Genomic DNA, 57671 nt, shown 5'->3' with positions numbered 1-57671 from the left:
TTTTTAAGAATCAATAGTTTTTAAAGCTTCGTAAATTAAATTACTTTCAAAACCACGATATAAGAGATAGTCTGCTATTTTCTTTTTTCTTTTGAATTGATTGGTTTCAGTAACTGATTCGTTTTTTTTCTCTACTAATTCATATAAGGTTTTAATATATTCTTCTTCATCAATTTCTTTTAAAGCAGATTTTATATTGTAAACCGAAATATCTCTGAATTTTAATTCTCTAACAATTCGTTGTTTTCCCCATTTTTTTATTCTGAATTTTCCTCTTGCAAAACTTTTAGCAAAACGTTCTTCGTTTAAAAAGTTATGCTCTAATAAGTGAAGTAATATATGTTCACGAGCTTCAGGGATTAAACGGTATTCCTTTAATTTTTCTTCAACTTCTTTATGACATCGATCTTGATACACACAGTAATGCTCTATTTTCCTTTTTATTTCTTCAACTGTAAATACCTGCTTATTCATAAAGCAAAAATACAATGCTACTTCCAGTTATTTAAAAAAGAAACTACCTTTTCTTTATAACTAGCTCCAATTGGTATTTCTATAGAATTTACTTCTATATCGTTAACCGTAAACGCAGAAATTTTATCTATATTAATGATATATGAACGGTGTACTCTTAAAAAGTTTTTATCTCTTAACTCTTCCTCTATTTCACTTATACGATATTTTGAAACAATTCTTTTATCATTGACAGTGTGGATTTTTACATAGTCTTTCAAACTTTCGATGAATAGGATATCCTCGACAATTACCTTATGAAACTTGTTTCCTGATTTTATTAGCATAAATTCATCTGAAGACCCTTGTCTTGATTTATTCTCTACTGGTTTAGCATTATCTTTTAAAAAACGATCTACTGCTTTAAAAAAGCGTTCGAAGGTTATAGGCTTAAGTAAGTAATCAATCACACCTAAATCGTAACTTTCAATAGCATAATCTCTATAAGCAGTTGTAAAAATTGTCTTAGGCGGACTTTTTAGTGTCTTTAAAAAATCAATTCCAGTTAAATTAGGCATTTTAATATCTAAAAATAGTAAATCCACTTCTTGAGTATTTAATATTTCAAATGCTTTTATAGCATTATTACAAGTAGCGACAACCTCTAAATTATCTATTTTGGCAATGTGCTTTTCTAATAATTTTATTGCTAAAGGCTCATCATCTACCAATAAACATTTTACTTTTCTACTCATTTTATTGATTTACCCTTAAAGTTACTTCAAATTTATTTTCTGATTCTAAAATATCTAACACATAAGCGTCTTTGTAGATTAAATCTAACTGTTTTCGAACGTTTGGTAATCCTAAATTTCTTTTATTATTTGGTTGATAATCTTTAGACACCGTATTTGAAATCTTAAAAATAAAATCTGAACCTTTATTAGAAACATAAATATCTATTATAGGAGAACCACTATCCTCTCCTGCTCCATGTTTAAAAGCATTTTCTACTAATGATAATAAAATTAACGGAGGAACTTCAGTATCGTTTTCTACTTCTTCATTAAAAGTAACCTGTAAGCGTTCGTCGTAACGCAATTTTTCTAACTCAATAAAGTTTTTAAGTAACTCTATTTCGTTAGACAATAAAACAAACTTTCCATTGCATCTATATAAAACGTGGTCTAAAATATCAGATAATTTACTTATTGATGTAGATGTTTTTGGTGAATTGATTACAGAAAGTGAATAGATATTATTCAAGGTGTTGAATAAAAAGTGAGGATTTAACTGCCCTTTCAGTGTCTTTAATTCTATTTCTGATTTTTCTTTAGCTAATATTAACTTTTTCGACTTTTCTCTTTCATCTTCAAAGTAATATTTTACAGCAACAAAAACCAACGTATTCAATAAAATATTGGGTATATACTTAGCCAATAACCACCTATAATCAGCAAAAATTTCTTGTATAGATTCTTGTTCAAAAGGAGGTGTTCTAATAAAAGGTTCGGCAACATGCACTACCAGAACTCTACTTAGTACACCGAATAAATAAAAAGCTAGCACAAAAACTATAATAGCTAAAACATATCTCTTTACTTTTATGAATTTCGGAATCCACAAATAAGCTATGAAGTAAGAAGCTATTATTTCAGGAATAAAGCATATAGATATAAATATCAATGCTTTAGCGAGCATAAACTTTTGATTTTCACTATTTACAATAATATCCCTAAAAACATCTAAACTAAAAAGAACAAGCCAAAATAGTATATGACGAAAAAGTCTATTATTTCTAATATATTCTGAAATTTTATCAAGTATATTCATCAATACAAAAATAAAAGCAATTCCTTCACTTTTATAATAAATAGACGAAACTTAATTTTTCACCCCCAAACGTAACCTTTTTACTCCCTAAACTGTCTAGCCTCTACAAATTATTGTAATCGTCGATTTTACACCTCTGTTTATCTATTAACAAAACTCTGAAACCAACTTTGTTTCACATTTGCAGTATAATTAAAAATGAAAAAAATGAAAAAAGTATTTTTTATGCTCATTCTATTAAGTATAACTAAGCTAACAGCTCAAATAACCATTACAGGAAAAGTACTCGAACAAAACTCTAAACTACCTTTAGAGTTTGCTACAGTTATTTTAACTAACCCAGAAACTAATCAAATTATAGCTGGTGAATCGACTAACGAAAACGGACAATATATTATAAAAACAAAAAAAGGAACGTATAATATTAAAGTTGAGTTCATTGGTTTTAAAACCAAAACCATCAACAATTTTACAATAAACAACAGTCAAACAATTCCTACTTTTTCTTTGGAAGAAGATGCTGAAAAACTAGAAGAAATAGAAATTACTGCCGAGAAATCTACCACAGAATACAAACTTGATAAACGTGTATTTAATGTTGGAAAGGATTTGATTTCTAAAGGTGGCTCTGTAACTGATGTATTAAACAATGTTCCTTCTGTAAATGTAGATATTGAAGGAGGGATAAGTTTAAGAGGAAATCCTAACGTTCGTATTTTAATTAATGGAAGACCTTCTGTTTTAACAGCAAATAACGGATTAGAATCTATTCCTTCAGAAACTATAGAAAAAGTAGAAGTAATTACCAATCCGTCTGCTAAATATGATGCTGAAGGTACTGCGGGAATTATCAACATTATATTAAAAAGAAACAAAAAAGGAAGCTTTGGAAGTTCATTACAATTAACCACAGGAATACCAGATAATCACAGAATTAATTATAACGTCAATTATAAGAAAGAAAAATTCAATTTATTTTCTAACATCGGGTATAGATACATGAAATTTGATGGTAGTGGTTATTTAAATAGAGTAAACTTCGACGCGACTAATAATCCAATCTCTTTTTCTAATAGAACAACAGAAAGTACAAGAAGCAGAAGTACTTTTAATATTTATTTTGGAAGTGATTATTACATCAACGATAAAAACACCATTACTTTAAGCTACTACCACAGAAACAACTTAAGTAAAAACACCGTAGATTATAATTTTGATTTTTTAAACAGTTCTCATCAAACAGACAATAAAATTGTAACACAAGAATTTTATAGAGAACCTCAAAAAGCAAATCAAATTGAATTTAACTATGTAAAAACCTTTGACAAAAAAGGGCAAAAATTCACGTTAAATCTACAATACGACTTTTGGAACGATGATGAAAATGAATTAGTAAACGAACAACAACTAATACCAGTAACCAATATTATAAACACCTTAAAAAGTAGAGATATAGAAAGTAGTAAAGACTTTTTATTTCAGTCTGATTTCAAATTACCTATTACTAAGGAGTCTCATATAGAAATGGGAATAAAAGGAGAAATCAGGAATATTGATAGTGATTATAAAGTTTGGGACAATACAGTTTTAATAGATAGTTTAGATAACTTATTAAAATATAATGAACGTATCTACGGAGCCTATATTCAATATGGAAATCGAAAGAGCAAACTGCAGTATTTGTTAGGTTTACGTGCTGAACATGCAAACACAGGAAGTACTGATAGAAAGAATCAATTTAGAACAGATAAGAGTTATACCGATTTATTCCCTACTGCTCATTTAACCTATAATTTTAATCAAGCAACCAATTTACAATTAAGCTATAGTAGAAGAATTCGTCGTCCTAGTTTCTGGCACTTAAATCCGTTTGGTGGTATTTCAGATAGAAGAAATATTCGTATTGGTAATCCTGATTTAAATCCAATGTACACTAACTCTTACGAAGTAGGTTTTTTAAAGCGTTGGAAAAAGTTTACTTTAAACCCTTCCATATACCATCAAAGAACTACCAATGTTTTTGAAACTTTAGTTACAGCAAATTCTTTTGGAGCATTGGTTTCTAAACCAATTAACTCAGGAACTGAAAAAAGGTTTGGAGCTGAATTAGCTTTAAGCTACTCTCCTTATAAATGGTGGAGATTATCTAGTGAGTTTAACTATTTCTCTTTTACACAACGTGGAGTTTATATGGTAGACGATAACAACTGGTCTACTCGAGTAAACTCTCGAATGAAGTTTTCTAAATTAACTATTCAAGCAAGTTTTAATTACCAAGGTGAACGAGAAAGCGGACAAATATTTACAGATGCTCAGTATAGGTCAGACATAGGAATCAGTAAAGATTTTTGGAACGACAAAGCAACCTTAACTTTAAATATGAATAATATTTTTGATTCTCGAGAACGTAAACAACTAATTACAGGAGAAGATTATACAGCATATCGTTATGAAAGACCAATAGGTCGTTTTTCTTCACTAACTTTCATTTATAGATTTAATAGAAGTAAAAAAGACAGGGATCGCTTACCAGATTAAAACTCATTTACTCAATTAAACTAATATAAAAAAGGGTTGAAACTAATAAGCTTCAACCCTTTTTACAGTTAACAAAAAATCAATTATAAAACGCTACGCAACCACATTTTAAACTTTGTGATTAAGTAGAATAATATCGGTACAACTATTAGAGTTAAGAAGGTAGCTATGAATAATCCGTAAATAACTGTCCATGCTAACGGACCCCAGAAAATAACATTATCTCCTCCTACATAAATATGCGGATTTAACTCACTTGCTAACGTAAAGAAGTTAATATTTAACCCTGTTGCTAACGGAATTAAGCCTAAAATTGTAGTGATAGCGGTTAATAATACTGGACGCAGACGTGCTTTACCTCCTCTAATAATAGCTTCTCCCAACGTATTCACATCAACAAACTCATCTTCTTCTAAACCTTGCTCTACTTTTTTACGATCAATTAATAATTGGGTATAATCTAAGAGAACAACACCATTATTAACCACAATACCTGCTAGTGAGATAATTCCCATCATCGTCATCATAATTACGAATGGTTTTCCTGTAATGATTAAGCCTCCAAAAACACCTATCAAACTTAAAAAGATGGCTAACATGATGATTCCTGGTTTAGAAACTGAGTTGAATTGGAAAATTAAAATCAAGAAAATCAATCCTAAACCTCCAAAAAACGCTTTCATTAAGAATGCCATTTGCTTGTTTTGTTCTTCAATTTGACCTGTATAATCAATCTTTACAGTATTTGGTTTTTCTGTAAAGGCTGCCATTTCATTTTGAATTTTAGATACAATAGCAGCAGCATCAGTATATCCTGGAGCCAAAGCTGAATATACAGTTACTACTCTTTTTACATCCTTGTGCTTAATCGCACTAAATCCAGATGTATTAGTTTGTTCTGCAACTGCCGACACTGGAATTTCTTTAATTGTTCCTGTAGCCATGTCTCTAAACGTAATTTTTTGGTTGAAAATAGCACTTTTATTGTACCTGTTTTCTTCGTTGAAACGAACATAGATATCAAAATCGTCGCCATCTTCTTTATAAATACCTGCTTTTGAACCAAAAATAGCGTTACGTAATTGACCTCCAACTTGCGAAGTACTAATACCTAATTCTCCTGCTTTTTTACGATCAACATTTACTTGCATTGATGGTTTAGATTTGTTTACATCAATCTTTAATTCATCAATACCTGCAATACTTTTCGAATTGATAAAATCACGCATTTTTTCAGCAGTATTAATCAATTCAGCATAATCGTTACCTTCTAATTCGATATTAATAGGATATCCTGCAGGTGGCCCCACTGCTTCTTTTTCAACAGAAATTGCCAACCCAGGATAAACTCCTTTCAATGCTTCAGTTACTTTTTTCTGTAACTCTTTACTATCTGCTCCTCTACGGAACTTATACTCACGCATTGAAGCTGTAATTTTACCTTTATGAGGCATTTCAGCAGCTGAACCGCCATCTGTTTGTGGATTTCCTGAACCAGCTCCTACTTGCGAAACCGTACTCTCTACCAAGAAATTATATCCATTATCTACATATTCAGGGGCATTTAACACTTTATACACACGCTCTTCTAAATCTTTCATAATCAGATTTGTTTTTTCAATATCGGTTCCTTGTGGATACTCGATATACACAATAATCTGATTTGGTGTATTATCTGGGAAAAATTCTACTTTAGTACGTTGACTACCAATTGAAGCTCCAAATCCTCCAAAAGCAATAAACAACAATACTAAGGTTCCTAACGAAATAACATAAGGTCTCCATCCTTTTAATGCTGCTCGTAATGTTTTTTCATAAAATTGCTCCCAACGCGGTAATACTTTATTTTGAAATGCATTTGCCCAAGGTCTAAGAAACAAACGATACATCCACAACATAATAGCTGTAAAAATCATTACTGTACCTAAAGCTCTATATGCTCCGCCAAAAATCACGATTAACAACCCTATAACAGCAATTACTGACGACATTATTATGATTCTCTTTAAGGGCATGTTTTTATCTTCAACACTCATAAACTGAGATACCATTACTGAATTGAAGAAAATTGCTACGAATAAAGAGGATCCTAATACTACAGAAAGTGTTACCGGGAAATAAATCATGAATTGTCCCATAGTCCCAGGCCACATTCCTAACGGAACAAATGCTGCAACAGTTGTTAATGTTGAAATGATAATTGGAAAAGCAATTTCACCAATTCCCTTTTTAGCAGCTTCAATACGAGGCATACCTTCATCCATTAAACGGTATACGTTTTCAACAACTACAATACCGTTATCTACCAGCATCCCCAATCCCATAATTAATCCGAAAAGAATCATGGTATTCATGGTATATCCCAACCAACTCAAGATCATTAGTGACATAAACATTGACATCGGAATTGCAAATCCTACGAACAATGCATTTTTAAATCCGAGGAAAAACATTAGTACTAATACCACTAAGATTACCCCGAAAATAATATTGTTTACTAAATCATCTACCTGACCAATGGTTTTTGAAGATTGATCGTTTGCTACAGTAACTTTTAAATTACTTGGAAAAACGTTTGCTTTGGTATCTCCAACAATTTTTTGAATTTTCTCTGCAGCCTCTACCATGTTTTTACCTGAACGCTTTTTAACATCCAACATTACCACAGCTTCACCAAACTCACGTGCATAAGTTGTTTTGTCTTTGTCTTTAAACGAAACTTTAGCGATATCTTTTAAGTAGATTGAATTTCCTTTTTCAGATTTTACCACAAAGTCTTGTAGGTCTTGAGGATTTTCAATCTCTCCTAAAATTCTGATAGTTCTTCGTTGACCACTAGCAACTAAATTACCTGCTGACATGGTTAAGTTTCCTCCATTTATCGAGTTGATAACATCCTGAAAACTAACCTTAGCCGCCATCATTTTGTAAATATCAACCGCTACCTCAACTTCTTTTTCTTCTGCTCCACGGATATCTACTTTTTTAATTTCTGGTAAATCTTCAATTTCATCCTCTAAATATTCACCAAACTCTTTTAACTTATCTACCGGATAATCTCCAGAAATATTAATGTTTAGAATTGGCATTTCTTCTGAAATACTTAATTCAAAAACATTTGGTTCTACTTTCGCCCCGTTAAACGTTGGCCAATCCTCACTCGAGGTTTCTTGATCTATCTCGTCTTTTACCTTTTGTTTAGCTTGATCTACCGAAATATTTTCATCAAATTCTACAACTACCATCGAGTAATCTTCTTGCGATGTAGATGTAATTTCTACCACATTGCTTACCGTTTTTAATCTATCTTCTAACGGATCGGTAATTAATTTCTCAATATCTTCAGCAGTATTCCCAGGATATAGAGAGCTGATGTAAATTTTAGTTTCTCTAATTTCTGGGAAGTTCTCTCTAGGCATGCTTAAAAAAGCAGAAACTCCAGAAATAAAAATCATCACCATCATTACATAGATGGTTGTTTTGTTATTTATCGCCCAAGAGGATAAACCAAACTCTTTATCTACTTGTTTTTTTTGTTTTTCAGTCATTGGTTATACCTTTTATGGGTTATTTAGCGTCTTGTGAAACAGTTAAAATTTTAACCTCTTGACCATTTTTAACACTACGTGCTCCTTCATCAATAATTTTTGCTCCGTTTTCTACTCCATCAATAACCTCAATAACATCTCCTTGAGTTTTTCCAGTAGCTATTACTACTTGCTTTGCAACACCTACTGCATCCTTTAAATTTTCAACAACATAAATATATTGCTCTCCGTTTGCATTTTCTGAAATGATGCTTTGCGGAATTAAAATTGCTTTTTCGTTTGAGTAATCGTTGATTTTTAACTTTGCAGTTAAGTTTGGTTTAATTTTACCTTCTTTATTTGGCACTCCAACTTCAACTTTAAAAGTTCTGTTTGCTGGATTGATAAAATTACCTGCTTGACGAATTTCAGAAGTTAACTTTTCACCTAAAACAGGAAACTCTACTTCTACATTTTTTCCTTTTTTTACTGAAGTGATATAACTTTCTGGCACATCTGTTTCAATATACATATCTTTTAAGTTAACAATTCTAAAAACTTCAGATCCCATACCTGGTGCAACCACTGTACCTTGCTCTTTAATAACATCATCAATAACCCCAGAAAATGGTGCAGTGATTACAGATTTTGCTAATTGTCTTTTTAATTGGTTAACCGCACTTGTTTGTGCTTCGTAATTTGTTTTTGCTTGTAAAAACTGAATTTCTGATCCAATTTTTTGCTCCCATAAACGCTTTTGACGATTAAAAGTAGTTTCTGCCAAAGCTGCTTGTGTTTCTATCTGTGCTAATTGATTTGCCAAACCTCCATCATCAATTTTAGCTAATGCTTGTCCTTTATTTACGAACTGACCTTCTTTAACATAAATTTTAACCAATTGCCCTGGCATTTCAGGATAGATTAAAACGTTTTGTTTTGTTTGTACATTTCCTTGTAACTCTAAAAAGTGATTAAACTCTTGCTCTTTAGCAGTAAGCACCGTAATTAACGGAACTTTTTTGTTTATATCTAACTTAGATATTTCATCGTTTAAAAGTTTAATATCTGCTGTTAACGTTTGTAATTCTGTATCTAAAGCAGCTTTTTTCTCACGTAGTTTAGCTAAATCGTTTGATGCTAATACATCTTGTACAGATTGTTCTTTTTTACCTCCGCAAGAAGCTAAAAGTAAGGTAACAATGAAAAGTGAATATATTTTTCTCATTATAGTTGATTTTATTTTAGTGGTATGTTTAATGCGTTTTCTAACTGAGCTTTTTTAGCAATTACATTCAACATAGATTGTACGTAATTGTTTTGCTGTGTGTATAATTGGTTTTGTGCTTGTAGTAAATCGAAACTTGAAGAAATTCCTTCAAAAAACTTAATTTGTTGTTTTTTCTCTATTCTTTCGGCTAATGCTAAATTTTGTTTAGCTGTTTCGTAGTTTTCAATTCCTAATTGATATTCGCTTTTTGCAGCAGCAACTTGTAAGTTTAATTTTTGCTCTGCTTCTTTTAATCGGATGTCAGCATTTTCTAATTCAATTTTTGCTTGATTAGTTCTTGATTTTCTTCCAAAAGAACTGAATATTGGAACATTTAAGCTTACTCCTAAAACAGATGTATTTACCCATTTTTGAGAAGTTTCAAAAAAGGAGAAAGAGTTTGAGTTTGCTACAGCATTATAATTAACAAATGCAGATAAACTAGGCAGTGCTTTGCTTTGCTCTAACCTCATTAACAAACGTTTACTTTCTCTATCATTTTGAGCAATTCTAAAATCAATATGATTATCTAAATCGAACTGAGAAGACAACAAGCTTAAATCGGTATTATCAACTACTAAACTATCTAGATTTGACGTTAAGGTAAGTTCGGTATCGATAGAATTCCCTAAGGAAACATTTAGCATTTGGTAAGCGATTTCTTTTAACCTTGCTGAATTTCTTAAATTATTTTCAACATTACCTAATGTGATTTGAAGTTGCTCAACATTTTCCAACTCCGTTAATCCGTTTTCGTATGTCTTTTGAACTTCATTTAAGTTCTTTTCTAACACAGCTTTGTTTCTCTCTAAAATCTCAATTGATTTTTCAGCAACCAAGACATTTCCATAAGCATTTACAATAGCTTCTCTTGTAGCTAATTCAGTTTTTTCTTTAGCTTGTTCAGAAATTTTTAAATAGGTTTTTGCCGATTGCAATCCTACTAAATAAGAACCATCGAAAAGTAATTGTGATAAGGTTACCCCAGCATTTACAGAGTGTTTTGCTCCAAAGTCAGGAAATCCATCATTATTAAAATCTACTGCATCAAATAATTGTTTTAAGTTATTTTGATAATCTACCTTTCCGTTAATTTGTGGCAATCCAATAGTGGTAGTTTCCCATTTTTTCTTTTTTGCTGCTTCAATATTATTTAATGAAACTTTATTTTCATAACTATTTTTAACAGCATAATTTATAGCCTCTTGCAAGGACAAACTCATTTGTTTTTCTTGTGACATTCCTTTAATCACCAAGAAAAACAGACAAAATAATAATAGTGGTTTTTTCATCAATTAGTTTATATAGTGTTATTTTTTCAGTTCTTTTTCTAATACTCCTACTCCTTTTTCTGTACAAATTCCACGCAAGTGATATTCTAAATAAAAATCCATCAGCTCATTCATTGAAAACTTTTGAAGCGGAAACAAACTCGGATCTTTAATAGCTATCATTCCGTTAAAATAAATTCGTGATATAAAACCAACATCAATAGTTTTTCTAAATAATCCGCTCTCTAACCCTCTATGTAAATTTTCTTGAATAGATTTTTGCATATACTCAAACTGCTGCGCTTTTAAATCGGCATAAATTTTAGGGTAATACTTTTGTAACTGATATTGAGGTGAAGATTTTTCATCTTTTAAGTGCAACATCACAAACTTTTTAATTTCAAAAAGTTCTAAAATTGGATTTTTTTGCTGCTCATGAATTAAATCTATTCCGTCACAAATCATACAAAAAAGAGAAGAAGTAACTTCTTGCACTAACTCTGTCTTATTCTTAAAGTGTGTGTAAATCGTTTTTTTTGAAGCACCAATTTCTTTAGCAATATCATCCATTGTTACGCTTTTAAATCCTAGATTTAAAAACATTTCTCCTGCTGTATATAAAATTTTATCTCTCATAAAACTCCGGCAAAAATACAACAGGAAACTTTAGAAACAAAAAAAGTTTCCTAAGTTTTAATGTTTTTTTAACATTCACTATCAATTAAAATTTTGGTTTCCCTTATTTTTACAAAAAATTTCAGATTTGGACTTATTATCATATCAATCAGATTTTATCTCATATTTAGAGTCTCAAAAATTCACTAGAGAACCTAAAAACCTTTATGAACCAATCGGTTATATTCTTCAATTAGGAGGCAAAAGAATTCGCCCAATACTTACACTTATTGCTGCCGATATTTTTTCTGGAGATTATAAAGAAGCATTACCTGCAGCACTAGCTGTTGAAGTTTTCCACAACTTCACTCTTGTGCATGATGATATTATGGACGATGCTCCTTTACGAAGAGGTAACAAAACGGTTCATGAAAAATGGAATATCAATACTGGGATTCTTTCTGGTGATGCAATGTTGATTCTAGCTTATCAGTATTTTGAAAATTACGAACCAATTGTTTTTCAAAAATTAGCACAGTTATTTAGCAAAACTGCCTTAGAAGTTTGCGATGGACAACAATTAGATGTTGATTTTGAAACTAGAAACGATGTAACAATCGATGAGTATATTAAAATGATTACCTTAAAAACATCTGTTTTGGTTGCTGCCGCTTTAAAAATGGGAGCTATTGTTGCAAAAGCAAATGAAGAACAAGCACAACACCTATATAATTACGGATTGAATTTAGGAATTGCTTTTCAACTACAAGATGATTATTTAGATACTTTTGGAGATCCTGAATCTTTCGGAAAACAAGTCGGGGGAGACATTATTGAAAATAAGAAAACCTTTTTGTACTTAAAGGCTTTGGAAGTATCTAATACGACCGATAAAGAAAGTTTACAAGCTTTATACAACGGAAAACAAAAAAATAATTCTGATAAAGTAGCTACAGTTTCAAGGATTTTTAAAAGCAACAACATACCTCAAGAAACTTTTAAACTTATTGAGTACTATACAAATAAGTCTTTTGAAAGCTTAAATCACCTACAAATAAGTAAGCAACAGAAAGAAGGTTTACGTGCTTTTGGTGAAAATTTAATGAGTAGAAAAGTGTAAAAAAATAGCTGATTATTTAAAAAAGTTTTTATTTTTGCAATCCAAATTTAACAGGTCCTATAGCTCAGCTGGTTAGAGCACCTGACTCATAATCAGGGGGTCCATGGTTCGAGCCCATGTGGGACCACTTTTAAAGCATCAACATTTAGTTGATGCTTTTTTTTACTTTAAACACTCATAATCAAAACATCATAACTTTTATCTCACCAACACAATTAACGGTTTTTATTAAAAAAAAAAAAATGATTCTACCTAAGGGATTTTTTCATCTAATTTCACGAATTATTTACATAATAAAATAAGCTCTTTTTGAAAAGCTCTTTTTAATCAGTATCTTTCAGTATCTTTGCTATCATATGATAAAAAAACTTAAAGACAAAAAGAACAAAAGAGTTTTTAGCTTTAACTTTTTGATTTTCAGAAATCAATCAGATAAATTCATTCCTCCTTCAAAATAAATCTCCTTTTTTTTTATCAAGCTAAAAAAGAGTTTTCCTTAGCTCTTAAACCGAAAATGTACTTTTACTAGTACACTTTCTTCACATTTATTATTACAACAATGAATTTCTCAAAAAAAAGCCTAGTCTTAGTTGCTTTTTCTTTTGTTACAGTTATGTTTTCACAAGAAAAACCTGAGGTTAAAATTGGCGGAGCACTTCGATTTAACTACAACCTATCTTCTTGGAAAGACGGTCAAAAAAAACGTGGAGGCGATTTCGGTTTCGACGTCTTTAGAATTAATGCTAAAGCAAAATATAAAGGAATAAAGCTTAATGCTGAATATCGATTTTACTCGCAAAGTTTTGGAGGTGGTATGCTTAAACAAGGCTGGTTAGGTTATGACTTTAACGAAAAAGACAATATTCAATTAGGGTTAACCCAAGTACCTTTCGGAAATACTCAATACAATTCTCATAGTTGGTTTTTTGGCATCAACTACTACTTAGGACTAGAAGACGATCATGATATGGGGGTAAAGTTTACCCATAAAGGAAAAAAATGGGAATACGCCTTGGCTTTTTTTAAAAATGCTGAAGAACTTACTTTTGGAAGTAATTCTGATGTTTCTGATAGCCGATACTCTTATGATGTTGCATCAATAGATATTGATGGAGATGGAATCCTGGATTTAAGACACAAAGAAACAAACCAATTAAATGGTAAAGTAAATTACCTCTTCGAGAATAAAAACACACAACACCAAATAGGGTTTTCTGCACAATATGGAGGCCTCTATAATTTAGATACTGAAGATACATCTAGCCATCATTCTTTTGCCTTACACTATCAACTAAACGCAAAAAACTTTGATGCTAAAGCACAAGTATCTACCTACAAATACAACACAAAGAATACTACTTATAACAATCTTATTGCCTTAACTGCTTATGGAGCTCCTTACCTTACAACGACAGAAGCAACTACATATACTTTAGGCGCTGCTTATACCTTCCCTGTAAAATGGAAACCTATTTCTAGTATACAAGTTTATAACGACTTTGGTTACATGGATAAAGCAGCTGTAGATTTTGAAGACAGTTTAATGAATGTTTTTGGATTCTTGGTAACAGCAGGTAATGTTTATACTTATATAGATTTTGCGGCAGGAAAAGATCATCCCTGGTTAGGTCCTGTATGGACAAATTCTTTAGCAAACGGAACACCTAATGCTAATTGGGAAATGAGATTTAACATAAACATCGGATATTATTTTTAACAAAATGAATGAGACAAATCATCAACAAATGAAGAAAGCAAAAAAAATAATTAGAAGTGACGAGCGGAAATCAATCTTTGGACTAGAAGTTAACGGACCTGTATTCTTCACTTCTTCAATAGTAATAATACTTAGTGTAACTTTAACTTTACTTTTTAAAGAAAGAGCACAATCCTATTTTGACGCAGCTCAAAATTTTATTGCAAACAAAACTGGCTGGCTATTCATCTTAGCCGTTAACATTTTTGTTGCCTTTATGCTTTATTTAGCATTTAGTAAATATGGAACCTTGCGTATTGGAGGAGCAAAAGCAAAACCAGAGTTTTCAACTACTTCTTGGTTTTCAATGCTTTTTAGTGCTGGTATGGGTATCGGACTGCTCTTTTGGAGTATTGCTGAGCCTGTTTACCATTTATCTTCACCTCCTCTAGCTGATCCAAATACCGCAGCCGCAGCCAAAGAAGCCATGAATGTTACTTTTTTACACTGGGGGTTACATGCTTGGGGGATTTATGCTTTGGTCGGTTTATCGTTAGCTTATTTCACCTATTCTAGAGGACTTCCTTTGACTATACGTTCTGTTTTTTACCCTTTCTTAGGAGATAGAATTCATGGTAGAATTGGTGATATTATTGATATTTTTGCTGTTTTAGCTACCGTTTTTGGATTAGCTACTTCACTAGGTCTTGGAGTTAAACAAGTAGCCGCTGGTTTAGAACATGTTTTTGGCTTAGATTCAGGTATTTCCTTACAAATATGGTTAATTGTAGGAATTACGTTAATCGCCACCATTTCTGTAGTTTCAGGAGTTGACAAAGGAGTAAAATTCCTTAGTGAAATGAACATGCGTATTGCCGTACTGTTATTGCTTGCAGTGGTAATTTTAGGGCCTACTATTTTTATCTTAAAATCATTTGTACAAAACACAGGTAGCTATGTTAACGATTTAATTAATCTTTCTACTTGGGCTGAAGCTTACACAGGAACAGAATGGCAAAATTCATGGACTATCTTTTATTGGGGATGGTGGATTGCTTGGTCTCCTTTTGTTGGAATGTTCATCGCACGTGTTTCAAAAGGAAGAACTATTAGAGAATTTATTTTAGGAGTATTAATTGTTCCTACATTAATTACACTGTTTTGGATTACCGCTTTTGGAGCAACCTCGTTACACGAAATTTTAGGTGGAGATACTACAATTGCAGAGGGTGTAAATGACAATGTTGCCACCGCTCTTTTTGTGTTTTTAGAAGACTTCCCATTTTCAATGGCTTTAAATATTGTTGCTATTATACTTATCGCTAGTTTCTTTGTTACCTCATCTGACTCTGGATCTTTAGTGGTTGATAGTTTAACTTCTGGTGGAAAAATTGAAGCCCCTGTAGGGCAAAGAATATTTTGGGCTCTTGCAGAAGGAGCTGTGGCAGCAGTATTACTATTAGGTGGTGGTTTAAAAGCTTTACAAACAGCTTCTATTGCAACCGGACTTCCTTTTACCTTACTTTTGCTGTTAATGTGTTATTCTCTTTTTAAAGGATTAAAAGAAGACTACAAAGAACATTTAAAACGTTTAAATCAAAAGGAAAAAGAAGAATATCAAGAGACTGTAAAAAGACTTATAGACTCTAAAAAACAAAAAGCTTAAATTATGAAGATAAAAAACATACTTGTAGCCTTAGATTTATCTGAATTAGACATCACGCTAATTAAATATTGCAGCATGTTGGCTAAAAATTACGGAACAGAAAACGTATATTTTATTCATAATGTAAAAAAATATGAAATAAGCAACTTGTTTTCTGAACAGCTTGAAAACATTAACATTGAAGAAATTATAGAAGAAGAGCTTGAAAACAGCATAAGTAAACATTTTAATGCTGATTGCAACTATGAGCTATTAGTTTCAGACGATGCTTATACTGAAAGTTTAATTAGCTACGTTGCTAATAAATACCATACTAATTTAATTATTGTAGGTAATAAAAACACTTATAAAGGATCTGGTTCGGTTTCTGGTAAGTTATTACGTATGGCAAAATGTAATGTACTTTTAATTCCTAAAGAAACGAACTTAAACCCTAAAAACTTTATGGTAGCTACTGATTTTTCATCTGCCTCATTAAAAGCATTTCATACCGCTTCAGACATGAGCTCAAAACAAAAATCTACATTAAAAGCACTTAATGTTTTTAAAATACCTCAGTTATTTTTCCCTTACATAAAAATTGATAAAGCTCGAGAAAAAGTAGAAAAACACGTTGATCAACAATTTGAAAAATTACTTCAAAAAACAAAAAATCAACAAATTGAAACTCTTAAAGCGTCTGCTGGTGAAGATAGTATTCCTGAAAAAATTAGAGCTATTGCCCAAAAAGACAAAACAGACATCTTATTTGTTGCAGATAAAGGGCACAATAACTTCACTTCTCTTTTAGTAGGAAGTGTTACTGAAGAGTTATTCACCCAAGATTTACACGTGCCTTTATGGGTAGTTAAACGTTATATCGCCTCATAAAATAAAAATCGGAGCTAATAATTAGCTCCGATCTTTATTACTCGATTCTTTTTTCTCTTTTCATATTTTTACTATAAAAGCATCTAAAACAGTTTGTTCTAAAATTTAGGTTTAAATAAATTTAATTTTGTCTATGTTGAAGAACAAAACTAGGATTACTTTGTGCTCTTGCTTTTTAGGATTGACTTAACCGGAACAAGCTCTCTTAATAAAATTGCCAAACTTATAATCACGTATAAAAAATTAGTTTAAAAAAACACTTAAAAGAATTTTGTTTTAAGATTATTAAACGTAATTATAAAAATCAACACGATTTTGAATTCATTTAGGCTCTTTAAGACCACATTTAAACACAAAAACACTTACATATTATTTGTAGGTGTTTTTTTATTTCAACTGCGTCAATCTTGCCACATATTTACCTATAACATCAAATTCTAAATTTACTTTACTGCCAATAACAAAATTTTTAAATGTAGTATGCTCAAATGTATAAGGTATAATTGCTACACTAAATTCATCTTTTTTAGAATTCACCACAGTTAAACTCACCCCATTAATTGTAATTGAACCTTTTTCAATAGTAACATTAGTCCCATCAAAATCATATGAAAATGTAAAAACGGCACTTCCTTCTGCATCTTCTATATTCTTACAGATTCCTGTTCTATCTACGTGCCCTTGCACGATATGACCATCTAATCTAGCACCTAATTTCATTGCTCTTTCAAGATTTACTTCATCATCAACTTGTAAATTACCAATATTGGTTTTATCTAAAGTTTCTTTAATAGCCGTTACCGTATATTCATCATTATCAATCGCAACCACAGTTAAACATACTCCGTTATGCGCCACACTTTGATCTATCTTTAACTCATTGGTAATATCACTTTGAATCGTTAGGTGTAAATTCTCTTTTTCACGTTCAATACCTTTTACAATTCCAAGAGTTTCTATTATTCCGGTAAACATTCTATAAAAATTTAGTTACTTTTGTTAGCATCAAAAATACAACTTTACCTACGAAAATAAACTATGGATAAAGCAAACAAAATTATTGTTGGAATTTCAGTTGGAGATATTAACGGAATCGGGATTGAAGTTATTTTAAAAACTTTTGAAGACAAACGAATGCTAGAGTTCTGCACTCCAGTTCTTTTCGCTTCAAACAAATTAATCTCCTATCATAAAAAAGCGTTAAATCTCAACAACAACATCCATGGAATTACATCTATAAATAAACTTGTTTATGGTAAAATTAATTTATTAAATGCTTGGAAGGAAGAAGCTAAGATTGATTTAGGGAAAACTACTGAAGATGGAGGTAAGTTCGCCTTTAAATCGTTAGAAGCAGCAGTATTTGCACTAAAAAATAATTCAATCGATACGCTACTTACCGCACCAATCAATAAAGAAAATATTCAATCGGAAGATTTTAAATTCCCAGGACACACCGAATATCTTGAAGAGAATTTAGACGGAAAGAGTTTGATGATTTTAATGACCGATGAATTACGTATAGGTTTAATAACGGGACACATCCCTGTTTCGAAAGTTGCTGAAACTATCACTCCAGATCTTATAAAGTCTAAAGTTGAAATCATGTACAATTCATTGGTACAAGACTTTAATATTAACAAACCAAAAATTGCTGTTTTAGGCTTGAACCCTCATTGTGGAGACAACGGAATTATTGGCACAGAAGATGACGAAATCATCCGCCCAACAATTGCAGAAATAAAAGAATCAGGTAAGTTAGTTTTTGGTCCTTATGCAGCTGATGGTTTTTTCGGCTCAAAAACTTACAAACAATTTGATGGAGTTTTAGCTATGTATCACGATCAAGGTTTGGCGCCATTCAAAGCTTTATCATTTGGAAATGGAGTAAATTTTACTGCAGGATTAAACAAAGTAAGAACCTCTCCAGATCATGGAACTGGATTTGATATTGCAGGCAAAAATAAAGCAAATGCAACTTCATTTACCGAAGCTTTATTTACCTCATTACAAATATTTAAGAACCGAAAAGAGCACCAAAAACTCACTAAAAATGCGTTAAAAGTTAAATAGTGTATTTTTTTCACTCAAAATATAAAAATAAAAACATTTTTTATATCTTTGCACGCTCAAATTGATAGTTGTAGATGAAAGACTTAAAAGAATTCAACATACCTTTTGTAGGTTTAAAAGAAGGAAGTCATTTATTTGAATATCAAATTGACAAAAAGTTCTTTGAAGCATTTCAGTTTGATGAATTTGACAACGCTCAGGTAAAAACAACTGTTGCATTTGTAAAAAAGAGTACATTATTCGAACTTAGTTTTACAATAAACGGAACCGTTACTGTTCCTTGCGACGTTACAAATGAGTTGTTTGATTTGCCTATTACAGGTGATTTAAACTTAGTTGTTAAATTTGGACCTGAATTTAATGATGAGCATGATGAAATTTTAATACTTCCTCATGAAGCTTATCAAATAAATGTTGCACAATATATATATGAATTAATTGTGCTATCTGTACCAACCAAAAGAATACACCCAAGTGTAACCGACGGTTCAATGCAGTCAGAAACTTTAAAGAAATTAGAAGAGTTAAGAATAAACAAAGAAAAAACTGTTGAAGAAGAATCAGCAGACCCTAGATGGGATAAATTAAAGGATTTACTAACAGATAAATAAGACATAAAATGGCACATCCAAAGAGAAAAATATCTAAAACTAGAAGAGACAAAAGAAGAACTCACTATAAAGCTTCTGTTCCTCAAATAGCTGTTGATCCTACAACTGGAGAAGCTCATTTATACCACAGAGCTCACTGGCATGAAGGAAAACTTTATTACAGAGGTCAAGTAGTATTAGAAAGCGCTGCTGCTGAGGCTTAAAAACTAGTTTAAAAACATAAAAAACCCTCATTTCTGAGGGTTTTTTTGTGTTTTTTTGTCAAAAATTACTCTTTTTGCTGTTTTTTTCTATAAAAAAGTGAAATAATTTTCATTACTTTGAAAACTCGTTTTACTACAAAACAAACAACTATGACTAAAATAACTGCAGCAATAACAGCAGTAGGAAAATATATTCCAGAATACGCTCTAACCAATAAAGAGCTAGAAAAAATGGTAGATACCAATGATGAGTGGATTACTACCAGAACAGGAATTAAAGAACGAAGAATTTTAAAAGAAGAAGGCGCAGGAACTTCTTTTATGGCTATAAAAGCAGCTGAAGATTTATTAAAAAAATCAAACACCAACCCTGAAGATATTGAAATGGTAATTGTAGCAACTGCTACTCCTGATTTACCTGTAGCATCAACCGCTGCCTATACAGCGTCAAAAATTGGAGCTGTAAACGCCTTTTCTTACGACTTACAAGCAGCTTGTTCAAGTTTTTTATATGGTATGTCTACCGCTGCTAGATATATAGAAAGTGGTCGCTACAAAAAAGTATTGTTAATTGGAGCAGATAAAATGTCTTCAATTATCGACTATACTGATAGAGCTACTTGTATCATTTTTGGTGATGGTGCTGGTGCTGTATTATTTGAACCTAATACCGACGGTTTAGGTTTACAAGACGAATATTTAAGAAGCGACGGTATTGGTCGAGAATTCTTAAAAATTGAAGCTGGTGGATCAATTTTACCTCCATCAGAAGAAACGGTTAAGAACAAACAACACTTTGTTCATCAAGAAGGAAAGACCGTATTTAAATTTGCCGTATCAAATATGGCAGATGTTTCTGAAAAAATGTTAACCAGAAACAACTTAACAAAAGAAGACATTCAGTGGTTAGTACCACATCAAGCTAATAAAAGAATCATCGAAGCTACAGCTAATAGAGTTGGCTTAGAAGATGACAAAGTAATGATGAATATTCACAAGTACGGAAATACCACTTCTGCTACTTTACCATTATTACTTGCCGACTATGAAAAAGAGTTAAAACAAGGAGATAATTTAATTTTTGCTGCATTTGGTGGTGGATTCACATGGGGATCTATTTACTTAAAATGGGCATATAACTCATAACTAAACAACTAAAATTTAGGAAAATGGACATTAAAGAAATTCAAAGTCTTATAAAATTTGTCGCAAGATCAGGTGCAAGTGAAGTAAAGTTAGAAATGGAAGATATAAAAATCACCATTAAAACTGGAAGCGAATCTCCTGAAACTACTATTATTCAGGCAGCTGCTCCTATGGCTCAAGCTCCACAAATGGTTGCTCCTGCCCCAGTTGCACAACCAGCAGCAGCTGCTGCAGCTACTCCTGCTGAAACAGAAGACGATTCTAAATACGTTACTGTAAAATCACCAATCATCGGTACTTTTTATCGTAAGCCTTCACCAGACAAACCAATGTTTGTTGAAGTTGGTAGTACTATTAATGCTGGTGATACGGTTTGTATTATTGAAGCAATGAAGTTATTTAACGAAATCGAGTCTGAAGTATCAGGTAAAATCGTAAAAGTATTAGTTGACGATATGTCTCCAGTAGAATTCGATCAACCATTATTCTTAGTAGACCCATCATAACATTTAGTTTAGAAAGTTTAAAAGTTTGGAAACTTAATAACATATGTCGTTAAGTTTATCAACCACAAAACGTATAAACTCATAAACTCATAAATTATGTTTAAAAAGATATTAATTGCCAATAGAGGCGAAATCGCACTACGTGTAATTAGAACCTGTAAAGAGATGGGTATTAAAACAGTAGCTGTTTATTCAAAAGCAGATGCTGAAAGTTTACACGTAAGATTTGCTGATGAAGCGGTTTGTATTGGACCAGCACCAAGTAGCGAATCTTATTTAAAAATGGATCGTATCATTGCTGCTGCTGAAATTACAAATGCAGATGGTATTCACCCAGGATACGGTTTCTTAGCTGAAAATGCTAAGTTTTCAAAATTATGTGAAGAGCACGATATTAAATTTATCGGAGCTTCTCCTGAAATGATTGACCGTATGGGAGATAAAGCAAACGCTAAAGCTACCATGAAAGCTGCTGGTGTACCTTGTGTACCTGGTAGTGATGGTGTAATCACCACTTTTGAAGAGTGTGAAAAAATCGCTGTAGAAACAGGATACCCAGTAATGTTAAAAGCTTCTGCCGGAGGTGGAGGAAAAGGAATGCGTGCTGTTTGGAAAGCTGAAGATTTAAAAGACGCTTGGGATTCTGCAAGACAAGAATCAAAAGCTGCTTTTGGTAACGACGATATGTATATGGAGAAGTTAATTGAAGAACCTCGCCATATCGAAATTCAAGTAGTAGGTGATTCTTACGGTAAAGCATGTCATTTATCAGAAAGAGATTGCTCGGTACAACGTCGTCACCAAAAATTAACGGAAGAAACTCCTTCTCCTTTCATGACGGAAGAATTACGTGATGCTATGGGAGCTGCTGCTGTTAAAGCTGCAGAATACATTAAGTATGAAGGTGCAGGAACAGTTGAATTCTTGGTTGATAAACACCGTAACTTCTACTTTATGGAGATGAATACTCGTATTCAAGTAGAGCATCCTATTACTGAAGAAGTTGTAGACTACGATTTAATTCGTGAACAAATTTTAGTTGCAGCTGGTGTGCCAATTTCTGGTAAAAACTACAAACCACAATTACACTCTATTGAATGTAGAATTAACGCAGAAGACCCTTTTAACGGCTTTAGACCTGCTCCAGGAAAAATCACTTCATATCATGCTCCAGGTGGTCATGGTGTTCGTATCGATACTCACGTTTATGCTGGGTATATGATTCCACCAAACTACGATTCTATGATTTCTAAGTTAATTGTTACTGCTCAAACTCGTGAGGAGGCAATTAACAAAATGAAACGTGCTTTAGATGAGTATGTAATTGAAGGTGTAAAAACTACAATTCCTTTCCACAGACAATTAATGGATCATCCAGATTATGTAGCTGGTAATTATACTACCAAGTTCATGGAAGATTTTGAAATGGAAAAATAATCATAATAAAAAAGCCTAATGTTAAACATTAGGCTTTTTTATTTCGAATAAGTAAACGATTTACTTTTCAAAACTTGATTGTTCTGGTAATATACTTTCAAAAGCATCGTGTATCTCTTGCATTACCTTCTCATAGTTTCTAATATGAACATTATCGTTTAAACAAACAAGTGAATACGATTGTTCTCTAAGCGCTTTAATTGCTTTTTTAGACTTTATAACTAATGAAAACATTTTTGTGTCTTGGTAGGTGTTATACGGTATAAAGTTAGACTTGCATATCTGCCAAGTTTTAAATAACTCTGGCGTATAATCATTATCACTTCGGAATCTGTGCTTAGACATTTCTGTTAGTTCTTCTCCGCAATGTTCCCAAACATCTTCAAAAGTAGATTTTAAATATGGTTGAGCATTATGAGGTGTTCTAAGAGTGATAAACTTATTATAATATTTTAATAATTTCGTTATTCTAGCTCTTGAACCATATGATGGATGATACCATTTATCGTGATCTCTTTTTAGAACTTCTTTTTTATCAAAATGTTTATTAATCAATCGAATATTATTTTTCAACATTTTTTCAAACTGAGAAATACCTGTATTCGTTCTAAACGTTGCTATATCCTTTGGCAAACCATTTTCAAAAAAACGCGTTTCTGGAACGTCATTTATAATAAAAAAGTCATCATTAAAATACACAAACTGTTCTGATAAACCAGGTATTTTGTGCATATATATTTCAATTAAATTTGAATTAAACACAGGTAAAAACTCTTTCGGAATATAATCTGAGTGACTTACTAAATTGATTTTTGGATGATTTTCATCTAACCATTCTGGTTTTTGACCACTAGTTACAAAGTGTATTTTTCTAACCCAAGGAGCAAATTTTTCGATTCCTCTAAACCAATATCTTAAAAACCCATGGTCTCTAAAACGTGCTTCAGATTTTTCATTTACAGAATTATCAATCTTGTCTGAATATTTCGAAAACTCTTTAATCCATTTAGGGTCATCCATATCTACCCATGTAACCACAAAATCTATTCCCATTGCTCTTATATCAAAAATTAATGAATCTATATAAAGTTCAAAAATAACTCTTTTTCTACTATTAATTCTGCTATTTCTTTTATAATGGCCACCTTACCCTAGTAAATTACTATGGTAGTAAAAATTTACCGTATATTTGCCCTCTTAAAGAACCCTTGAATACAACAGCAATTATCAAAAAGAGGTGCTGCTATTCCATACAAAATAAATTATTGTGGATTTTATATTACAACCTTGGCCTTGGTACGTGTCGGGGCCACTTATAGCTTTAGTCTTGTTTCTATTTTTTTACTTCGGAAAAAATTTTGGAGTATCTACAAACTTAGAAACTCTTTGTACTATTGCTGGTGCAGGAAAACTGTCAGATTATTTTAAAACCGACTGGAAAGAACGTGATTGGGCTATTTTTTTATTAGCTGGTTTAATGATTGGTGGATATATAGCTGTGAACTATTTATCTCTTTCTACAGAAATTGACCTAAACCAAACCACTATTTCTAAACTAGCCGATTTAGGTTTTGCTGACGCAGGAAAAACCTATTTACCTAATGAAATTTATAGTTTAGAAAACATGCTTACTCTAAAAGGTTTTGTTATTTTATTAGTAGCAGGAATTCTTATTGGTTTTGGTACTCGTTATGCCGATGGCTGTACTTCTGGTCATGCTATTACTGGTTTAAGCAGTTTTCAACTTCCTTCTTTACTAGCTGTAATTGGTTTTTTTATTGGTGGATTGATAATGGTTTGGATTTTATTCCCTTTAATTTTTGGTTAGTATGAAGAATGTAAAATTTTTAATTATAGGTATTGTTTTCGGGATTATTTTATCAAAATCTGAAGCTGTTTCTTGGTATCGTATTTATGAAATGTTTAAGTTTCAATCATTTCATATGTACGGAATTATAGGGTCTGCCGTAGCTATTTCAGTAATTTTTATGTATTTCTTTAAAACAGGAAAAATTAAAGATTATTTAGGAAACCAAATCAACATAAAAGAAAAGAAAAAAGGATTTACTCGAACTTTAGCTGGCGGTACTCTTTTTGGACTAGGTTGGGCTTTAGCTGGTGCATGTCCTGCCCCTATTTTTGTTTTAATAGGACAAGGGTTTCTACCTATGCTAATTGTTCTTTTTGGAGCTTTATTAGGTTCTCTTATTTATGGGGTATTGAGCAAAAAGCTACCTAACTAATCTAATAAAATTGGTTCTAACAAATTTGAATTCGTATTGTCTACTACTTTCCAATTGTAGATTTTAGAAAGCTGATAAATTTTAGACAATTCTTCAAATAAGCGGTTTTTAGCTTCATTTTGCAGCTGAGAAACTGTAATTGTTGACTTTATTTTTTCAATCGCTTTTTTATTGAGTTTGTTCAATTCTTCTTTTGAAAAAGTGTTGAACTGACTTTGCTGTAAATCGAAATATTTAATATCTGGGGAAATAACTAGCTCTTCTTCTGGAATTTTATTAATGATAATCTGTTTACCAATACTATCAACCTGAATTTCTAATTTTGATAAATCGTAGCCAACCTCAACCTTCGCATTTACCGATAACATCGCTTTTTTTTCAAAAGAAAGATATCCGTAAAAATATTTTCTGGCATCAGAAAAACTATACATTTCAGAGAAATTCCCTTCTGAAACAACTAGTTTACTCAAATTTTTAATTCCGTTTAAAACAACTTGAATTTCTTCTTGCTCATATTTTTCTTCTTGCTCTTCGTACCATAATTTGGCAATTAAAAATCCGAGTAAAAATATTGCAGCACATTTTAGTAAGCGCATAGTTTTCTTTTTCTATAAATATAAAAAAAGTATATGAAAGTGTTTTAAGAAACTTGTTTTGCCTCTTTTTCTTCTTTTGGAAATGCTTGTTTGTTAAAGATAAACAATAAAGCTACACCAATGGTTATCCAAGAATCAGCACCGTTAAAAATAGCGTTAAAAAAAGTAAAACTTTCACCTTCGTAAATTGGAAAATATAACATATCTACCACTTTACCGTAGAATAATTCTCCGTAAGGATTATCAGAAAAAAGCGTTGCAACATTATGATACGATGTATCGAAAATTACACCGTAAAAAACAGAATCGATAATATTACCTACAGCCCCCGCTAAGATTAAAGAAATAGCAACTACAACTGCGGTATGAGCTTGTCTTTTTACCGTTTGCCACAACCAGTATACAATACCTGATACCGCAACAACTCTAAACAATGTTAAAAACAACTTTCCTGCTTTACCACCGAATTCAAAACCCCAAGCCATTCCGTTATTTTCGGTAAAATGGATTTTAAACCAATCTGCAAAAACAACTACTTCTTCACCTAATTGAAAATGGGTTTTTACATATATTTTACTTATTTGATCAATTAAAATTGCCAATATTACGGTAAGTATTGCGATGTGTTTTTTAGACATTTTTTTAATTTAATGGAAACAAAAATAAGAAAACTATTTTTATGAATTTTATATTCGTAATAAACAAAAAAAGACCAATTCTTATCAAATGGAATTGGTCTTTTAATTTATAAAAAAACGGTTTATCCTTTTAACCAAGCATTTCTTAATTCATTTTGTTGCTCAGTTGCACTTGCACTTTTCTTTAAGCTTTTCCCGCTAGTATACGATTGAGTTAATGTAGTTTTAATTACAACTTCTTCTCCGTTTCTATCCAACTTTACCTCAACTTCTTTTCCTGGTTGCCACATAAACATTTGGGTAAACACTTGATTTGCGTTTTCCATAGTTAACACAACACCATCAACCTCTTTAATTGCATCATTTGGTTGCGCTCCATTTTCAGCCCAAAAACTATTGTTTTTGACTGCATCTGTAAATCGGATAGTTTTTGACTCTTTATCTCCTTTTACAATAATTGACCCATTATTTTGAATATAATTTGTTTTAACTTTTGATTCTTCTAAAGCTAATCCTGCTTTTGCAAAAAACTTGTTATAATCAATCGGAGTACCTCCTACTACGTGTGTATTTAAAAACTCTCCAACTGATGGATAGGTCATTGCTGTAATTTCTTCAATTAACTTATCATCTTCAAATGGTTTGTTTTTCCCGTATTTTAACGATAATTCTTTCATTAAAGACAGCACCCCTCTGTTTCCGTTACTTTCTTCACGCATTAAAATATCGATACACATTCCTATTAAAGCTCCCTTTTGGTATACGTTATAGTATTGTGATGCATACGGTTCATCTAAAACATTTTCACTCATTTCAGTAAAACTCATAGAATCATTCATTCCTGAAGCAGTTTTGATTTTACCCATCACTTTTTGATAAAATTCATCTTCTGAAACTAACCCTTGATTTACTTGGAATAACGTAGCAAAATACTCGGTAATTCCTTCGTACATCCATAAGTGTTTAGAAAAAGTTGGTTGGTTGTAATCAAAATAATGTACGTCTTCTGAATGTACGCTTAGCGGAGTTACAATGTGGAAAAACTCATGCGAAACTACATCAATCATACTTTTAGCTAAAGCTTGATCTGGCATTGCTTCTGGTAACACTACTACCGTAGATGTATGATGCTCTAAAGCTCCGAATCCTTTAGGTGCTTTTTCTGTACCGTCAGATAAGTATAAATAAATATCGTAACGAGCTGTGCTATTTACACTTCCTAAATATGCTTTTTGAGCTTGCATCATTTTTTCCATTACTGCTTTAATTTTTTCTGCAGAATGTTTTTTATTAGGAGAATATACACTTAATACAATTTTAATATCACCTACTTGAAACTCTTCAACATCTAACTCACCATAAAACATTGGGTTATCAGTAATATCAAAATAACGAGGCGCGAAATAACTTGAAGTTAATACTGAACCGTCATCGTTTGTTTTTGTTCCTACAACTTGTAACGCTGAAGTTCTTTTGAAATTTGCAGGCGAAACAACATCTAACTTATATTGGCTGTTTTTTAAAGAATCGAAATATCCAATAAATCCGTGAAGATTTAACACATAGTTTGTCGACTCAATGTTTGTTCCTGCTGGTGAAAACGGAGTATCTCCTCCAATTCCTCCTGAAACCTCGACATCAAAAGTATCATTAACTAAATACGTTACTTTGTCTAATTTTTTAGCATTGCTAATCTCCCAAGTGTTTGTATCAACTTTGTTTACTGTAAGTTCGTTTCCTTCATAATCGAAAGCTTTGAAAGCATCTACATATTTTCCAAAATCACTTACCGAATATGTACCTTGTACTACTCTTGGTAGCCTGTAGGTAACTTTTTCAACAGTAAATCTTCCCGGATTTATAGTTACTGGTACTTTATCATCAGTAACTTGGGTTAAATCGACAGTAGATACAATAGGGTTTTGACTCGCTAAGTCATTTACAGTTGCTTTTTTTGTTGAATTACAACTAGCTAATAATAATACAGCTGCAGCTGTGGTTAGTATACTTTTATTCATTTTAAACGTTTATATATTCCACAAATTAGACAAATTCAACTCTAATCTGTTACCAATTCATTTCATAAAATTTTGTTAACTTCTATAATTAGTCTGTTACAACAGTAATATTAGCATGTATAGAACTTACTGTTAGTTTTTTTGAAGTATTGGAAGCTGATTTAACAAAAGGAGATTTTTTATTTTTTTCATTAATAACAATTCTACCCTTTTTTGTAGTTAGATTCAATTCTGAATTTAAAGCTCTTGCGTATACATTCCCCAGAAAAAGATGAGCTATTGTTGTGTTTTTTATTGTATTTAATTGAATGTTTCCTTTTTCTATATAAACGCTTAAATTCCCGTCATAACTTTTAGAAGTTACTCCAATAGTTTTTCCATAAACAACTACTTTTTTGTACTTAGGAATTTTTATTAACACTCTTGCTCTTTCTAACCTTTTTGTTATGTATTTTCTAAAAACTTCTTCTTTAAAAAGATTAAAATTAAGCTCAAAAGTTAGTTTTAAAACTCCATCTTCTTCAGTAAATAAAATATTATGTGCGTATGGATTTTCATCAAAAAGAGTCACTTCTAAATTGTTTCCTTCTGAATTTTCAATAATAATATCATCCAACCCATAGGTTATAATCTCTAATTCATCAGCTTTCATCGTTCTTTGTTGAACTATTTTTTCTTGACAAAAAAGAAATTGACTATTAATTAAAAGGAATATGAATACAAAATTTTTCATACAAAAAAAGCCTCATAAAGAGGCTTTATCAAATTTTATTTATAGTTTACTGCATGCGTTTAGCTTCGATACTTAACGTAGCATGAGGTACTAATTTTAAACGTTCTTTCTGAATTAACTTACCTGTAACTCTACAAATACCATACGTTTTGTTTTCAATACGAATCAACGCATTTTTTAAGTCACGTATAAACTTTTCTTGACGAATAGCCAACTGCATGTTTGCTTCTTTAGCCATGGTATCTGACCCTTCTTCAAACGACTTAAACTGAGGAGAAGTATCGTCTGTACCATTATCAGAACCATTTTTATACGATGCTTGTAATAGTTTTAAATCTTCTTCAGCTTTTTCAATCTTCTTTATGATAATTCCTTTGAATTCTTGTAAGTCACTGTCTGAATATCTTATTTTTACATCTTCCATAATGCTATATTTTTTCAATTAACATTCTACTTTTAATGGCATCAAACTCAATTTCTGTACCATTTTTTAAATCATCAACAAAAACTAGCTCATTTGTTAATGTTTCTGCTTTTATGTAGTTTTCATTTGCCAATACCGATTCTTTTAAATCGTCAGCTTGCAAAATGGTTAATTTAATTTTATCGGTTACTTCTAAACCAGTGTCTTTTCGTGCGTTTTGAATTCTATTTACCAACTCTCTTGCCACACCTTCTTTACGTAAATCATCGTTTATTGTAACATCTAAAGCTACAGTTAACCCCTCTGCATTTGCTACTAACCACCCCTCGATATCTTTTGATGAAATCTCTACATCTGCGGTTTCTAAAGTAATCATTTTACTATTAATTTCCACAGAAATTTCTCCTTCTTTTTCAATTTTAAAAATATCTTCTTGAGAGAAATTTTGTATTTGACTAGCAATCAGCTTCATATCTTTTCCAAATTTAGGACCTAAAGCTTTAAAATTTGGTTTAATTTGTTTTACTAAAATTCCTGAAGCATCGTCTAAAAGCTCAATTTCCTTTACGTTTACTTCTGATTTTATTAAATCTGCAACCGCTAAAATCTCTTCTTTTTGCGTTGCATCTAACACAGGAATCATGATTTTTTGTAACGGTTGACGTACTTTGATTTTCTCCTTAGCTCTTAAAGACAACACTAACGATGAAATAGTTTGTGCATTTTCCATCTTACGCTCTAACGACTTATCAACTAAATCAGCGTTATATTTAGGAAACTCAGCAATGTGTACACTTTCATAACTTTCTACTCCTGTTGCTTTTGTTAAATCTTTATACAAGCGATCCATAAAAAACGGAGCTACAGGAGAACCTAATTTAGCAACCGTTAACATACAAGTGTATAATGTTTGATATGCTGATATTTTATCTTGTGCGTACTCGCCTTTCCAGAAACGTCTTCTACACAAACGTACATACCAGTTACTTAAATGATCTTGAACAAAATCTGAAATGGCTCTAGTTGCTTTGGTTGGTTCATAATCTGCATAAAATTTATCAACCTTATCTACCAATGTATTTAATTCAGATAAAATCCAACGATCAATTTCTGGTCGCTCATTAATCGCTATTTCTGCTTCGCTATATGTGAAGTTATCAATATTTGCATATAAAGAGAAGAATGAATAGGTATTGTATAAAGTTCCGAAGAATTTACGCTTTACCTCTTCTATTCCTGCAATATCAAATTTTAAGTTATCCCATGGGTTTGCGTTGGAAATCATGTACCAACGAGTAGCATCTGGACCAAATTCCGCCAAAGTTGTAAACGGATCTACCGCATTTCCTAAACGTTTCGACATTTTTTGTCCGTTTTTGTCTAACACCAATCCGTTAGACACCACGTTTTTATAAGCTACAGAATCGAACACCATTGTTCCGATGGCGTGTAAAGTATAGAACCATCCACGAGTTTGATCTACTCCTTCTGCAATGAAGTTCGCTGGGTAACTTTCTTTAGCATCAATTAATTCTTTATTTTCAAAAGGATAATGCCATTGTGCATACGGCATAGAACCAGAATCGAACCAAACATCAATTAAATCGCTTTCGCGCTTCATAGGTTTTCCTGATGCAGAAACTAAGACAATTTTATCAACTACATTTTTGTGTAAATCAATTTTATCATAATTCTCTTCTGACATGTTTCCTACTTCAAAATCAGCAAAAATATCTTCAGACATTACGCCAGCTTCAACAGCTTTTATCATTTCTGATTTCAATTCTTCTACAGAACCGATACAAATTTGCTCTGTACCGTCTTCAGTACGCCAAATTGGTAATGGAATCCCCCAGAAACGAGAACGAGATAAGTTCCAATCATTGGCATTTTTTAACCAATTACCAAAACGTCCTTCTCCTGTTGATTTTGGTTTCCAGTTAATCGTTTCGTTTAAATCGAACATTTTATCTTTAACGTCGGTTACTTTGATAAACCAAGAATCTAATGGGTAGTATAAAATTGGTTTATCGGTACGCCAACAGTTAGGATAACTGTGCACATATTTTTCAACCTTAAAGGCTTTATTTTCTTCTTTTAATTGAATCGCTAGCTCTACATCTACCGATTTTTCTGGAGTCTCACCATCTGTATAGTATTCATTCTTTACATATTTACCTGCATATTCTCCCATTTCTGGACGGAATCTACCTTGTAAGTCTACTAACGGAACTGGATTCTCATTTTCATCTAACACCAACATTGGCGGCACTTCTGGAGTTGCTTGTTTTGCAACTAACGCATCATCGGCTCCAAAGGTAGGTGCTGTGTGTACGATACCTGTACCGTCTTCAGTTGTAACGAAATCTCCTGAAATTACTCTAAAAGCATTTTCTGGGTTTTGATATGGTAAAGCAAATGGTAATAATTGTTCGTATTTAATACCTACTAAGTCTTTCCCTATAAATTCTTTTACAATTGCGTATGGAATTTGCTTATCTCCTTCAGCATAGTTTTCTAATTCCACTACATCTTCTACTTGAGCAAATTTCTTCCCTGCAAATTGTTTTGATACTAAGTTTTTAGCCAACACCACTTGAATTGGTTCAAATGTATACTGGTTGAATGTTTTTACCAACACATACTCAATCTTTGGACCAACAGTTAATGCTGTATTTGAAGGAAGTGTCCAAGGAGTCGTTGTCCACGCTAAAAAGTGTACATCACCCTCTACTTGTAAAAACTCTGGTAAGGTTTCTTTGATGGCTTTAAACTGAGCGACTACTGTAGTATCGGTAACATCTTGATAGGTTCCTGGTTGGTTTAACTCGTGCGAACTTAATCCTGTTCCTGCTTTTGGTGAATACGGTTGAATGGTATACCCTTTATACAACAGATCTTTATCATAGATTTGTTTCAATAGCCACCAAACCGATTCCATATATTTTGGTTTATAGGTAATATACGGATCTTCCATATCTACCCAATATCCCATTTTTTGAGTTAGGTCGTTCCAAATATCAGTATAGCGCATTACAGCTCTTTTACACGCTTCGTTGTATTCTTCAACTGTAATTTTAGTTCCGATATCTTCTTTGGTGATTCCTAATTCTTTCTCAACCCCTAATTCAACCGGTAACCCATGTGTATCCCAACCCGCTTTACGTTTAACTTGGTATCCTTTTTGAGTTTTATAACGACAAAAAATATCTTTAATGGCACGTGCCATTACGTGGTGAATTCCTGGTAAACCGTTTGCCGAAGGTGGCCCTTCAAAAAACACAAATGGTTCGTTTCCTTCACGTGTAGTAATACTTTTTTCAAAGATGTTGTTTTCTTCCCAATAGTTTAAAATTTCTTCAGCTACTTTTGGCAAATCCAATCCTTTGTATTCAGTAAACTTTTTACTCATTTTGTCGGTATATTAATTGAATGTGCGAAATTACGTATTTTCTTGTAAAATTTCTCCTTTAAAAACATGTTTAAAACTCCTTCAAAAAACCTTATCATGTTTATTTTTTAACAGTTGTGTTTAAATTTTCACATTTTTTTAAGTCTTTTTTTGCTATCAAAGATTGTTTATTCCGATTTTATTAGGCATTTTTGAGTACAAATAATTCAAACAAAATCACAATGAAAAAAAAGTTTAACGGATTTTTAGCGCTTTTCATGGCGTTAATTGTGCAAATAACATTTGCACAAGAAAAAACTGTTTCAGGAACCGTTTCTGATTCTAACGGACCTTTACCAGGTGTAAATGTCATAATTAAAAATACATCTAGCGGTGTACAAACTGACTTTGACGGGAAATATTCATTAAAAGCCAATAGTGGTGATATACTTGTATTCAGTTTTGTTGGTATGAAAACTATTGAGAAAACGATTAACTCTTCAAACACTATTGATGTTTTAATGTCTGAAGACGAAAACCTACTTCAAGAAGTTGTGGTTACTGCTGTAGGTATTAAGCGTAAACCAGATGAAATAACAACTGCAAATCAAGTTGTGAAAGCTGACGAATTAAACCAAGCTGCCAACCCAGATGCTGTTCAAGCGCTAGCAGGTAAAGTTTCTGGTTTACAGATTAACACAACTTCTGCTGGATTAACTCCGAACACTCAAATTACATTAAGAGGTACTAGATCTATTTCTGGTAATAATTCTGCTTTAATAGTTATTGACAATATTGTTTCTACTGCTGAAGTACTTTCTAGTTTAGACCCAAACACCATTGAATCTATGAATGTGATAAAAGGTGCAAATGGAGCAGCTCTTTATGGTGAATTAGGTGCAGCAGGTGTAATTATTGTTACTACTAAAAAAGGAGCAAAAGATGCTAATAAATTTACTTTTAATATAAAATCTTCCTTAACAGTTGAAGAAATTGCTTTTTTACCTGAAACACAAAATATTTTTGGTCAAGGTTGGGGTGGTAATATTGAAACTGTAGACCAAGGTTCATGGGGAGCTCCATATAACGGTGCTTTAATTTCTGTTGGTACTCCTGACGCTAATGGTAATTTTAGATATTTCAAGTACAGTCATATTAAAGATAATATTTTGCCTTTTTTTAACACAGGAGTTAACCTTCAAAATTCAATTTCTATAGCTAAAGGGAATAATGAAAAAGGTTATTTTAACTTTGGATACTTACGTCAAGATTTAAGTGGTGTTATCCCTAGTAGTGAACTTCAAAAAAACAACTTCTCATTAACATTAGGAAAACAATTCGGTAAATTTGGAGCACAAGCTATTTTTAGGTATACTGATCAAAGTACTGATGATGTTAACAATAGAGATGTAGATAACAGAAGAGAAGATAACACTTATCCAGGAACAAGTATGTACCAAAGATTATCTAACACTCCTGGTAATGTACCTGTAGAAGCTTTTAATAGTGGCGACAACAATGATCACTGGACTATATATGAAGACAGCCCTTATTGGACATTAAAAAATAACAGAAGATTAGGTGAACGTAAAATAATTGATGTTTCAGGACAATTAACCTACGAGTTTAATGAAAATATTGATGCTGTTTTAAGAGGGTCGTATAGAAAAACAACAAATGATTTTCAATTTAGAAGAAATAGTTTTGAAGATTCATTTGTATATGTTGGAACAAATAGATCTATCCGTTCTTTTTATTTAGAAGACAATAATGAAGAAACATATATATATGCTGATTTATTAGTAAACTTTGACTATAAACTAACTGAAGATTTAACTTTTAAATCTAACGTTGGTATAAATACAACAGATAGAGAAATCACTCGAACTTTAAAAGGTGGTGCAGACTTAAATACACCTGGTTTATTTAGTTTAGATAATGTTACGAGTCCAGAAGATATTCCTTTAATAGAACCTTTGACACCAAGAACAGTTTCTGCATTTGGTCAAGTTGATTTAGGGTATAAAGATTATTTATTTTTAAATCTTACTGGTAGATATGATGGTAGTTCAGTGTTACCTGAGCAAAACAGATATTTCTTCTATCCTTCTGCTGGTGTCGCTTTTATCCCTACTAAAGCTTTCCCTGAAATTAAAAACAAGTTTCTACATAAAGCAAAAATATCTACAAGCTTTGTAAAAACAGGTAATGCTACTGGTATTAGATCAAAAGAGGTTTCTGAAATAGCAAATATAGATGTTACTTATCCAAACACAGGTTTAGTAGCTTTGATTGCAGAATCAGAAAGTGTTGATCAAAATTTAAAACCAGAATTTATTACCTCATATGAAGCGAACGTAAATTTAGAATTTTTAAACTATAATGGTCCAAGGCTTACTTTAGATGCTTCTCAAACTTGGGGTACCAATACAGATCAAATACTAAATAGATCTGCTTCTTTTTCTTCAGGATTAGGTAACGCTCTTGTTAATTTAGGAGAAACAAAAACTACTTCTTTAGAAGTAGATTTAGGTTTCACACCAATTAAAACAGAAGATTTTGAATTAAGTGGTAGAGTTGGTTATAGCACTTTCAAAACTACTGTTGAAGAAACTGGTGCATCTAAAAGAATTGAGGTTGCTAACTTTGGTACAGTTGGTGCTTATGCTATTGAAGGACAAGAATTCCCTACATTACTAGGTACTTCATATCAAAGAGATGATCAAGGTAGAGTTGTTGTAGATGCAAATGGTACTCCTTTAATTGACTCAGAGTTAAAAGTTTTAGGTAAAACCACACCAGACTACATTTTAAACTTTGGTTTAAATTTGAAATATAAAGGAATTAACCTTGCTGCAGTTGCAGATTACAGGACAGGACATGTATTCTACTCTGGAATTAGAAACGACCTAACAGGACAAGGTAGAACTTTTGAAACAACCTATAATGGCAGACAACCTTTTATCTTCCCTAATTCAACTGTAGAAGGAACAGGAGTTAACAATGAAACTGTATTTACAGCTGGTGGAGGAAATCTACAACCTTTAGGTGAAGCTTACGGTTACTATACGGGTAATTATGTTGACGTTGATGAAAATTTCATAACTGATGCAACAGCATTTAAAATTAGAGAGGTATCTTTAAGTTATGATTTTCCAACTAGGTTTTTAGACCAACTTAAGTTGAGTAGATTGAATATTGGACTGAGTGGACGAAACTTATGGACTAGCTTAAAAGGGAACAATCGAGGTTATAACGACCCTGAATTTGCTGGAAGGTTTGGTATAGCCAGCTATGGTATTACCCCTCCTACTAGATTTTATTCTCTTTCAGTTAATGTAGCATTTTAAAAATGAAAAAAAATGAAAAAAATATTTAAAATAACTTCAATATTTTTAATCTTCACAGCCTTTATTTCTTGTGATGATTATTTAGATGTGAATGACAACATAGTCGCTCAAAACTTATCTGATACAGATCCAAACGAATTAATTGTTGGTGCGCAAACATTATCTGCAGAAACATACACTAATCGATTAAATAGAATTGGAAACTGGATGGGTGTTTCTTGGTCTGGTAACTACTTAGCTTTTAACGATGCTTATGGTGAAGAAAGCAGGTATCAATTATCTTCAACATTTTACAATGATGTTTGGGACGACATGAATAGGTATATTTCAAATTTTGTTATTATTGAAAATCATCAAGATGATAAAAATTGGGATGATCAAAAAGCTGCTGCAAAAATTTTAAAAGCTTTTTACTTTCAATATATAGTAGACTTATATGGAGATGTTCCTTATTCTGAAGCTTTTGAAAGGACTAAAAACTTAACTCCAGTCTATGATGACGCTCAAGATATATATGTAAGCTTAATCGATAATATTGATGAAGCTATTGCTTTAATTAACAAAAGTGAAGCATCAGAATCTTTTGGAGCTGCTGATATTACCTTTGGTGGAGATATGGCAAGATGGGAAGCTTTCGCGAACACTATTAAATTACGCTTATTAGTACGTTTAATTTTAAAAGCAGAAACAGATGCTACCTTAGCTACTTATGTAAATAGTAAGTTCTCAGAATTAAACGGTGTTCAATTTCTTACTCAAGATGTAACAATCAATCCTGGTTACTCAGATCAAGATGATAGACAAAATCCATTTTGGGAGACATATGGATTTGACCCTGTAGGAAACCCTGAAACAATGGGTAGAATGACTGGTCCTTCTGACTTCGCATTTAACTTATTAGACAACTCTAACGACCCAAGATTAAATAGATTATGGAAGCCTAATGCCGCTAATGGAAATGTTTTTGCAGGAACCCAACAAGGTGGTGGTGGTAATGCAGCTTCTATAGGAGATGGTATTTTAAAAGGTGCAGACGCTAACTTGCCAATTATGTTAGCTGCTGAAAGTTATTTCTTACAAGCAGAAGCAGTAGAAAGAGGATATTTATCTGGAAATGCTAAAGCATTATTTGACCAAGGTATTACAAGTTCTTTTAATTCATTAGGAGCTTCTGGAGCTAGCACTTACATTACTGCTACAGATTCTGATGGATCTCTTGGTTTTAACGGAGGAAACTCTTTAGAAGCAATAATAACTCAAAAATGGATTGCACTTACTAGTGTTTCTGGGGCTGAATTATGGATAGAATATAACCGCACTGGCTTCCCTAGTAATTTACCTTTACCTAACGGTTCTACTGATCCAAATATTCCAGTAAGATTATTATATCCTGCTTCAGAATATTCTGGTAACGCAGCAAATGTTACTGTACAAAGTAGAAGCGACGCTTTTACTTCAAAGATATTTTGGGACGTAAATTAATTCTAAAAAACACAAATCATGAAAAAAATATTAAATATTAAAACACTATTACTGAGTTTATGTACTCTGGTAATAATATCTTGTGAACAGGATGAAGTTGTTTTCGATACTGAAATAGGAAATTTCACAAATGCTAAAGCTGCTCAAAATGCAATTACAGTAAGCGAAGGGAACCAAGCAGAGTTCATTGTAGTTCAGGAAGATTTAGTTCAAGGAAAAATAGATGAATGGGAAGGTATATATGTTTATGATGAACCTATCTCAGGTCAAATTGGACTTCGTGTTGTAGGTGGTACTGCTACCGAAGGTACAGATTATACTTTCAACAATTACAACTGGGGCACTGGGGATGGAAATTATTATTTCATGACTATTCAAGATTTTAGTCCTTTTTTATTCCAAGAAGGATATATTTATACTTATGATGCGTCAACTAGTTTACAAAACACAATTACTGACTTCTTAACGATAATCGATGATGGAGTTACTGAAGGCGAAGAAACAATTGAAATTCAATTATTCCCAGTAGCTTTAGGATATATTAATATTAATGAAACTATTACTATTACTATTACCGATTAATTATTAAAAATCATATTCAATAAAAAAACCGAAGCAAATGCTTCGGTTTTTTTATTGAATATTTTTTAATCTACTTTTTAACTATATAAAAATACGAACGTCTATTTTTTTGATGTTCTTCTCTTGAACATTTAGACTCATTCTCATCATCACAATTGTTTAATAATTGCTCTTCTCCGTATCCTATAGCGCTTTCAATTCTTTCTGATTTTATCCCCCTAGAAACGATATAATCTCTTGTTGCTTCGGCTCTTTTTTCTGACAACATTTTATTGTATTCATTAGGTCCACGGCTATCGGTATGTGATTCTATTTTAATAATCATTTCAGGATGATTATTCATTACAGAAACAATATTTTCTAACTCATATTCGGCATCTCTTCTTATATCGTACTGATCAAAATCAAAGTAAATAGGATTAATTACAATTTGGTCTTCAACTATTAATGACTTTAAAGACACGTTTGAAGTAATTGATTGTTTATTCAAATCTAACGTTTGAAGCTCTTGCTTTCCATCTTTATAATCTTGTTTTTCTGCAATTACAACAAAATTTTGCTCACAATCAACCTCAATAAACGTATAAGCTCCGTTTTTACCAGTTACTTTTTCTGAAACTACTTTTCCTTCGGCATTAATCAATTTTACTGTAGCTCCTTCTATTGGCTCATTGTTATCTTCGTCTGATACAATTCCTGTAACATCTTCTTTACATTTATATAAAACAAAACTATAAATATCATCATCTCCTTTACCTTCTTTTCTATTTGAAGAGAAAAATCCGTTATTCTTTTCTGCGTCAATCACAAATGCAAAATCGTCATATGGACCATTGATTGGCACTCCTAAATTATTAGGGTTTGAATAAACTCCTGCTTCATTTTTTGATTCAAAAACATCTAAAGCTCCTAAACCTAAATGACCATCTGATGCAAAATACAACGTGTTATCTTTAGCGATAAAAGGAAACATTTCTCTTCCTTCTGTATTTATTTTTGCTCCCAAATTTTCTGGAGTTCCAAATTTATTATCATCTAAAATTGCTACTTTATAAATATCTGTCGATCCAAAGCCATTAGGCATATCAGAAATAAAATACAATGTTTTCTCATCTGGACTTAAAGCAGGATGCCCCACCGAATAATCATCATTATTAAACGGAAGTTCAGTTATATTCGCCCAATTTCCATTGATATTTTCTGCTCTATAAATTTTTAAATTCGCAATTTTATTTGTCCCTCCTTTTAGTTTACCTTCATCTAAATTAGTTCTAGTAAAATACATTGTTTTACCATCAGAAGTAATAATAGCACTTGACTCATGATAACCAGAACTTACCGATTGAATTCTTTCGTCATCATTTACATCTACTATTTGATTTTCTTCATCAATTTGTTCAGTTGCTTTGTAAATATTTAAATGAGGTTGGTTATTCCATTTGTATAGTTTATCGCTGGTTTCTACCGGTTTTGTAGACGCGAAATAAAGTTTATCTTGATAAATAAAACCGCCAAAATCTGAATATTTAGTATTGATTGATACGTTTTTGATGTTTACAAAAACCTTCTTTTTATTACTTGTATAATCGCTAAAATAATCTTCGTTTTCTTTTAAAGCAGAACCTCTACTGTCTGTTTTATTTTTCTCGTTAAACTTTAAAAGCCATTTGTTTGATTCTTCAACCTTTTCGTTACTTTTTAATGCTTGTGCATATCTAAAAAAATATTCTGAAGAAGCTGAATTCTCATACTTATCCATTAAAGTTTTATACCATTTTTCTGCTTTTATAAACTCAGAATTGAAGTAATATGAATCTCCTAACCTACTCACGATTTCGTAAGAATCATCTCCTTTTTCATATATTTTCTCGTATAATTCGGCAGATTTTTTATACGCGAAGTCTTCAAAATACTTATCTGCTGTATATTTTCGTTGTCCAAAACAAATTGTACTTAAAAAAAATAGAACGATAGTTATTCTTGTCCCCATATTTTAATTGATTCCCTTAATAATTACTAAAGATACTTTTTTTTAGTTTATTTCAAAAACTAGCTTAAACCTCTCTCCTTTTTAATTTGTTCGTAAGCTGCTTGAATTTTTTGAAACTTTTCATTCGCGCCTTTTTTATGTTCTTCTCCTAAATTTTGCAATTTATCTGGGTGGTATTTTTTTGCCATTTTTCGGTAAGCTTTCTTTACCTCATCATCACTTGCTTGCTTTGTAATTTCTAACATTTTATAAGCGCTATCTGATTCGTTATAAAACATCGCTTTTATAGACACATAGTCGTATTCATTGATATACAAATAACTTGCTATTTTTCTAATTTCTTGTTCTTCAGAACCTGTTACTTGACCATCTGCTTGAGCTATTCCAAATAAAAAATGTAGTAACTGTAATCGAGTAGAATGCGACATGTGCTGACGAATTTGCAAACATACCTGACGCGTTGAAATTTGCTTTTTGATAATTCCGTTAAACAGCTTAAATGCATGATTAGCTCGTTCTTTACCATACATTTTCACAAAATACATACGAACATAATCCAACTCTCTTCTATCAATTCTACCATCAGCTTTTATAACTACCGACGCTAATATTAGTAAGCTGATTTCAAAATCACCTGAAGTTGCTCTTCCTCTTGTGCCTTGACGTTGCCTTTGTTGATATTCTTGTTGTTCTTGTGTAAAATCCTCTACCGAAACTCCATCAATAAAACTACCAACAACAAACCCTATAATTCCACCAATAGGTCCTCCTAAAGTAAAACCAGCTCCTGCACCGAGCCATTTTGCAAATTTTCCCATTCTTAATTTTTAGAAAGCACAAAGATAAAACTTTAGCTTTCTTTAACCATGACTATTTTTGGTTGACACTTGCCATGAAAAGCAGTATCTTTGCATCAAAATTTAATTCAAAAATATGTATCCAGAAGAATTAGTAAAACCAATGCGTGACCAATTAATTAATGCTGGTTTTGAAGCTTTATATACTGCTGAAGATGTTGATAGTGCTTTAGCAAAAGAAGGAACAACTTTAGTAATGGTAAATTCAGTTTGTGGGTGTGCTGCAGGTACTGCAAGACCAGGAGCTATCGCTTCTTTAGGAGCAGATAAAACTCCTACACATTTAACTACTGTTTTTGCAGGAGTAGAAAAAGAATCTACAGCGAAGGCAAGAGAATATATGATTCCTTTTCCTCCATCATCACCTGCAATTGCTTTATTTAAAGATGGTAATTTAGTACACATGTTAGAACGTCATCATATTGAAGGTCGTTCTGCTGAGGCTATCGCACAAAATTTAGCAGCTGCTTACGACGAGTTTTGTTAATCTTTTTTTAGAAACAAGACTTTTAGATAAACGAACAAAGACAAAAAAATCCAGCAAATTGCTGGATTTTTACTTTTCTAAATAACTTTACGCTATACTTTCTTAATTACATTGGTAACAATTCCCCAAATGATAAAATTATTTTCTTCAGTAATTTTTATGATTGGATAATCTGGATTTTCAGGTTTTAACCAAACCTCACCTCCTTCTACTCGTAAACGCTTTACAGTAAACTCTCCATCTAAAAAACAAACCGCAATTTTGTTATTGGTTGGCGGAATACTTCTATCAATCACCAATAAATCATTATCTTCTAAACCCGCACCAATCATCGATTGCCCACTTACGCGTGCAAAAAAAGTAGCTTCTTTGTTTCTAATTAATTCTTCATCTAACGAAATACGTGTTTCTCTAAAATCATCTGCAGGAGAAGGAAATCCAGCAGAAATACCAATATCCATAAAAATAGCTCCTTCACTTTCACTCAGCTCTTTTGGCAAGAAAAAAGTCAATGCTTCTGATGTATTCATAATCACTTTACTTTGATAATATCGTTAATATTCGTCGTGTACTTAGGTGACAATCGTTCTTGACGCATCTTCCAAGTACGTTGCAAATCTTGATTGGCTAATTTAATCTTATCTGCTTTATATGTTCGATTAATTTTATCAATCGCACTCATTAAAGAAACATGTTTCGGGTTTTCACCCACAAACATATCTAACTGATAATTGTCTGAAGGCACTAATCCTGTTACAATTACACCAGCTCTTTTATAGTGTATTCCTTCTTTAAAAATAGTAGTTACTGCTTGCACAGCACTTTTACAAATAGTTAATGTTGAATTTGTTGGATACGGAAACACTACCGTTTTACTCGCTCGATGTTGTTCTTTGTCTTTCTTATGATAATCGCTTCGTAAGATTACAATTACCATATGACAACTCGAATTTTGCTTGCGTAATTTTTCTGCACAACTCGCTGCAAACGTAGAAATTCTTTCTTTAATATTGTCTAAATCTGAAAATGTATATTCAAAACTTCGGGTCGTTGCAATTGCCTTTTTAGTTGTGGGTTCGTCTAGTAGTATTTTAGATTCTCCTTCTAAATCTTTTTTCAACTTCCAACCAGTTATCGATAAGTTTTTCAATACCCAATCGTCATCTAGCTGCGTAAAATCGTATGCTTTCGTACATCCTTTCGCTTTTAATCGTTTTTGAATTCCTCTTCCTATTCCCCAAACATCTTCTATCGGAATCCATTTTAATGCTTTGATTCTTTTTTCTTCGGAATCGATTACATATACTCCTCCTGTTTCTTTTAAAAACTTTCGTGCAATTTTATTGGCTACTTTACTCAAGGCTTTCGTTGGAGCTATACCAACGCAGGTAGGAATACCTGTCCATTGTAAAATTGTACTTCTAATTTTTGTTCCATAGGAATCAAAATCACAATTATCAAAACCTTTAAATTGCAAAAAAGCTTCATCGATAGAATATATTTCAACATCAGGAGAAAATTGTTCTAAAATTTTCATTACTCGAGCACTCATATCTCCATACAATGGATAATTTGATGATAGCACCGAGATATTATTGTTTTTACAAAATTGATCCCATTTAAAAATAGGCGCCCCAAAAGGTAGTTCTAACGCTTTTGCTTCATCGCTCATTGAAATAACACACCCATCGTTGTTACTTAAAATAGCCACGGGTTTCCCTTGCAAATTCGGATTAAAAACCCGTTCGCAAGAGGTATAAAAGTTATTACAATCTACCAACGCATACATAGTTGTAAAGGTACAGAATCTTCTGTTTTTACTCCTCTACAAATTCTAAAATATCCGCTGGTTGACAATCTAATGCTTTACAAATAGCTTCTAATGTTGAGAAACGAATTGCTTTGGCTTTTCCTGATTTTAAGATTGATAAATTTGCAGTAGTGATTCCCACAATTTCTGCTAACTCTTTACTCTTCATTTTTCGTTTAGCAAGCATTACATCTAAGTTTACAATGATTGCCATAATTATATTGTTAAGTCGTTTTCAGATTGAATCTCTATTCCTTTTTTTACTATTTGAGAAAAAATTAAAATAACTCCCGCCAAAAAGATAAAATCACTCGAAAATAAATCCATTGAAAAATTATACCTTCTTCCAATAAACCTAACATGAGCGTTGTGTATTATCGCCACCCCCCATAAATAAAGTATAGCATAGCTAATTTTTTTCATCAAAAAATACACATTGCTATTAAATGGTTTTTTTAAATTCAAACTTGCCAACAATTTAGTTACTAAAAAAGCTATATAAGCTTCAATTAAAAACAAACCTACTTTATACATAGTTATAAATGTGTATTGTATAAAATCAAAATTTCTATACTCAAATAAGTTTAACCCTCCAAAAAGATTTTTAGCTGCCTCTGGATTTTTAATACTCACTAAATAAGACACTAATATAGAGCCTGATTTAATTAATAATCCTACAAAAACTATCCAAGCAATAATATGCATTCCTTTTAATATTTTTTCTGATTTCATTTTCTGTTTTTTATATTGTTAAATCATTTTCCTCTTGTAAAACATTACCTTTTACTACTAAAAAAGATATAAACTGTACAAATAAAGCAACCACAAATATTGGCAGCACTTTACTTATTGAGGCTCCTATTGTATATCCAAATATATATCCAATACTGAAAGCTGGATTTGAATTTGCATTTATACCTGAATTACTCCCATCAATTGCCAAACCTAAAATTATCGTAATACACAAAATTATACTTCCATAAATAACCAATCCTCTTCCAACTTTTCGTAAACGTTGACTATTCTCTTGAGTAAAAACACTATTTTTTGAAAACTTAAATATTACCTTTCTAAACTCTAGAATTAGATATATAAAATAAAGTACCAATGCTAAAGCAATAAAATTTAAAAGATGATAATACTCATCATGAAAACTCTCTGGAATTTCGAGCTTAAACACTTTTATTCTACTTCCTCCATAAACAATGTGATGTATCACTTTATACAATTTTTCAAAAAAATTTATACTTGCACTTAACAGTAGTAACGTGCAAAATATTTTTAAAATACTTAATGTTGTTTTCATTCTCAATTTTATTATTTAATGACGAAGCAAATATAATAAAATTATTGAAAAACAATAATTTTTTATTTTTTAATGATAAATAAAGTTTCCTTACATTTGTTTTATGAGTAAGAAATTAAAAATAGACGGAATTGATAAAATTATTATCAAACGGTTAGTTGAAGACGCGCGAACTCCAATATTAAGTATTGCTCGTGAAGTAGGAATATCAGGAGCGGCAATACACCAACGCTTACGTAAATTAGATGAGTCTGATTTAATAGAAGGCTACAAAATGGTTTTAAACCCGAAAGCATTAGGTTATACAACAACCGCTTTTGTTGGGGTTTTCTTAGATTCTGCTAGTTTATACTCTTCAGCAATTAAACGTTTAAAAGATATTCCTGAAGTTGTAGAAAGCCATTATACTACCGGTAACTACGCTATCTTCATTAAAATTTTATGTAAAAACAACGAAGATTTAATGCATCTGTTAAACAAAGATATTCAAACTATAAAAGGGGTTTCAAGAACCGAAACTTTTATATCTTTAGACCAACAAATAGACCGACAAATAAAAATTTAAACCCCGAATGAACGATTTTATCTTCTACTTTAAAATGGGCTTATTTCATGTACTTGACCTTAAAGCCTACGACCATATTTTATTCTTAATCGTGTTAGCTGTAGTATATCAATTTAAGCAGTGGACAAAAGTATTATGGCTAATCACATTATTTACCATAGGACATTCAATAACACTAGCACTTTCGGCTTATGGAATTTTAAATGTACGAGCAGATTTAATTGAATTTTTAATTCCGTTAACCATTTTTATTACAGGAGTAATGAATGTGTTAACCGCTAAGAAAGCATCAGTAGGTAAAGAAAATCAAAACTTATTTTTTGCCTTGTTCTTCGGATTAATTCACGGATTAGGTTTTTCTAACTACTTTAAAATGATGATTGGCAAAACTTCTGACAAATTCTTTCCTTTAGTAGAGTTTGCATTAGGAGTAGAAGTAGCGCAAATCATTATTGTTTTAGGAATTTTATTAATTGGAGCTTTGGTACAATCTATTTTTACTGTAAATCGTCGCGATTGGATTTTAATTACTTCATCTATCGTAATCGGTTTTGCTTTACAAATGATGTTCGATCGTGTTTTTTGGTAAAAAATTAACGTCTATCTAATTCAAATCTAGTTACCTTAGCTCATCTAAGAAAAATCACACCAATTATTTTGAGTAAAAAACAATTAAAATACGATGTTGCCTATTTAAAAATGGCAAACGAATGGGCACAACTTTCACACTGTATTCGTAAAAAAGTGGGCGCTTTAATTGTTAAAGACAGAATGATTATTTCTGACGGTTATAATGGTACTCCTTCTGGTTTCGAGAATTATTGCGAAGACGAAGAAGGCTATACCAAATGGTATGTTTTGCACGCCGAAGCCAATGCTATTTTAAAAGTAGCGGCATCAACACAATCGTGCAAAGGCGCCACTTTATACATCACCTTATCACCTTGCCAACAGTGTAGCAAATTAATACACCAAGCTGGTATAAAACGTGTTGTATATGCAAATGCATATAAAGACCGATCTGGGTTAGATTTCTTAGAAAAAGCAGGTGTTGAATTGACGTATTTACCAAATGAACAAGAATAATTTACCAATATATTTCTCTATCGCAGTAGTTTTCGGTATTCTTATCGGAACTTTTTTTAGCGGTGGAAATACAAGTAACCTTATCAGTAAAAGCACTTCTAGCGAACGTAAAATAAAACGTTTGATCGATTATATTGAAAGTGATTATGTTGATGACGTTAATACCGATGATTTATTAGACGGTGCTATTGCCGAAATGCTAGGTAAGCTTGATCCGCACTCGGTATATATTCCAAAAGAAAATTTACAACTCGTAACCGAAAACATGCAAGGAAACTTCGTAGGAATCGGAGTTCAGTTTCGTATGATTGGTGATACTATTACCGTAATAGAACCTATTAAAGGAGGACCAAGTATTGAAGCTGGAATTAAAGCTGGAGATAGAATTTTACTTGCCGACAAAGATACCTTGTTTGGAAAACGCTTACAAACAGCACAAATAATGAAAGCCTTAAAAGGAAAACCAGATACTAAGGTTGATTTACAGATTTACAGAAAAACAAACGACAGTATTTTCGATATCACCATAAATCGAGGAAAAGTAAACATTAAAAGTGTTGATGTTGCTTACATGCTAAACGACAGTATTGGTTACATAAAACTCGATCGTTTTGCACGTAACACTTATATTGAATTTAAAGCTTCTTTAGATAAACTTTTAACCAAAGGAATGACTGATTTAGTATTAGATCTTCGTGGAAATGGTGGTGGTTTTATTGATATTGCTAATGATATTGTTGATGAATTTTTAGAAGATGATAAACTCATCGTTTTCACCAAAAATAACAAAGGCGATGTTATAGAATCTTTCGCAACTGAAAAAGGCGATTTTGAGCACGGTGGATTGTATGTATTGATTGATGAAAACTCTGCATCAGCATCTGAAATTGTTGCAGGAGCTTTACAAGACAACGATAAAGGAATTATTATTGGGCGTCGTTCTTTTGGTAAAGGATTGGTACAACAAGAAATGGATTTAGGTGATGGTTCTGCAGTGAGATTAACCACAGCTCGTTATTACACCCCAACAGGTCGCTCTATTCAAAAACCATATAAAGACGAAACTTCATCAGAAGAATACGATCATGATTTTAATATTCGTTTAGAAAACGGAGAACTATTTAGTAAAGACAGTATTAAAACCATAGACAGTTTAAAGTTTACAACACCTAAAGGAAAAATAGTGTACGGTGGTGGCGGAATTATTCCTGATTATTTTGTTGCTGTAGACACCACAGCGTACATTCCAACAATTTTCTTCCGTCCGTTAAACGATTTTGCTTTTTCTTATGTTGATAACAATCGAAAAAAACTATCAAAAATAACAGTAGAAGATTTCATCAAAAACTTCGACAAAGATCATAGTGTTTCTGATAAATTTTTAAGAAAAATGAGAGACTACAGGGTTTCTGAAAGAACAAAAAACCAACTTAGGAACAACTTAAAAATTCTTATTGCACGTGAATTATTTAATGATGAAGGCTTGTATAAAGTAGATCATCAAGATGATAAAATGCTTCAAAAAGTATTTGAGTTAGAAGCTAACTAAACTTACTCAACTAAAAAACCACTTAATACATCTGCTATTTTTCTGTTATCAGAAAGTTGCGGGATTTTATTTTGACCACCAAATTTACCAATTGATTTCATATACTCATGGAAACCACCTTTTTTAACTTTTCTAATAATAAGCGGACGTAAAACTTTACCTGCAATCAAATCAAAATAATACACATTTTGCTCTTGCATAGAAGCATCAATTTTTGACGCTAATTCTTCTAAGTTGTCAGGCTCATTTTCAAACTCAATAAACCATTCGTGATACGGTAATCCGCTTTTTGGATTTACTTGAGGAGCTACGGTAAATTCACTAATATTAACATCAGTTCCTTTAATTGCATCATTAAGTGCCTTTTCTACTTCTTTCCCAATTACATGTTCTCCAAAAGCTGAAATAAAATGTTTGATACGACCTGTAACTTTTATTCTGTAGGGTTTTAACGAAGTAAACTCAATTGTATCTCCAATATTATATCCCCACAAACCTGCAGAAGTATTTAAAATAATCACATAATTAACCCCTAATTGAACATCTTTAAGTGAGATTCTTGTAGGGTTTTCGTCGAAGAACTCATTAGCAGGAATAAATTCATAGAATATCCCTGAATTAAGCTGCAACAACATTCCTTTTTCGGTTTGAGAATCTTGATATGCGATAAATCCTTCGGATGCTGGATACAACTCTACATAATCTATCTTCTTACCTATTAAGGCTTCAAATTTATTTTTATAAGGTTCAAAATTTACACCACCATAAACGAAAAAATTGAAGTTTGGAAAAATCTCAGAAACTGTCTTTCCTGTTTTTTCAATCAGTTTTTCAAAGTACATCTGCACCCACGACGGAATTCCGCTGATAACCGTCATATTTTCTGGCAACGTTTCTTCAACAACTTTATCAACTTTTGTATCCCAATCTTCAATACAATTGGTCTCCCAACTCGGTAAACGATTTTTTAATAAATAATTCGGAACATAGTGCGCTGCAATTCCACTTAAACGTCCTAGTTTCACTCCGTTTTTATCTTCTAGCACCGGACTCCCTTGTAAAAAAATCATTTTCCCATTAACGAAACTAGCATCGCCTGTTTCAGCAATATAAAATAACAAAGCGTTACGTGCTGCTGAAATATGTGTAGGCATCGACTCTTTACTAATCGGAATATATTTTGCACCAGATGTGGTTCCTGAAGTTTTAGCAAAATACAACGGTTTTCCTTTCCATAGTACATTTTCTTCACCAGCAACAACTCTATCTACATACGAACGCAATCCTTCATAATCATTAACAGGAACTCGTTTTTTAAAGTCTTCATAATTATTGATAGAAATAAAATCATGATCCTTCCCAAATGCAGTTTTACATCCTTCAGTTACTAAATATTGAAATACTTTTTCTTGGGTTTTATGCGGATTATTTGCCCATTTATATACTTGCTTTCGTATTATTTTGGCAAAAGGAATTGCTATTACTGATTTTATACTCATTTACTGAAAATCTATATAATTTATTGGGTTTACGGGAAATCCGTCGTTCCATAATTCAAAATGTAGATGTGGACCCGTTGTTAATTCACCTGTAGAACCTACACTTGCTATTGCTTCACCCGATTTTACTACATCTCCTTGCTGTTTTAACAAGGTTCCGTTATGCTTGTACACAGAAATAAATTCGTTAGCATGTTGAATTGTTAACACATAACCAGTCTCTGCAGTCCATTCAGCTAAAATAACAGTTCCGTCAGCTACTGATTTTACTGGTGTTCCTGTTTGTGCTACAATATCAATAGCGTAATGCTTTTCATTTACATCAAAAGATTGCGAAATGTTTCCTGTTAAGGGAGAGAAGAAAACAATTTTTGCCTTACTATTTCCTCCTTGATATAAAGGAAAAAGGTTTTTATTTTCAATTTTTTCTCTAAACAAAGAATCTTCTTTCGTTGCTAACAACTTATTTTCATCAACAGTAATTGTTTGTATTTCACTGGTGATTGAATCTATTTTTTCTGGCTCAATCTCACCTGTTAACACTGGCTTTAAAGCTCTAGTGTAACTTTCTATTATCGCTAATCTATTTTTTAAAGAATCAGCTTCATAAGTTAATTTTGTCGCTTTCTTTTTTAATGCGGTTGAAGAATACCCTGGAATATATTCGCGTATTCCTGTAAATGCAATCAGTAAAGTTGTTAATACAATAAGTAGTACTGAAAAAATCCCTCCAAAAACAAACACATTTAATCGTGATAATTTTAAAGAAAAACGTTCTTGAAATGTGTCTTCATTTAAAATTACCAACCTGTATTTATCGGTAAGTTTTTGTTTTATTTTTCGTTGTTTTTTCGTCTTTGCCACTTTAGTATACTAGTTTGGTCTTCAAATATACAACGAAAAAGTGGCGAATCTATTTTTTATAAAAATTCATCTCATCAATGTATTTCCATACTTGATAAGACAGTAGTGGCTTGCAGTTTTTTTCTTCTTTAATTGCCTTTCGTATCATGGTAGATGAAATTTCTACAATTGGCGCGTTAACTCTATGTATTTTCTCATGATTATCAAACTGAGTTTCAATAATTCCTTCTGAAATTCTCGGATATACATATATGTTATAATCATCTAAAATAGCTTCGTAATTTTTCCATTTATGAAAACTTTTTAGATTGTCTTCCCCCATAATAATGCTAAAATTATAATCGGGATGTTTCTCAGAAATATGAGCTAAGGTATTTACTGTGTAGTTAGGTTGCGGAAGTTTAAACTCTATATCAGAAGGTTGAATTTTATCGTATTCTTTGGTTGCTAAATACACCATTTCTAACCTGTGATGATTGTCTAACAACGAGCTTTTCTTTTTAAATGGATTATGAGGCGTAACCACCATCCAGATTTCATCTAAATCTGAATTTTCAACCATGTGGTTCGCAATAATTAAATGCCCAATATGAATTGGGTTAAAAGTTCCGAAATACAATCCTATGTTTTTCATAACCTCAATGACTTTCTTACTCTTCTCCTGAATCCTACTTTTATAATCCTAAAAAACTATCAACTAAATCTTCTGCTTCTTGTAAAGCTACAGGTAAATCGTAGTTTTTTATAATCTTATCAAACTGTGGTGCAGTTGCCAACTCTACCGAAGCTTTTGCTATACGCATATTGATTTTATCTTCACTTTCGGTACTTCTTTTCTTTAAACGAATTTTAAGCTCGTCAACACTAGGTGGTTTAACAAAAACTGCCAAAGTTTCTTCTGGAAACTTCTTTTTTATACGCAACCCCCCAACAACATCAATATCAAAAATTACATGTTTTTTTTGAGCCCAGATACGTTCAACTTCGGTTTTTAATGTTCCGTAGAAATTATCACGATATACTTCTTCCCACTCTAAAAACTCATCGTTTTTAATCTTTTGTTTAAATTCTTTTGCAGAAATAAAATAGTAATCTTTTCCATCAACTTCTTCACCTCTTGGAGCTCTAGAAGTTGCTGAAATAGAAAACTCTAAATTAAAACGTTCTTGTGCCAATAAATGACGAACAATGGTTGTTTTTCCTGAACCTGATGGAGCTGAAAACACAAATAATTTCCCTTTAAATTCTTCTGTCATTTTTATAAAACGTTTAAAATTTGTTCTTTTATTTTTTCTAACTCATCCTTCATTTGAATAACTAATTTTTGCATCGGTGCAAAATTAGCCTTAGAACCTGTGGTGTTGATTTCTCTACCAATTTCTTGAACGATGAAACCTAATTTTTTTCCGTTAGAATCTTCAGTTGCTAACTGTTCTAAGAAATACTCTAAATGATTCGCTAAACGAACTTTTTCTTCGTTGATATCTAACTTTTCTAAGTAGTAAATTAATTCTTGCTCAAAACGATTTTCATCTACCTCAACTTTTAAATCGTCTAACGCTTTTTGCAAACGCTCTTTTACGTTTTCGATTCGTTCACCATCTAACTCTTTTACATTTTCTAACGCTTCTTTGATATTAAAAATTCTCGTTTTAAAATCTTCTTCTAACGATTTTGCTTCATCAATTCTATATTGAATGATTTCTTTTAGAGCTTCATCAATATGAGCATCAATTTGCTTCCATTCTTCATCATCTAATTCTTCTCGCTCTGTTTTTAACGCATCAGGCATTCTAACTGCCATCTTCATCAATTCTACATCATCAGAAGAACCTACTTGAGTTACATTTCTTAACTGTTGCATGTACTCACGAACCACACCAGTATTAACCGTAGTTGAAGTTTCATCTGCAGTCATTTCTACATAAATAGAAAAATCTACCTTACCTCGCACTAAACTACTCGCTAGTTTTTTACGAACATCCAATTCCTTTTCTCTGTAATAAGAAGGAATTCGTGTGTTTAAATCTAAATTTTTACTGTTTAACGATTTAACTTCTATCGTAACTTTTTTAGAAGGCAGATGTAGTACAGATTTACCGTACCCCGTCATAGATTGTATCATAACTTCGGTTTAATAATCGGCAAAGATACGGTTATTTATTGGGAGTTTCGGCAGGACGTTTGGTTACTAAAAACACTCCAAGAAATATGAGTAATGCAGCTCCAATTTTTACGATATCTAAATGATCGCTCCCAACAATTAACGCATAAATAGCTGCCACCACTGGTTGAAGATATATAAAAACACTTACTGTGGTTGGTTTTAATCTTGATAATGCAAATAGGTTGAATAAATAAGTAACACAGGTGCTAAACAACACTACAAATCCTGCTTTTAAGTATATTGACGTTGGCATTACACCCCATTGAACTTCTAAAAACTCAGAAATACCAAAAGGAAACACCAATAAAAACCCAAAGAAATACAACCATTTTACAAAAACAATTGGATTGTATTTTTCAATTAGTTTTTTAACAATAACTAAATACATTGCATACGACGCAGCGTTTACAAACACTAAGAAATTCCCTAGCATCATATTACTTGCATTCCCTTGTAACGAATTTCCGTAGGCTATTAAAATTATTGCGCCTACTAAACCAACTACAACTCCTATTATCTTTCTTGAAATTAGTTTTTCTTTGAGAAGAATACTTGCAAAAATCAATACCAAAATAGGGGTTGTTACCATCATAACCGAACCACTAATAGGTGTTGTATAACTCAATCCTTTAAAAAAAGTAAGCATGTTAAGCGCTATCCCGAAAAAAGATGCTAATGCTATTTTTTTATAATCTGACTTTTCTATAGATGGTGCTTTTACAAACAACCCTAACAGCCAAAAAACCGAAGCGGCTCCACCTACTCGAAGTAATATGAATCCGAAAGGCTGAATATGTTCTTCCATCACTTCTTTAGCAACGGTAAAAGTTATTCCGTAAATAAGTGTTGCGATAGATGTAGCCGTAAGTGCTAATGCTCTTTGATTCATTTTTAACGAGTATAAAAAACAAGTGCAAAGATGAGATAAATTTCTTGTTTTCTATTACTTTTTTAACCCATATACCTGTATTAATATCATGGTTAAACAACAAAAAAGCACTGCAAATGCAGTGCTTTTTCCTTTGGTTGATTAACTTTTGATTAGTCCACTAAAGGTGGTATTCTTAATACTTGTCCAGGATAAATTTTATCTGGGTGTGTTAACATTGGCTTGTTCGCTTCGAAAATTACTGGATACTTCATTGCATCTCCATAAAATTCTTTTGCAATTTTACTTAATGAATCTCCACTAACTACTGTGTGGAATTGAGCCATTGCAGCTTCTTCGATTACCTCAACTTCAGCAACTGTCATATTATCTTCTACAGATGCAATACCATCGGTATTTCCTACTACTAAAACTACTTTTTCTTTTGTTGCTAAATCTGCAGCTTCACCAGTAACTGTAGCTTTATCATCATCTACACTAATAGCTAAGTTTTCTACAGAAAGCTCTAATGTATTTACAGCGTTTACTAATTTTGCAGCTTTTTCAGCAGCTTCTTCTTCAGTTGTTTTTCCGATACCGAAAACTTTTGCTCCGGCATTTTTAATAAATGAAAAAATCCCCATTCTTTTTTGATTTTTTGTTGTTAATAATTTTTCTCGCCTGACCAAGATACAATTTTTATACCAAAAAAACTAAACGGAACCTTAGAAACACACCTCAAAGAATCATCAACCATACAAAACAAAAAAAGCACACTGATTTAGTGTGCTTTATCATAAAAAACTATTTTTTTATCCTTTAAAAGAATTCCAGCCTTGTGCTTTTAATTCAATTTCTTGATTTGCTCGAGTTACCAAATTCATCCCTTGGTTTTCTTCGGTAATATGACCAATAACCGTTAAATGTGGATTTCCTTTAATCTTGTCGTAATCATCAATTGACACAGTAAACAACAACTCATAATCCTCTCCTCCACTTAAAGCAATCATGGTAGAATCCATGTTGAATTCTTCGGAAGTTGCTATCACCTGCGGATCTAAAGGCAACTTTTCTTCATAAACCTTACATCCTGTTTTGCTTTGCGTACAAATGTGCATGATTTCAGAAGATAATCCGTCAGAAATATCTATCATAGAAGTTGGTTTTACTTCTAACTCTTTTAATAACGTTGGAATATCTTTACGAGCCTCTGGTTTTAATTGACGTTCAATTATATATGAGTAATTATCTAAATCTGGTTGATTTTGAGGGTTTACCTGAAACACTTGTTTTTCTCTTTCTAAAACTTGCAATCCAAGATACGCTCCACCTAAATCACCCGAAACAACCATTAAATCAGTTGGTTTTGCTCCGTTACGATATACAATATCTTCTTTTTTAGCTGTACCTATAGCTGTAACAGAAATTAACATACCTTTAGTTGAAGAAGTTGTATCGCCTCCAATTAAATCAATTTTATAAGTATCACACGCTAACTGAATTCCTGCATATAATTGCTCAATAGCTTCTAACGGAAAACGATTAGAAACTGCAATTGATACTGTTATTTGTTTGGCAGTTGCATTCATCGCATATACATCCGATAAATTTACCATTACCACTTTATACCCTAAATGTTTAAGCGGCATGTAACTTAAATCAAAATGTACGCCTTCTACTAACAAATCTGTAGTTATAACAGTTTCTTCTTCTGATGATTTAATAACCGCAGCATCATCTCCAACACCTTTTACTGTTGATGAGTGATACATTTTAAAATGCTTAGTTAAATGGTTGATTAATCCGAACTCTCCAAGTTCAGCCAACGAAGTTCTTTCTTGATTTTTATCTTCTAACATGCTGCAAAGATAATGACAAGTAAATAAATTACTAATCACGATACAAGATAAAATAAAAATAGGGTTTAACAGTTTTTGAATGTTATATAAGTAGTTAATTACTTAATTTAGTGTTTTTAAAATCCCTGTTTATGAAAAGATATAATTTCTTAATTTTATTAGTTGGAGTACTCTTGTTTGTATCATGCTCTTCTTCACCAGAAGAAGAAATTCCAAAGACAAATAAAAAACCTTGTGAGAATGGAATGGCTGGTATTTTTCCTTGTGAAAATTATGATTTACTATTACATATTCCTTTAAGTACTTTTGGAGCAAGTGACGGAAGTGATTGCTGGGGGTGGACCGATCTAACTACCAATAAAGAGTACGCTATAATGGGGGTGTTTAACGGAACTGTTTTTGTAGATATTACCGACACCGAAAACCCTGTATATTTAGGGAAACTTCCTACTGCAACGGTAGGCAAATATTGGTGGGATGTAAAAGTTTATAACAATTACGCATTTATTGTAAGTGAAGCTGACAATCACGGGATGCAAGTTTTTGATTTAACTAAACTACGAAACGTTACAAATCCTCCAACAACTTTTACAGCTGACACGCGTTACACAGGTTTTGGAAGTGCTCACAATATGGTAATTAATCAAAATTCTGGTTATGCATACCCGGTTGGAACGAGCAAGAGCGGAACATACAAAGGAGGTCCTCTTTTTATAAATATTCAAAATCCATTAGCTCCAACTAGCGAAGGTGGTTGGGGAACAGACAATTATAGTCATGATGCCCAAGTAGTAACTTACACCGGCCCCGATTCAGATTATACAGGTAAAGAAATATTAATAGGAAGTAATGAAAATGAAGTTGTTATAGTAGATATTACCGATAAAGCAAATCCTAAAAACATTTCTAAGATTTCTTATGCTAATGTAGGATACACTCATCAAGGTTGGTTTACCGAAGGTCAAAAATATTTTATTCTTGGTGACGAGTACGACGAAAGAAACTTCGGAGGAAATACACGAACAATTATTTTTGATTTTTCAGACTTAGATAACCCAAAACAACATTTCACTTATAACGGACCAACCCAAGCTATCGATCATAATGGTTATGTAAAAGGCAATACTTTTTATTTAGCTAATTACACAGCTGGGGTGCGTTTTATCGATATCGCAAACATAGAAAGTAAAAGTATTTCTGAGATTGGATATTTCGACACGTATCCAGAAAACAACGGAGCTAATTTTAACGGTGTATGGAGTGTTTACCCATATTTTAACAGCGGTAAAATAGTGGTAAGTGATATAAACAGAGGATTATTCGTTATTAAAAAACAATAAATGCTAAAAAGAACTTCCATATTTTTTGGAGTTGTTTTATCACTTTTAAGTTGCAGTAAAGATGATGGAATTTCTCAAACTTCATCAACCAAACCTCCTGAAGTATCGTTTATTAAAACACTAGGAGGCTCAGTAAATGAAAGTGGTAGAAGTGTCATATCAACAAATGACGGAGGCTATGCCATAGGTGGTTTTACCCAAAGTATAGATGGAGACATTGAAACCACTAAAAGTACTATTCAATACGATTTTTGGTTATTGAAGTTTGACAGAGAAGACAATCTTCAATGGAAAAAAACTTACGGTGGAACGAAAGATGATAAAGCTTACAAGCTTATTCAAACAAATGACAATGGTTTTGTTATTGCAGGTCATGCTAAAAGCGATGATATAGATGCTACTTCAAATAATGGTTTTGATGATGTTTGGGTTATAAAAACTGATGCAAACGGAACAATTACTTGGCAAACGAATACTGGTTTTTCTGGTACTGATCAAGGTTTTTCTGTTATCCAAACTTCCGATGAAGGTTATTTTATCGCAAGTATTTTAGATGTAACTGCATCGGGAGGTGCTGGTAACTCAAAATTTTCAGCGAGACATGCTGGTGGTGATTATTGGGGAATAAAATTAAACGCAAACGGGACCATTCAATGGCGTAAATATTTTGGAGGTGCCAACACCGACACCTGTTATGATGTTGCTGAAACCACTGACGGATATTTATTAATAGGATCATCAGACAGTAATGATGTAGATATCAAAAGTAATAAAGGGTCTTATGATTTTTGGATAGTTAAAACCGATAAAAACGGAACGTTACTTTGGGAAAAATCATTTGGTGGATCTGAAATTGATGAAGCCAGAGCTATTACAAAAAGCAATGATGGTAATTTTATTATTGTAGGAGACACGAGAAGTTCAGACAAAGATGTCACCAAAAACAATGGAGGCGCCGATGTTTGGGCAATCAAAATTAACTCAGAAGGTAATATTCTTTGGCAAAAAAACTACGGAGGTTCTAGTTTTGATGTGGGATATTCTATTCGTAAAACTTTAGACAATAATTTTATTATTTCTGGAAGCTCAAGAAGTTCAGACAATAATTTTATCAATAAAGGTCAAAACGACGCTT

At 32.1% G+C, this 57671-nt stretch carries 54 protein-coding genes and 1 tRNA gene (2 of these 55 cut by a window edge); 25 read left to right on the top strand and 30 right to left on the bottom strand.

The genetic code is table 11. From position 1 onward, the window contains the following. Positions 1 to 17, top strand: the 3' portion of a protein-coding gene (locus ACKTST_RS01500) for a hypothetical protein (protein ID WP_408046025.1). Its footprint begins 505 nt before the window's first position; the window shows 17 of its 522 coding nt (coding positions 506-522); its start codon lies beyond the left edge, outside the window; it ends in the stop codon at positions 15 to 17. Here the strand turns inward: ACKTST_RS01500 and ACKTST_RS01495 are convergent. From ACKTST_RS01495 to ACKTST_RS01485, 3 genes are read right to left on the bottom strand one after another with little or no spacing between them, the layout of a single operon-like run. Further along, complete coding sequence (locus ACKTST_RS01495; protein WP_408046024.1) at positions 4 to 474, bottom strand: regulatory protein RecX; 471 nt, start codon at positions 472 to 474, stop codon at positions 4 to 6. The two genes, ACKTST_RS01500 and ACKTST_RS01495, sit on opposite strands and share 14 nt — an antisense overlap. A 17-nt stretch (positions 475 to 491) precedes the next feature. Then, positions 492 to 1208: a LytR/AlgR family response regulator transcription factor gene (locus ACKTST_RS01490; protein ID WP_408046023.1), complete on the bottom strand. Its 717-nt coding sequence runs from the start codon at positions 1206 to 1208 to the stop codon at positions 492 to 494. Between the two features lies 1 nt (position 1209). Next, entirely contained in the window at positions 1210 to 2154 is a 945-nt protein-coding gene (locus ACKTST_RS01485) for a sensor histidine kinase (RefSeq protein WP_408046022.1), read from the bottom strand. 339 nt (positions 2155 to 2493) lie between these two features. On the opposite strand from ACKTST_RS01485, the gene ACKTST_RS01480 reads away from it, so the two are divergent. Continuing rightward, complete coding sequence (locus ACKTST_RS01480; RefSeq protein WP_408046021.1) at positions 2494 to 4824, top strand: TonB-dependent receptor domain-containing protein; 2331 nt, start codon at positions 2494 to 2496, stop codon at positions 4822 to 4824. Between the two features lie 83 nt (positions 4825 to 4907). Here the strand turns inward: ACKTST_RS01480 and ACKTST_RS01475 are convergent, their stop codons facing one another. From ACKTST_RS01475 to ACKTST_RS01460, 4 genes are read right to left on the bottom strand one after another with little or no spacing between them, the layout of a single operon-like run. Continuing rightward, entirely contained in the window at positions 4908 to 8372 is a 3465-nt protein-coding gene (locus ACKTST_RS01475) for an efflux RND transporter permease subunit (protein ID WP_408046020.1), read from the bottom strand. A gap of 19 nt (positions 8373 to 8391) precedes the next feature. After that, positions 8392 to 9576, bottom strand: coding sequence for an efflux RND transporter periplasmic adaptor subunit (locus tag ACKTST_RS01470; RefSeq protein WP_408046019.1), 1185 nt, complete (start codon positions 9574 to 9576; stop codon positions 8392 to 8394). A gap of 11 nt (positions 9577 to 9587) precedes the next feature. Next, the gene (locus tag ACKTST_RS01465) at positions 9588 to 10910 is read right to left on the bottom strand and encodes a TolC family protein (RefSeq protein WP_408046018.1); all 1323 of its coding nucleotides are present in this window, start codon (positions 10908 to 10910) and stop codon (positions 9588 to 9590) included. An 18-nt stretch (positions 10911 to 10928) separates the two neighbouring features. Further along, positions 10929 to 11525, bottom strand: coding sequence for a TetR/AcrR family transcriptional regulator (locus ACKTST_RS01460; protein ID WP_408046017.1), 597 nt, complete (start codon positions 11523 to 11525; stop codon positions 10929 to 10931). Between the two features lie 127 nt (positions 11526 to 11652). Between ACKTST_RS01460 and ACKTST_RS01455 the strand changes: the two genes are divergently transcribed. The 5 genes from ACKTST_RS01455 (at position 11653) to ACKTST_RS01435 (ending at position 16856) form a co-directional block, all read left to right on the top strand. Further along, the gene (locus tag ACKTST_RS01455) at positions 11653 to 12624 is read left to right on the top strand and encodes a polyprenyl synthetase family protein (protein WP_408046016.1); all 972 of its coding nucleotides are present in this window, start codon (positions 11653 to 11655) and stop codon (positions 12622 to 12624) included. Positions 12625 to 12677: 53 nt separating this feature from the next. Next, positions 12678 to 12751 (top strand) — tRNA-Ile (locus tag ACKTST_RS01450). 432 nt (positions 12752 to 13183) lie between these two features. Next, positions 13184 to 14341 (top strand): hypothetical protein, encoded by a 1158-nt coding sequence (locus tag ACKTST_RS01445; protein ID WP_408046015.1) that lies wholly within the window; start codon positions 13184 to 13186, stop codon positions 14339 to 14341. A 28-nt stretch (positions 14342 to 14369) separates the two neighbouring features. Then, positions 14370 to 15986, top strand: coding sequence for a BCCT family transporter (locus ACKTST_RS01440; RefSeq protein WP_408046014.1), 1617 nt, complete (start codon positions 14370 to 14372; stop codon positions 15984 to 15986). Positions 15987 to 15989: 3 nt separating this feature from the next. Continuing rightward, on the top strand, positions 15990 to 16856 hold the full coding sequence (locus ACKTST_RS01435; protein WP_408046013.1) for a universal stress protein: 867 nt from the start codon (positions 15990 to 15992) through the stop codon (positions 16854 to 16856). Between the two features lie 387 nt (positions 16857 to 17243). Here ACKTST_RS01435 and ACKTST_RS01430 read toward each other — a convergent pair whose 3' ends face one another. After that, positions 17244 to 17831 carry a riboflavin synthase gene (locus ACKTST_RS01430; RefSeq protein ID WP_408046012.1) on the bottom strand — a complete coding sequence of 196 codons (588 nt, stop codon included), beginning with the start codon at positions 17829 to 17831 and terminating at the stop codon, positions 17244 to 17246. 63 nt (positions 17832 to 17894) lie between these two features. Here ACKTST_RS01430 and pdxA point away from each other — a divergent pair, with 63 nt between their 5' ends. The 6 genes from pdxA (at position 17895) to accC (ending at position 22832) form a co-directional block, all read left to right on the top strand. After that, entirely contained in the window at positions 17895 to 18929 is a 1035-nt protein-coding gene (gene pdxA, locus ACKTST_RS01425) for a 4-hydroxythreonine-4-phosphate dehydrogenase PdxA (protein ID WP_408046011.1), read from the top strand. Positions 18930 to 19003: 74 nt separating this feature from the next. After that, positions 19004 to 19540 (top strand): YceD family protein, encoded by a 537-nt coding sequence (locus ACKTST_RS01420; protein ID WP_408046010.1) that lies wholly within the window; start codon positions 19004 to 19006, stop codon positions 19538 to 19540. A gap of 8 nt (positions 19541 to 19548) precedes the next feature. Next, positions 19549 to 19743, top strand: a complete 195-nt coding sequence (gene rpmF / locus ACKTST_RS01415; protein ID WP_047789948.1) for a 50S ribosomal protein L32 — start codon at positions 19549 to 19551, stop codon at positions 19741 to 19743. A gap of 150 nt (positions 19744 to 19893) precedes the next feature. Then, positions 19894 to 20889 carry a beta-ketoacyl-ACP synthase III gene (locus tag ACKTST_RS01410; protein ID WP_408046009.1) on the top strand — a complete coding sequence of 332 codons (996 nt, stop codon included), beginning with the start codon at positions 19894 to 19896 and terminating at the stop codon, positions 20887 to 20889. A gap of 23 nt (positions 20890 to 20912) precedes the next feature. Continuing rightward, a complete protein-coding gene (accB, locus tag ACKTST_RS01405) occupies positions 20913 to 21395 on the top strand; it encodes an acetyl-CoA carboxylase biotin carboxyl carrier protein (protein WP_408046008.1) in 483 nt (160 codons plus the stop codon). 96 nt (positions 21396 to 21491) lie between these two features. Then, positions 21492 to 22832, top strand: coding sequence for an acetyl-CoA carboxylase biotin carboxylase subunit (accC, locus tag ACKTST_RS01400; RefSeq protein WP_408046007.1), 1341 nt, complete (start codon positions 21492 to 21494; stop codon positions 22830 to 22832). Between the two features lie 60 nt (positions 22833 to 22892). On the opposite strand, the gene ACKTST_RS01395 is transcribed toward accC, so the two are convergent. Beyond that, positions 22893 to 23885 carry a Stealth CR1 domain-containing protein gene (locus ACKTST_RS01395; RefSeq protein ID WP_408046006.1) on the bottom strand — a complete coding sequence of 331 codons (993 nt, stop codon included), beginning with the start codon at positions 23883 to 23885 and terminating at the stop codon, positions 22893 to 22895. A 214-nt stretch (positions 23886 to 24099) separates the two neighbouring features. Here ACKTST_RS01395 and ACKTST_RS01390 point away from each other — a divergent pair, with 214 nt between their 5' ends. Both ACKTST_RS01390 and ACKTST_RS01385 read left to right on the top strand, forming a co-directional pair. Then, positions 24100 to 24660 (top strand): YeeE/YedE family protein, encoded by a 561-nt coding sequence (locus ACKTST_RS01390; RefSeq protein WP_408046005.1) that lies wholly within the window; start codon positions 24100 to 24102, stop codon positions 24658 to 24660. Between the two features lies 1 nt (position 24661). Beyond that, a complete protein-coding gene (locus ACKTST_RS01385; protein ID WP_408046004.1) occupies positions 24662 to 25075 on the top strand; it encodes a DUF6691 family protein in 414 nt (137 codons plus the stop codon). On the opposite strand, the gene ACKTST_RS01380 is transcribed toward ACKTST_RS01385, so the two are convergent. The 6 genes from ACKTST_RS01380 to ileS all read right to left on the bottom strand — a co-directional run bounded on the left by ACKTST_RS01380 (position 25072) and on the right by ileS (position 32896). Beyond that, positions 25072 to 25671, bottom strand: a complete 600-nt coding sequence (locus ACKTST_RS01380) for a DUF4230 domain-containing protein (RefSeq protein ID WP_408046003.1) — start codon at positions 25669 to 25671, stop codon at positions 25072 to 25074. The two genes, ACKTST_RS01385 and ACKTST_RS01380, sit on opposite strands and share 4 nt — an antisense overlap. 44 nt (positions 25672 to 25715) lie before the next feature. After that, complete coding sequence (locus ACKTST_RS01375) at positions 25716 to 26309, bottom strand: lipoprotein signal peptidase (protein WP_408046002.1); 594 nt, start codon at positions 26307 to 26309, stop codon at positions 25716 to 25718. Positions 26310 to 26431: 122 nt separating this feature from the next. Continuing rightward, the gene (locus tag ACKTST_RS01370) at positions 26432 to 28327 is read right to left on the bottom strand and encodes a M61 family metallopeptidase (protein WP_408046001.1); all 1896 of its coding nucleotides are present in this window, start codon (positions 28325 to 28327) and stop codon (positions 26432 to 26434) included. 88 nt (positions 28328 to 28415) lie between these two features. Continuing rightward, a complete protein-coding gene (locus ACKTST_RS01365) occupies positions 28416 to 28979 on the bottom strand; it encodes a hypothetical protein (protein WP_408046000.1) in 564 nt (187 codons plus the stop codon). Between the two features lie 127 nt (positions 28980 to 29106). After that, complete coding sequence (locus tag ACKTST_RS01360) at positions 29107 to 29484, bottom strand: TraR/DksA family transcriptional regulator (RefSeq protein WP_408045999.1); 378 nt, start codon at positions 29482 to 29484, stop codon at positions 29107 to 29109. A gap of 4 nt (positions 29485 to 29488) precedes the next feature. Then, on the bottom strand, positions 29489 to 32896 hold the full coding sequence (ileS, locus tag ACKTST_RS01355) for an isoleucine--tRNA ligase (RefSeq protein WP_408045998.1): 3408 nt from the start codon (positions 32894 to 32896) through the stop codon (positions 29489 to 29491). 221 nt (positions 32897 to 33117) lie between these two features. Between ileS and ACKTST_RS01350 the strand changes: the two genes are divergently transcribed. Genes ACKTST_RS01350 through ACKTST_RS01340 form a run of 3 tightly spaced genes read left to right on the top strand, consistent with a single transcriptional unit; the run spans position 33118 to position 38289 of the window. Next, complete coding sequence (locus tag ACKTST_RS01350; protein ID WP_408045997.1) at positions 33118 to 36225, top strand: SusC/RagA family TonB-linked outer membrane protein; 3108 nt, start codon at positions 33118 to 33120, stop codon at positions 36223 to 36225. Between the two features lie 12 nt (positions 36226 to 36237). After that, positions 36238 to 37707 (top strand): SusD/RagB family nutrient-binding outer membrane lipoprotein, encoded by a 1470-nt coding sequence (locus ACKTST_RS01345; protein ID WP_408045996.1) that lies wholly within the window; start codon positions 36238 to 36240, stop codon positions 37705 to 37707. An 18-nt stretch (positions 37708 to 37725) separates the two neighbouring features. After that, positions 37726 to 38289: a hypothetical protein gene (locus tag ACKTST_RS01340; protein WP_408045995.1), complete on the top strand. Its 564-nt coding sequence runs from the start codon at positions 37726 to 37728 to the stop codon at positions 38287 to 38289. Between the two features lie 70 nt (positions 38290 to 38359). Here the strand turns inward: ACKTST_RS01340 and ACKTST_RS01335 are convergent, their stop codons facing one another. Both ACKTST_RS01335 and ACKTST_RS01330 read right to left on the bottom strand, forming a co-directional pair. Further along, positions 38360 to 40279, bottom strand: coding sequence for an OmpA family protein (locus ACKTST_RS01335; protein ID WP_408045994.1), 1920 nt, complete (start codon positions 40277 to 40279; stop codon positions 38360 to 38362). A 59-nt stretch (positions 40280 to 40338) separates the two neighbouring features. Further along, positions 40339 to 41097: a TerB family tellurite resistance protein gene (locus tag ACKTST_RS01330; RefSeq protein ID WP_408045993.1), complete on the bottom strand. Its 759-nt coding sequence runs from the start codon at positions 41095 to 41097 to the stop codon at positions 40339 to 40341. Positions 41098 to 41212: 115 nt separating this feature from the next. On the opposite strand from ACKTST_RS01330, the gene ACKTST_RS01325 reads away from it, so the two are divergent. Further along, positions 41213 to 41623 carry a BrxA/BrxB family bacilliredoxin gene (locus ACKTST_RS01325; RefSeq protein ID WP_408045992.1) on the top strand — a complete coding sequence of 137 codons (411 nt, stop codon included), beginning with the start codon at positions 41213 to 41215 and terminating at the stop codon, positions 41621 to 41623. A 92-nt stretch (positions 41624 to 41715) separates the two neighbouring features. Here ACKTST_RS01325 and ACKTST_RS01320 read toward each other — a convergent pair whose 3' ends face one another. From ACKTST_RS01320 to ACKTST_RS01300, 5 genes are read right to left on the bottom strand one after another with little or no spacing between them, the layout of a single operon-like run. Further along, entirely contained in the window at positions 41716 to 42153 is a 438-nt protein-coding gene (locus tag ACKTST_RS01320) for a LexA family protein (RefSeq protein WP_408045991.1), read from the bottom strand. A gap of 2 nt (positions 42154 to 42155) precedes the next feature. Next, positions 42156 to 43412 (bottom strand): Y-family DNA polymerase, encoded by a 1257-nt coding sequence (locus ACKTST_RS01315; RefSeq protein ID WP_408045990.1) that lies wholly within the window; start codon positions 43410 to 43412, stop codon positions 42156 to 42158. A 28-nt stretch (positions 43413 to 43440) separates the two neighbouring features. Beyond that, on the bottom strand, positions 43441 to 43647 hold the full coding sequence (locus ACKTST_RS01310) for a helix-turn-helix domain-containing protein (protein WP_408045989.1): 207 nt from the start codon (positions 43645 to 43647) through the stop codon (positions 43441 to 43443). 2 nt (positions 43648 to 43649) lie between these two features. Continuing rightward, a complete protein-coding gene (locus ACKTST_RS01305) occupies positions 43650 to 44165 on the bottom strand; it encodes a DUF2975 domain-containing protein (RefSeq protein ID WP_408045988.1) in 516 nt (171 codons plus the stop codon). A gap of 10 nt (positions 44166 to 44175) precedes the next feature. Next, positions 44176 to 44652 carry a DUF2975 domain-containing protein gene (locus ACKTST_RS01300; protein WP_408045987.1) on the bottom strand — a complete coding sequence of 159 codons (477 nt, stop codon included), beginning with the start codon at positions 44650 to 44652 and terminating at the stop codon, positions 44176 to 44178. 190 nt (positions 44653 to 44842) lie between these two features. Between ACKTST_RS01300 and ACKTST_RS01295 the strand changes: the two genes are divergently transcribed. The 4 genes from ACKTST_RS01295 (at position 44843) to ACKTST_RS01280 (ending at position 47939) form a co-directional block, all read left to right on the top strand. Further along, positions 44843 to 45304, top strand: a complete 462-nt coding sequence (locus ACKTST_RS01295) for an Lrp/AsnC ligand binding domain-containing protein (RefSeq protein WP_408045986.1) — start codon at positions 44843 to 44845, stop codon at positions 45302 to 45304. A gap of 7 nt (positions 45305 to 45311) precedes the next feature. Then, positions 45312 to 45893 (top strand): HupE/UreJ family protein, encoded by a 582-nt coding sequence (locus tag ACKTST_RS01290; RefSeq protein ID WP_408045985.1) that lies wholly within the window; start codon positions 45312 to 45314, stop codon positions 45891 to 45893. 65 nt (positions 45894 to 45958) lie between these two features. After that, positions 45959 to 46390 (top strand): deoxycytidylate deaminase, encoded by a 432-nt coding sequence (locus tag ACKTST_RS01285; RefSeq protein ID WP_408046165.1) that lies wholly within the window; start codon positions 45959 to 45961, stop codon positions 46388 to 46390. Beyond that, complete coding sequence (locus tag ACKTST_RS01280; RefSeq protein ID WP_408045984.1) at positions 46377 to 47939, top strand: S41 family peptidase; 1563 nt, start codon at positions 46377 to 46379, stop codon at positions 47937 to 47939. The genes ACKTST_RS01285 and ACKTST_RS01280 overlap by 14 nt, the downstream gene beginning before the upstream one ends. 2 nt (positions 47940 to 47941) lie before the next feature. Here the strand turns inward: ACKTST_RS01280 and ACKTST_RS01275 are convergent, their stop codons facing one another. The 8 genes from ACKTST_RS01275 to thiL all read right to left on the bottom strand — a co-directional run bounded on the left by ACKTST_RS01275 (position 47942) and on the right by thiL (position 55196). Further along, positions 47942 to 49438: a GH3 auxin-responsive promoter family protein gene (locus ACKTST_RS01275; RefSeq protein WP_408045983.1), complete on the bottom strand. Its 1497-nt coding sequence runs from the start codon at positions 49436 to 49438 to the stop codon at positions 47942 to 47944. Next, on the bottom strand, positions 49439 to 50302 hold the full coding sequence (locus ACKTST_RS01270) for a M23 family metallopeptidase (RefSeq protein WP_408045982.1): 864 nt from the start codon (positions 50300 to 50302) through the stop codon (positions 49439 to 49441). Between the two features lie 49 nt (positions 50303 to 50351). After that, the gene (gene nadD, locus ACKTST_RS01265; RefSeq protein WP_408045981.1) at positions 50352 to 50936 is read right to left on the bottom strand and encodes a nicotinate (nicotinamide) nucleotide adenylyltransferase; all 585 of its coding nucleotides are present in this window, start codon (positions 50934 to 50936) and stop codon (positions 50352 to 50354) included. Positions 50937 to 50976: 40 nt separating this feature from the next. Beyond that, the gene (gmk, locus tag ACKTST_RS01260; RefSeq protein ID WP_408045980.1) at positions 50977 to 51558 is read right to left on the bottom strand and encodes a guanylate kinase; all 582 of its coding nucleotides are present in this window, start codon (positions 51556 to 51558) and stop codon (positions 50977 to 50979) included. A 2-nt stretch (positions 51559 to 51560) separates the two neighbouring features. Then, the gene (locus ACKTST_RS01255; protein ID WP_408045979.1) at positions 51561 to 52427 is read right to left on the bottom strand and encodes a YicC/YloC family endoribonuclease; all 867 of its coding nucleotides are present in this window, start codon (positions 52425 to 52427) and stop codon (positions 51561 to 51563) included. Positions 52428 to 52458: 31 nt separating this feature from the next. Further along, entirely contained in the window at positions 52459 to 53358 is a 900-nt protein-coding gene (locus ACKTST_RS01250; protein WP_408045978.1) for a DMT family transporter, read from the bottom strand. A gap of 152 nt (positions 53359 to 53510) precedes the next feature. After that, positions 53511 to 53981: a peptidoglycan-binding protein LysM gene (lysM, locus tag ACKTST_RS01245; protein ID WP_408045977.1), complete on the bottom strand. Its 471-nt coding sequence runs from the start codon at positions 53979 to 53981 to the stop codon at positions 53511 to 53513. A gap of 168 nt (positions 53982 to 54149) precedes the next feature. Beyond that, entirely contained in the window at positions 54150 to 55196 is a 1047-nt protein-coding gene (thiL, locus tag ACKTST_RS01240) for a thiamine-phosphate kinase (RefSeq protein ID WP_408045976.1), read from the bottom strand. Between the two features lie 131 nt (positions 55197 to 55327). On the opposite strand from thiL, the gene ACKTST_RS01235 reads away from it, so the two are divergent. Both ACKTST_RS01235 and ACKTST_RS01230 read left to right on the top strand, forming a co-directional pair. Next, positions 55328 to 56536: a choice-of-anchor B family protein gene (locus tag ACKTST_RS01235; protein WP_408045975.1), complete on the top strand. Its 1209-nt coding sequence runs from the start codon at positions 55328 to 55330 to the stop codon at positions 56534 to 56536. After that, on the top strand, positions 56537 to 57671 hold the 5' portion of the coding sequence (locus ACKTST_RS01230) for a hypothetical protein (protein WP_408045974.1). It continues 194 nt past the right edge of the window; the window shows 1135 of its 1329 coding nt (coding positions 1-1135); its start codon is at positions 56537 to 56539; its stop codon lies beyond the right edge, outside the window.

It is taken from the genome of Tenacibaculum crassostreae (assembly GCF_964512405.1).
GTDB classification, from domain to species: domain Bacteria; phylum Bacteroidota; class Bacteroidia; order Flavobacteriales; family Flavobacteriaceae; genus Polaribacter; species Polaribacter crassostreae.
This window is presented reverse-complemented; position numbering and strand designations above follow the sequence as displayed.

Bases quoted from the DNA above. Each gene is read 5' to 3' on its own strand.
- ACKTST_RS01340 (WP_408045995.1), top strand. From the start codon at position 37,726: ATGAAAAAAATATTAAATATTAAAACACTATTACTGAGTTTATGTACT.
- ACKTST_RS01495 (WP_408046024.1), bottom strand. From the start codon at position 474: ATGAATAAGCAGGTATTTACAGTTGAAGAAATAAAAAGGAAAATAGAG.
- ACKTST_RS01370 (WP_408046001.1), bottom strand. From the start codon at position 28,327: ATGAATAAAAGTATACTAACCACAGCTGCAGCTGTATTATTATTAGCT.
- pdxA (WP_408046011.1), top strand. From the start codon at position 17,895: ATGGATAAAGCAAACAAAATTATTGTTGGAATTTCAGTTGGAGATATT.
- ACKTST_RS01280 (WP_408045984.1), top strand. From the start codon at position 46,377: ATGAACAAGAATAATTTACCAATATATTTCTCTATCGCAGTAGTTTTC.
- ACKTST_RS01440 (WP_408046014.1), top strand. From the start codon at position 14,370: ATGAAGAAAGCAAAAAAAATAATTAGAAGTGACGAGCGGAAATCAATC.
- ACKTST_RS01490 (WP_408046023.1), bottom strand. From the start codon at position 1,208: ATGAGTAGAAAAGTAAAATGTTTATTGGTAGATGATGAGCCTTTAGCA.
- ACKTST_RS01475 (WP_408046020.1), bottom strand. From the start codon at position 8,372: ATGACTGAAAAACAAAAAAAACAAGTAGATAAAGAGTTTGGTTTATCC.
- ACKTST_RS01410 (WP_408046009.1), top strand. From the start codon at position 19,894: ATGACTAAAATAACTGCAGCAATAACAGCAGTAGGAAAATATATTCCA.
- ACKTST_RS01485 (WP_408046022.1), bottom strand. From the start codon at position 2,154: ATGCTCGCTAAAGCATTGATATTTATATCTATATGCTTTATTCCTGAA.
- ACKTST_RS01435 (WP_408046013.1), top strand. From the start codon at position 15,990: ATGAAGATAAAAAACATACTTGTAGCCTTAGATTTATCTGAATTAGAC.
- ileS (WP_408045998.1), bottom strand. From the start codon at position 32,896: ATGAGTAAAAAGTTTACTGAATACAAAGGATTGGATTTGCCAAAAGTA.
- ACKTST_RS01235 (WP_408045975.1), top strand. From the start codon at position 55,328: ATGAAAAGATATAATTTCTTAATTTTATTAGTTGGAGTACTCTTGTTT.
- ACKTST_RS01325 (WP_408045992.1), top strand. From the start codon at position 41,213: ATGTATCCAGAAGAATTAGTAAAACCAATGCGTGACCAATTAATTAAT.
- ACKTST_RS01305 (WP_408045988.1), bottom strand. From the start codon at position 44,165: ATGAAATCAGAAAAAATATTAAAAGGAATGCATATTATTGCTTGGATA.
- ACKTST_RS01320 (WP_408045991.1), bottom strand. From the start codon at position 42,153: ATGAATACATCAGAAGCATTGACTTTTTTCTTGCCAAAAGAGCTGAGT.
- ACKTST_RS01275 (WP_408045983.1), bottom strand. From the start codon at position 49,438: ATGAGTATAAAATCAGTAATAGCAATTCCTTTTGCCAAAATAATACGA.
- ACKTST_RS01375 (WP_408046002.1), bottom strand. From the start codon at position 26,309: ATGTCTAAAAAACACATCGCAATACTTACCGTAATATTGGCAATTTTA.
- ACKTST_RS01290 (WP_408045985.1), top strand. From the start codon at position 45,312: ATGAACGATTTTATCTTCTACTTTAAAATGGGCTTATTTCATGTACTT.
- ACKTST_RS01295 (WP_408045986.1), top strand. From the start codon at position 44,843: ATGAGTAAGAAATTAAAAATAGACGGAATTGATAAAATTATTATCAAA.
- ACKTST_RS01385 (WP_408046004.1), top strand. From the start codon at position 24,662: ATGAAGAATGTAAAATTTTTAATTATAGGTATTGTTTTCGGGATTATT.
- lysM (WP_408045977.1), bottom strand. From the start codon at position 53,981: ATGGGGATTTTTTCATTTATTAAAAATGCCGGAGCAAAAGTTTTCGGT.
- ACKTST_RS01420 (WP_408046010.1), top strand. From the start codon at position 19,004: ATGAAAGACTTAAAAGAATTCAACATACCTTTTGTAGGTTTAAAAGAA.
- ACKTST_RS01330 (WP_408045993.1), bottom strand. From the start codon at position 41,097: ATGGGAAAATTTGCAAAATGGCTCGGTGCAGGAGCTGGTTTTACTTTA.
- ACKTST_RS01365 (WP_408046000.1), bottom strand. From the start codon at position 28,979: ATGAAAGCTGATGAATTAGAGATTATAACCTATGGGTTGGATGATATT.
- ACKTST_RS01315 (WP_408045990.1), bottom strand. From the start codon at position 43,412: ATGTATGCGTTGGTAGATTGTAATAACTTTTATACCTCTTGCGAACGG.
- ACKTST_RS01430 (WP_408046012.1), bottom strand. From the start codon at position 17,831: ATGTTTACCGGAATAATAGAAACTCTTGGAATTGTAAAAGGTATTGAA.
- ACKTST_RS01445 (WP_408046015.1), top strand. From the start codon at position 13,184: ATGAATTTCTCAAAAAAAAGCCTAGTCTTAGTTGCTTTTTCTTTTGTT.
- ACKTST_RS01255 (WP_408045979.1), bottom strand. From the start codon at position 52,427: ATGATACAATCTATGACGGGGTACGGTAAATCTGTACTACATCTGCCT.
- accC (WP_408046007.1), top strand. From the start codon at position 21,492: ATGTTTAAAAAGATATTAATTGCCAATAGAGGCGAAATCGCACTACGT.
- ACKTST_RS01470 (WP_408046019.1), bottom strand. From the start codon at position 9,576: ATGAGAAAAATATATTCACTTTTCATTGTTACCTTACTTTTAGCTTCT.
- ACKTST_RS01380 (WP_408046003.1), bottom strand. From the start codon at position 25,671: ATGCGCTTACTAAAATGTGCTGCAATATTTTTACTCGGATTTTTAATT.
- ACKTST_RS01350 (WP_408045997.1), top strand. From the start codon at position 33,118: ATGAAAAAAAAGTTTAACGGATTTTTAGCGCTTTTCATGGCGTTAATT.
- accB (WP_408046008.1), top strand. From the start codon at position 20,913: ATGGACATTAAAGAAATTCAAAGTCTTATAAAATTTGTCGCAAGATCA.
- thiL (WP_408045976.1), bottom strand. From the start codon at position 55,196: ATGTTAGAAGATAAAAATCAAGAAAGAACTTCGTTGGCTGAACTTGGA.
- ACKTST_RS01465 (WP_408046018.1), bottom strand. From the start codon at position 10,910: ATGAAAAAACCACTATTATTATTTTGTCTGTTTTTCTTGGTGATTAAA.
- ACKTST_RS01250 (WP_408045978.1), bottom strand. From the start codon at position 53,358: ATGAATCAAAGAGCATTAGCACTTACGGCTACATCTATCGCAACACTT.
- ACKTST_RS01345 (WP_408045996.1), top strand. From the start codon at position 36,238: ATGAAAAAAATATTTAAAATAACTTCAATATTTTTAATCTTCACAGCC.
- nadD (WP_408045981.1), bottom strand. From the start codon at position 50,936: ATGAAAAACATAGGATTGTATTTCGGAACTTTTAACCCAATTCATATT.
- ACKTST_RS01360 (WP_408045999.1), bottom strand. From the start codon at position 29,484: ATGGAAGATGTAAAAATAAGATATTCAGACAGTGACTTACAAGAATTC.
- rpmF (WP_047789948.1), top strand. From the start codon at position 19,549: ATGGCACATCCAAAGAGAAAAATATCTAAAACTAGAAGAGACAAAAGA.
- ACKTST_RS01335 (WP_408045994.1), bottom strand. From the start codon at position 40,279: ATGGGGACAAGAATAACTATCGTTCTATTTTTTTTAAGTACAATTTGT.
- gmk (WP_408045980.1), bottom strand. From the start codon at position 51,558: ATGACAGAAGAATTTAAAGGGAAATTATTTGTGTTTTCAGCTCCATCA.
- ACKTST_RS01480 (WP_408046021.1), top strand. From the start codon at position 2,494: ATGAAAAAAGTATTTTTTATGCTCATTCTATTAAGTATAACTAAGCTA.
- ACKTST_RS01460 (WP_408046017.1), bottom strand. From the start codon at position 11,525: ATGAGAGATAAAATTTTATATACAGCAGGAGAAATGTTTTTAAATCTA.
- ACKTST_RS01310 (WP_408045989.1), bottom strand. From the start codon at position 43,647: ATGGCAATCATTGTAAACTTAGATGTAATGCTTGCTAAACGAAAAATG.
- ACKTST_RS01395 (WP_408046006.1), bottom strand. From the start codon at position 23,885: ATGGGAATAGATTTTGTGGTTACATGGGTAGATATGGATGACCCTAAA.